Source organism: Desulfovibrio sp. (assembly GCA_016208105.1).
GTDB lineage: Bacteria > Desulfobacterota > Desulfovibrionia > Desulfovibrionales > Desulfovibrionaceae > Fundidesulfovibrio.
The window spans coordinates 115,343-173,013 of sequence record JACQYS010000013.1; the positions used below are offsets into that span (position 1 = coordinate 115,343).

Annotated in this window: 50 protein-coding genes (2 of these 50 running past the window's edge); 32 read left to right on the forward strand and 18 right to left on the reverse strand. The window is 60.8% G+C overall.

The genetic code is table 11. The annotated features are described in order from the left end of the window. The 5 genes from HY795_07740 to phoU all read left to right on the forward strand — a co-directional run. On the forward strand, positions 1-1,416 hold the end of the coding sequence (locus tag HY795_07740; GenBank protein MBI4805111.1) for an activase. 2,847 nt of this gene lie to the left of the window's left edge; the window shows 1,416 of its 4,263 coding nt (coding positions 2,848-4,263); its start codon lies beyond the left edge, outside the window; it ends in the stop codon at positions 1,414-1,416. Positions 1,417-1,605: 189 nt separating this feature from the next. After that, entirely contained in the window at positions 1,606-2,289 is a 684-nt protein-coding gene (locus HY795_07745; protein MBI4805112.1) for a response regulator, read from the forward strand. An 11-nt stretch (positions 2,290-2,300) separates the two neighbouring features. Further along, entirely contained in the window at positions 2,301-3,668 is a 1,368-nt protein-coding gene (locus HY795_07750) for a PAS domain-containing protein (protein ID MBI4805113.1), read from the forward strand. 27 nt (positions 3,669-3,695) lie between these two features. Then, complete coding sequence (locus tag HY795_07755; protein ID MBI4805114.1) at positions 3,696-4,457, forward strand: phosphate ABC transporter ATP-binding protein; 762 nt, start codon at positions 3,696-3,698, stop codon at positions 4,455-4,457. 8 nt (positions 4,458-4,465) lie between these two features. Next, on the forward strand, positions 4,466-5,134 hold the full coding sequence (phoU, locus tag HY795_07760; GenBank protein ID MBI4805115.1) for a phosphate signaling complex protein PhoU: 669 nt from the start codon (positions 4,466-4,468) through the stop codon (positions 5,132-5,134). A 95-nt stretch (positions 5,135-5,229) separates the two neighbouring features. Here phoU and fumC read toward each other — a convergent pair whose 3' ends face one another. Next, positions 5,230-6,636 carry a class II fumarate hydratase gene (gene fumC, locus HY795_07765; protein ID MBI4805116.1) on the reverse strand — a complete coding sequence of 469 codons (1,407 nt, stop codon included), beginning with the start codon at positions 6,634-6,636 and terminating at the stop codon, positions 5,230-5,232. Between the two features lie 237 nt (positions 6,637-6,873). Here fumC and cls point away from each other — a divergent pair, with 237 nt between their 5' ends. From cls to HY795_07800, 7 genes are all read left to right on the forward strand, one after another. Then, positions 6,874-8,274, forward strand: coding sequence for a cardiolipin synthase (gene cls / locus HY795_07770; protein MBI4805117.1), 1,401 nt, complete (start codon positions 6,874-6,876; stop codon positions 8,272-8,274). A gap of 85 nt (positions 8,275-8,359) precedes the next feature. Then, positions 8,360-9,583: a PLP-dependent aminotransferase family protein gene (locus HY795_07775; GenBank protein MBI4805118.1), complete on the forward strand. Its 1,224-nt coding sequence runs from the start codon at positions 8,360-8,362 to the stop codon at positions 9,581-9,583. Positions 9,584-9,858: 275 nt separating this feature from the next. After that, positions 9,859-11,061 carry an efflux RND transporter periplasmic adaptor subunit gene (locus HY795_07780; GenBank protein ID MBI4805119.1) on the forward strand — a complete coding sequence of 401 codons (1,203 nt, stop codon included), beginning with the start codon at positions 9,859-9,861 and terminating at the stop codon, positions 11,059-11,061. A gap of 92 nt (positions 11,062-11,153) precedes the next feature. Next, the gene (locus HY795_07785; GenBank protein ID MBI4805120.1) at positions 11,154-14,282 is read left to right on the forward strand and encodes an efflux RND transporter permease subunit; all 3,129 of its coding nucleotides are present in this window, start codon (positions 11,154-11,156) and stop codon (positions 14,280-14,282) included. Positions 14,283-14,354: 72 nt separating this feature from the next. Further along, entirely contained in the window at positions 14,355-14,972 is a 618-nt protein-coding gene (locus HY795_07790; GenBank protein ID MBI4805121.1) for a DUF4412 domain-containing protein, read from the forward strand. Between the two features lie 73 nt (positions 14,973-15,045). Continuing rightward, positions 15,046-15,477 carry a MarR family transcriptional regulator gene (locus tag HY795_07795; protein MBI4805122.1) on the forward strand — a complete coding sequence of 144 codons (432 nt, stop codon included), beginning with the start codon at positions 15,046-15,048 and terminating at the stop codon, positions 15,475-15,477. Between the two features lie 58 nt (positions 15,478-15,535). Next, entirely contained in the window at positions 15,536-16,111 is a 576-nt protein-coding gene (locus HY795_07800; GenBank protein ID MBI4805123.1) for a flavin reductase family protein, read from the forward strand. A 106-nt stretch (positions 16,112-16,217) separates the two neighbouring features. On the opposite strand, the gene HY795_07805 is transcribed toward HY795_07800, so the two are convergent. Next, positions 16,218-16,562, reverse strand: a complete 345-nt coding sequence (locus HY795_07805; GenBank protein ID MBI4805124.1) for a winged helix-turn-helix transcriptional regulator — start codon at positions 16,560-16,562, stop codon at positions 16,218-16,220. A gap of 200 nt (positions 16,563-16,762) precedes the next feature. On the opposite strand from HY795_07805, the gene HY795_07810 reads away from it, so the two are divergent. Both HY795_07810 and HY795_07815 read left to right on the forward strand, forming a co-directional pair. Further along, the gene (locus tag HY795_07810) at positions 16,763-17,380 is read left to right on the forward strand and encodes a flavodoxin family protein (GenBank protein ID MBI4805125.1); all 618 of its coding nucleotides are present in this window, start codon (positions 16,763-16,765) and stop codon (positions 17,378-17,380) included. Positions 17,381-17,421: 41 nt separating this feature from the next. Then, a complete protein-coding gene (locus HY795_07815) occupies positions 17,422-17,712 on the forward strand; it encodes an antibiotic biosynthesis monooxygenase (GenBank protein MBI4805126.1) in 291 nt (96 codons plus the stop codon). A 270-nt stretch (positions 17,713-17,982) separates the two neighbouring features. Here HY795_07815 and HY795_07820 read toward each other — a convergent pair whose 3' ends face one another. The 3 genes from HY795_07820 to HY795_07830 all read right to left on the reverse strand — a co-directional run bounded on the left by HY795_07820 (position 17,983) and on the right by HY795_07830 (position 20,247). Next, the gene (locus tag HY795_07820) at positions 17,983-18,579 is read right to left on the reverse strand and encodes a hypothetical protein (GenBank protein ID MBI4805127.1); all 597 of its coding nucleotides are present in this window, start codon (positions 18,577-18,579) and stop codon (positions 17,983-17,985) included. 56 nt (positions 18,580-18,635) lie between these two features. After that, complete coding sequence (locus tag HY795_07825) at positions 18,636-19,403, reverse strand: DUF4198 domain-containing protein (GenBank protein ID MBI4805128.1); 768 nt, start codon at positions 19,401-19,403, stop codon at positions 18,636-18,638. Between the two features lie 79 nt (positions 19,404-19,482). Continuing rightward, on the reverse strand, positions 19,483-20,247 hold the full coding sequence (locus HY795_07830; protein MBI4805129.1) for a hypothetical protein: 765 nt from the start codon (positions 20,245-20,247) through the stop codon (positions 19,483-19,485). Positions 20,248-20,516: 269 nt separating this feature from the next. Here HY795_07830 and HY795_07835 point away from each other — a divergent pair, with 269 nt between their 5' ends. Genes HY795_07835 through garR form a run of 3 tightly spaced genes read left to right on the forward strand, consistent with a single transcriptional unit; the run spans position 20,517 to position 22,925 of the window. Beyond that, positions 20,517-21,230, forward strand: coding sequence for a GntR family transcriptional regulator (locus tag HY795_07835; protein MBI4805130.1), 714 nt, complete (start codon positions 20,517-20,519; stop codon positions 21,228-21,230). Between the two features lie 3 nt (positions 21,231-21,233). Then, positions 21,234-22,019: a hydroxypyruvate isomerase gene (gene hyi, locus HY795_07840; protein ID MBI4805131.1), complete on the forward strand. Its 786-nt coding sequence runs from the start codon at positions 21,234-21,236 to the stop codon at positions 22,017-22,019. An 18-nt stretch (positions 22,020-22,037) separates the two neighbouring features. Beyond that, positions 22,038-22,925 carry a 2-hydroxy-3-oxopropionate reductase gene (garR, locus tag HY795_07845; GenBank protein ID MBI4805132.1) on the forward strand — a complete coding sequence of 296 codons (888 nt, stop codon included), beginning with the start codon at positions 22,038-22,040 and terminating at the stop codon, positions 22,923-22,925. A gap of 172 nt (positions 22,926-23,097) precedes the next feature. On the opposite strand, the gene HY795_07850 is transcribed toward garR, so the two are convergent. From HY795_07850 to HY795_07860, 3 genes are all read right to left on the reverse strand, one after another. After that, positions 23,098-24,183 (reverse strand): glycerol dehydrogenase, encoded by a 1,086-nt coding sequence (locus tag HY795_07850; protein MBI4805133.1) that lies wholly within the window; start codon positions 24,181-24,183, stop codon positions 23,098-23,100. 51 nt (positions 24,184-24,234) lie between these two features. Continuing rightward, positions 24,235-25,908, reverse strand: a complete 1,674-nt coding sequence (locus HY795_07855) for a putative transporter (GenBank protein MBI4805134.1) — start codon at positions 25,906-25,908, stop codon at positions 24,235-24,237. Between the two features lie 162 nt (positions 25,909-26,070). Next, the gene (locus HY795_07860) at positions 26,071-27,285 is read right to left on the reverse strand and encodes an MFS transporter (GenBank protein MBI4805135.1); all 1,215 of its coding nucleotides are present in this window, start codon (positions 27,283-27,285) and stop codon (positions 26,071-26,073) included. 284 nt (positions 27,286-27,569) lie between these two features. Between HY795_07860 and HY795_07865 the strand changes: the two genes are divergently transcribed. After that, positions 27,570-27,920: a hypothetical protein gene (locus HY795_07865; GenBank protein ID MBI4805136.1), complete on the forward strand. Its 351-nt coding sequence runs from the start codon at positions 27,570-27,572 to the stop codon at positions 27,918-27,920. 118 nt (positions 27,921-28,038) lie between these two features. Here the strand turns inward: HY795_07865 and HY795_07870 are convergent, their stop codons facing one another. The 9 genes from HY795_07870 to HY795_07910 all read right to left on the reverse strand — a co-directional run bounded on the left by HY795_07870 (position 28,039) and on the right by HY795_07910 (position 39,621). Further along, positions 28,039-28,881, reverse strand: a complete 843-nt coding sequence (locus HY795_07870) for a DMT family transporter (GenBank protein ID MBI4805137.1) — start codon at positions 28,879-28,881, stop codon at positions 28,039-28,041. Between the two features lie 208 nt (positions 28,882-29,089). Next, the gene (locus tag HY795_07875; GenBank protein MBI4805138.1) at positions 29,090-29,860 is read right to left on the reverse strand and encodes an AraC family transcriptional regulator; all 771 of its coding nucleotides are present in this window, start codon (positions 29,858-29,860) and stop codon (positions 29,090-29,092) included. 81 nt (positions 29,861-29,941) lie between these two features. Continuing rightward, a complete protein-coding gene (locus HY795_07880) occupies positions 29,942-31,675 on the reverse strand; it encodes a cache domain-containing protein (protein ID MBI4805139.1) in 1,734 nt (577 codons plus the stop codon). Between the two features lie 287 nt (positions 31,676-31,962). Then, the gene (gene acs, locus HY795_07885; GenBank protein ID MBI4805140.1) at positions 31,963-33,945 is read right to left on the reverse strand and encodes an acetate--CoA ligase; all 1,983 of its coding nucleotides are present in this window, start codon (positions 33,943-33,945) and stop codon (positions 31,963-31,965) included. Between the two features lie 103 nt (positions 33,946-34,048). Then, positions 34,049-34,735, reverse strand: a complete 687-nt coding sequence (locus HY795_07890) for a 3'-5' exonuclease (GenBank protein ID MBI4805141.1) — start codon at positions 34,733-34,735, stop codon at positions 34,049-34,051. Continuing rightward, positions 34,707-36,359 carry a CBS domain-containing protein gene (locus tag HY795_07895; protein ID MBI4805142.1) on the reverse strand — a complete coding sequence of 551 codons (1,653 nt, stop codon included), beginning with the start codon at positions 36,357-36,359 and terminating at the stop codon, positions 34,707-34,709. The genes HY795_07890 and HY795_07895 overlap by 29 nt, the downstream gene beginning before the upstream one ends. Continuing rightward, positions 36,356-37,777 carry a CBS domain-containing protein gene (locus tag HY795_07900; GenBank protein MBI4805143.1) on the reverse strand — a complete coding sequence of 474 codons (1,422 nt, stop codon included), beginning with the start codon at positions 37,775-37,777 and terminating at the stop codon, positions 36,356-36,358. Before HY795_07900 ends, HY795_07895 begins: the two co-directional genes overlap by 4 nt. Next, a complete protein-coding gene (actP, locus tag HY795_07905) occupies positions 37,774-39,321 on the reverse strand; it encodes a cation/acetate symporter ActP (protein ID MBI4805144.1) in 1,548 nt (515 codons plus the stop codon). The genes HY795_07900 and actP overlap by 4 nt, the downstream gene beginning before the upstream one ends. Before the next feature lie 3 nt (positions 39,322-39,324). Further along, positions 39,325-39,621, reverse strand: coding sequence for a DUF485 domain-containing protein (locus HY795_07910; protein MBI4805145.1), 297 nt, complete (start codon positions 39,619-39,621; stop codon positions 39,325-39,327). A gap of 379 nt (positions 39,622-40,000) precedes the next feature. Between HY795_07910 and HY795_07915 the strand changes: the two genes are divergently transcribed. The 9 genes from HY795_07915 (at position 40,001) to HY795_07955 (ending at position 50,737) form a co-directional block, all read left to right on the forward strand. Beyond that, positions 40,001-41,098: an AbrB family transcriptional regulator gene (locus HY795_07915; protein ID MBI4805146.1), complete on the forward strand. Its 1,098-nt coding sequence runs from the start codon at positions 40,001-40,003 to the stop codon at positions 41,096-41,098. A gap of 81 nt (positions 41,099-41,179) precedes the next feature. After that, complete coding sequence (locus tag HY795_07920; GenBank protein MBI4805147.1) at positions 41,180-42,052, forward strand: response regulator transcription factor; 873 nt, start codon at positions 41,180-41,182, stop codon at positions 42,050-42,052. A gap of 138 nt (positions 42,053-42,190) precedes the next feature. After that, a complete protein-coding gene (gene acs, locus HY795_07925) occupies positions 42,191-44,119 on the forward strand; it encodes an acetate--CoA ligase (GenBank protein ID MBI4805148.1) in 1,929 nt (642 codons plus the stop codon). Positions 44,120-44,321: 202 nt separating this feature from the next. Next, positions 44,322-45,272, forward strand: coding sequence for a phosphotransferase (locus tag HY795_07930; GenBank protein MBI4805149.1), 951 nt, complete (start codon positions 44,322-44,324; stop codon positions 45,270-45,272). Positions 45,273-45,463: 191 nt separating this feature from the next. Then, positions 45,464-47,020, forward strand: a complete 1,557-nt coding sequence (locus HY795_07935; GenBank protein MBI4805150.1) for a DASS family sodium-coupled anion symporter — start codon at positions 45,464-45,466, stop codon at positions 47,018-47,020. 74 nt (positions 47,021-47,094) lie between these two features. Beyond that, the gene (locus tag HY795_07940; protein ID MBI4805151.1) at positions 47,095-48,852 is read left to right on the forward strand and encodes an adenylyl-sulfate reductase subunit alpha; all 1,758 of its coding nucleotides are present in this window, start codon (positions 47,095-47,097) and stop codon (positions 48,850-48,852) included. A gap of 160 nt (positions 48,853-49,012) precedes the next feature. Next, positions 49,013-49,342: a 4Fe-4S binding protein gene (locus HY795_07945; protein ID MBI4805152.1), complete on the forward strand. Its 330-nt coding sequence runs from the start codon at positions 49,013-49,015 to the stop codon at positions 49,340-49,342. Positions 49,343-49,457: 115 nt separating this feature from the next. Next, a complete protein-coding gene (locus HY795_07950) occupies positions 49,458-50,144 on the forward strand; it encodes a Crp/Fnr family transcriptional regulator (GenBank protein ID MBI4805153.1) in 687 nt (228 codons plus the stop codon). An 83-nt stretch (positions 50,145-50,227) separates the two neighbouring features. Further along, on the forward strand, positions 50,228-50,737 hold the full coding sequence (locus HY795_07955) for a hypothetical protein (protein MBI4805154.1): 510 nt from the start codon (positions 50,228-50,230) through the stop codon (positions 50,735-50,737). Between the two features lie 96 nt (positions 50,738-50,833). On the opposite strand, the gene HY795_07960 is transcribed toward HY795_07955, so the two are convergent. After that, entirely contained in the window at positions 50,834-51,418 is a 585-nt protein-coding gene (locus HY795_07960) for a hypothetical protein (protein ID MBI4805155.1), read from the reverse strand. A 635-nt stretch (positions 51,419-52,053) separates the two neighbouring features. On the opposite strand from HY795_07960, the gene HY795_07965 reads away from it, so the two are divergent. From HY795_07965 to HY795_07985, 5 genes are all read left to right on the forward strand, one after another. After that, positions 52,054-52,758: a Bax inhibitor-1/YccA family protein gene (locus HY795_07965; protein ID MBI4805156.1), complete on the forward strand. Its 705-nt coding sequence runs from the start codon at positions 52,054-52,056 to the stop codon at positions 52,756-52,758. A 46-nt stretch (positions 52,759-52,804) separates the two neighbouring features. Next, positions 52,805-53,869 carry a tetraacyldisaccharide 4'-kinase gene (locus tag HY795_07970; protein MBI4805157.1) on the forward strand — a complete coding sequence of 355 codons (1,065 nt, stop codon included), beginning with the start codon at positions 52,805-52,807 and terminating at the stop codon, positions 53,867-53,869. A 184-nt stretch (positions 53,870-54,053) separates the two neighbouring features. After that, entirely contained in the window at positions 54,054-56,090 is a 2,037-nt protein-coding gene (locus HY795_07975) for a HAMP domain-containing protein (protein MBI4805158.1), read from the forward strand. 14 nt (positions 56,091-56,104) lie between these two features. Beyond that, on the forward strand, positions 56,105-56,584 hold the full coding sequence (locus tag HY795_07980) for a chemotaxis protein CheW (GenBank protein ID MBI4805159.1): 480 nt from the start codon (positions 56,105-56,107) through the stop codon (positions 56,582-56,584). 475 nt (positions 56,585-57,059) lie between these two features. Further along, positions 57,060-57,671, forward strand: partial view of a HAMP domain-containing protein gene (locus HY795_07985; protein MBI4805160.1) — the start only. The gene runs 1,422 nt beyond the window's last position; the window shows 612 of its 2,034 coding nt (coding positions 1-612); it begins with the start codon at positions 57,060-57,062; the stop codon falls past the right edge of the window.

Genomic DNA, 57,671 nt, shown 5'->3' on the forward strand with positions numbered 1-57,671 from the left:
GCCGACGCCGGACTGGAGACCAGGATCGAGGCGTTTTTAGACATAGCCCGCAACCACCTGCGACTGGGGGACACGGCCGTAAAGCCCGGAGAGAAAACATGCGGGCACTCCCGGATAGTGATCCGCAACGGGCAAACCGGCATAACCGCGTCCTCTGGTGAATGGCTGCCTTTTAGCCATGAACGGGTATGTTTGGCGCTGCCCAGCATGAACCCCTACGGAACGGCCCTGGCTGCCAGCGCTCTAGCGTCAAGCGGCATCCGCGCGGTGGGCCTTCCCCCAGCCGGGGAATCGGCCCTGAAACTCGGCAGGGCCAATTCCACATGCAAGGAATGCCTCCCCCTGCAGCTCACGGTGGGAACGCTGCTCGAGTATCTTGCCAAACGAGAGCCAAACGAAACCACCGCCTATTTCATGCCCGGTGCGAACGGACCCTGCCGTTTCGGCCAATACCACGAATACACCTCGCGACTTATCAGCAAGCTCAACATCCCGGACGTGGCAGTGCTTTCGGCGAGGGCTGACAACGGCTATGCCGGTCTTTCCAATGCCGTTACCCTGGGGATATGGCGGGGAACCGTGCTCGGCGACATTTTTGAGGAGATTCGGTCCACCCTGCTTGCTGCTGCCAAAGACCCCTTGGACGCGCTCGCTGAACTGGACAGGGTGTTCGACAAGGTGAATGCTGCCATGCGCCTGCCTTGGAAAAAAGCCTTGAAGGTTATCCGGGAGCAATCCGGGGTTCTTTCGAACATCCCTCTTCTGGCTGCCCTATGCGAGATCCCCCAGGTGGCCCTGCTTGGTGAAATTTATGTGCGCCACGACCCCATTTCTCGTCAAAGACTCGTGGAACGCCTCGCTGCCAAAGGCATCGCCGTTCGCACCTCCCCGGTCTCCGAATGGATTTTTTATACCGACTGGTTGCAGAATTCCGGGTTGACCCACAAGCCAGACCTCATGACCCGCATCAAGCAGTGGGTCAAACGGCGCTGCTATCATCAGGCACGCAGCGCGTTCATGCCTTCGGGACTCTTGAGCCCACATCCCGCTGAAATAAAAGACGTGGTGCAGGCCGGCTCCAGCTTCGTGTCGCCGGGGCTTACCGGTGAGGCCATACTCACTGTTGGGGCCGCCTTTCACGAGATACTTAATCCTGCCTGCGGAATAATCGCCATCGGGCCCTTCGGCTGCATGCCCACCCGCCTGGCGGAGGCGATTCTCGCTAAGGACTTCCGCACGGACACTCTGGCACGGCTGTACCCGGAGAGAGTTCGCCGCTTTATCCCCGACGCGCACGGAAAACTGCCGTTTCTGACCGTGGAAACTGACGGCAATCCCTTTCCCCAGCTCATCGAAGCCAGGATTGAGGCCTTCTGCCTGCAGGCGGTCCGGCTGCACACCGCAATGTGCGGATAAGCGCGAACACGCAGTGCTTGGCTGCGGTCATACCGCGCCATATTGTTACATCCGCCTACTCGCCACTGTAACATAAACCTCTCAGGCCGCCCTTGCCCTTTACCCCTGGAAATGTCACCAGATCGTAACATTGTCACCATGGCGCCGTCACCAAGCCGTGATCATTGGCACCCATCCGGAGGATACGCCATGACCAAGGAAAGCGTACTCATTGTCGAAGACGACGAAGACATACTCGCTCTGCTGGAATACAACTTTCAGAACGCCGGATTCGAGGTCAGTGTGGCCCGCGACGGGTTGGAAGCACTGAACAAGCTGCGCCGCCAGCAGCCGGACCTGGTACTTTTGGACATCATGCTTCCAGGGGCGGACGGTTTCGAGGTGTGCAAGGCCATCAAGCGCGACCCTAAGACCGCCCAGGTCCCGGTGATCATGCTGACCGCAAGGGGCGAGGAAGTGGATCGCATCGTCGGGTTGGAATTGGGCGCAGACGACTATGTGGTAAAGCCCTTTAGTCCCAGGGAGCTCATCTTAAGGGCCCGGGCGGTGCTCAAGCGGTTGAGCCCGGAGGCGGCGCCCAAGCAGGTGATGCGCAGGGACGGCCTGAGCGTCGACCTGGATGCCCACCGCGCCGAGGCCCAGGGCGAGGAGATCCCGCTCACCGCCACCGAGTTCAAGCTCCTCGCGGAACTCTTTAAGAGCCAGGGCCGCGTTCACACCCGCGACCAACTTCTCAATACCGTCTGGGGCTACGAGTTCGAGGGCTATGCCCGCACGGTGGACACACATGTGCGCCGGCTGCGCCAGAAGCTCGGTGACCATTCCGCCCTCATAGAGACCGTGCGCGGTGTTGGGTACCGTTTCAAAGAGTAGGAGCCGACAGCATGGTGGATTTCGGGCTGCGCATTTTTGCCTCCCATCTGCTGGCCGCGGGCCTGGGAATGCTTGTATTGTTGAGCGTTCCCTTGGACGGGGCCGGCATCACCCTGGCCGCCGGGACGGCCGTGACGTGCGCCGCGCTGTTTAGCTACCTGCTGACCAGACGTCACGCCCGTTTCATCCGTCAGTGCGCCTCGGTTATCAAGGCGGTCGGGGACGGAGACTACGGCCGCAGGATCTGGCCGGAATCCGGCCTGGCTCTTGAGGAGCTGGCACAGAGCGTCAACGCCATGGCCAGCGGCATCGAAGGACAGATCACCATTCTTGAGGCCGAGAAACAGCGTATTGAAACCGTGCTTGGCGGCATGCGCGAAGGCCTCATGGTCCTTGGCGAAGACGGCCGCATCATGCTCATCAACAAGGCCCTTGAGGATACCTTCCCACAGGCCGCCAGAACCGTGGGCAGGCTGCCCATCGAAGCCGTTCCCTGTCCGGAGCTTCAGACTGCGGCGGAAATGGTCCTCAACTGGCAGGACGCCACCCGCCCGGCTGTAGTCTCCTTGCAGATCGAGCCCGGGCAGGACCGCTATTTCGACGTGAGCCTCGTTCGGCCCAGCCAGCGCCAGGCAGGGCTAGGGGCCGTCCTCGTCTTTCACGATCTCACGGAGTTCAGGCGTTTGGACAAGGTGCGCCGGGATTTTGTGGCCAACGTTTCCCATGAACTCCGCACCCCCCTGACCTCCATCAAGGGCTATGCTGAAACCCTGCTCGGGGAAAAGAAATTCCGCGAAGGCCAAGAGCGTCGATTCCTGGACGTGATCGTAAAAAACGCCAATCACATGTCCCGGATGGTGGAAGAACTCCTGGGGCTGGCCAGGATCGAAAACGACCGGCAGCCTCCCAGTAAATCCCGCGTGAAGGCATCGGACAGTTTCAGGGCGGCCCTGCGCGAGTGCGCCACCTTGGCAAAGGAACGCGACGTGGAGGTGGTCAGCCTGCTCCCTGACGACGGCCCCGAAGTAATGGCCGACGCAGGCCAGTTGACCCAGGTGTTTCGCAACCTTCTTGAGAACGCCATCAAGTATGGTCCGGAAGGTTCAACCGTCACGATTTCTCATCAAGCCGGCAATACAGGCGTCACCTTCTGCGTGCGAGACATGGGGCCGGGAGTGCCCGAAGCGGAACGCCAGCGTGTGTTCGAGCGCTTCTACCGGCTGGACAGGCCGCGCGTGAAGGGCGAGGGCGGCACCGGGCTCGGGCTGGCCATTTCCAAACACATCGTTGAGCGCCACGGTGGCAGGATATGGGTCGAACAGGCCCGCGATCATGAAACCGGAGCGGCCTTCTGTTTCAGCCTCCCCGAGGGCTCGTAATTTCGTTTTGTCCACAAGGATTCACGCATGACACCCCAAGTTAAAATGTCCGCCAGGAACCTTGATTTCTACTATGGTGCTTTCAAGGCTCTCCATTCGGTCTCCATGGACATCATGACCAACCAGGTCACGGCTCTCATAGGTCCCTCGGGCTGCGGCAAGTCCACCTACCTGCGCTGCCTGAACCGCATGAACGATTTGATCGACATCGCCCGGGTGGAAGGCGAACTGACACTGGACGGCCAGGATATCTACGGGGAAGGCATCGACGTTGTGGAACTCCGCCGCCGCGTGGGCATGGTCTTCCAGAAACCCAACCCTTTCCCAAAAACGATCTTCGAAAATGTAGCCTACGGGCTCCGCGTGAACGGTATCTCGGACAACGCCTTCATCGCCCGCCAGGTGGAAAGAAGCCTCAAGCAGTCCGCGCTGTGGTCCGAGGTCAAAGACCGTCTTCACACCAACGCCCTGGGCCTCTCCGGCGGACAGCAGCAGCGTCTGTGCATCGCGCGCGCCCTGGCTGTTGAACCGGAAATCCTGCTCATGGACGAACCGGCTTCGGCGCTCGACCCCATCGCCACCCAGAAAATCGAGGAGCTCATCCACGAGCTCAAGCAGCACCTGACCATCATTATCGTCACCCACTCCATGCAGCAGGCGGCCCGCGTTTCGGACGTCACCGCCTTCTTCTACATGGGCTCGCTTATCGAAATGGACCAGACGGAGACCATCTTCACCCGTCCGGCCAACAAGCAAACCGAAGACTACATCACTGGCCGCTTCGGCTAGGAGGCCTCATGGACCCCCGTTTTCAGAAGGAATTGGAGCAGCTCAAGGTCAAGGTGCTCCAGATGGCGGCCTACACGGACCGGGCCCTGGACAAAGCCCTGGCCGCGATTGTCCAGCGCGATGCGGCTTTGGCCAGGCAGGTCATCGACTCCGACCAGGAAATTAACGCCATGGAGTGCGAGGTGGACAACCTCTCGCTCAGGCTTCTGGCCCTGGACCAGCCCGTGGCCATGGACCTGCGGTTCATCGTTTCCTGCATGCGCATGGTGGTGGATCTTGAGCGGATTGGCGACGAGGCCGTGAACATCGCCGAACAGGCGATGCTCCTTTCGCAAACCCTGCCTGGCCCAGCCAATGCGGACCTTACGTCTTTGGGCGAGCAGGTGGTGGCAATGTACCGCATGGCCGTACGGGCTTTCCGGGACCAGGACCCTGAATTGGCACGCCAGGTCTGCGCCGCTGATTCCGCTGCGGATGATTTGAACATGCGGGTTCTCAAGGCCTGTATGGAGCCGGAGTCTTTGGAATGCGCCACCACCAGCCTGGACCTCGCCATACGGACGGTGATGGTGGCCAGGTCCATGGAGCGGGTAGGGGATCTCTCCACCAACATCGCCGAGTCCGCCATCTTCGTGGTCAAGGGCGTCTCCATCAAGCACCACTGCCAGCCCTATTGATCGCCTCCCCGGAAGTATTGAATAAGCCAAAGACGGCTGCCTCCCAGAAAGGGCGGCAGCCGTCTTTGGCTTACAGATACGAGGACAAGATACGTTTATTTCGAATCCGCAACGTACGGTCGGACCATCTTGGCCGGAACCACCACCTTGTCGAACTCGTCAGCATCCACGAAGCCGAGTTCCAGGGCCGCCTCCCGCAGGGTAAGATCGTGCTCCATGGCGTGGTGGGCTATCTGCGATGCCTTGTCGTACCCGATGACCGGGCTTAATGCCGTGACCAGCATCAGGGAGCGCTCCACGAACGTGGCAATGCGCCTCTTGTCCGGCTCCATGCCTTCCACCAGGAATCTGCGGAAGTTGTTCATGCAGTCCGTGAGGATACGCACGGATTGCATGGTATTGTGGATCATGAGCGGTTTGTACACATTCATTTCCAGATAGCCCCCGGCCCCGCCCAGGGCCACTGCCACGTCGTTGGCCATCACCTGGGCTGCGGCCATGGCCATGGCCTCGCACTGGGTGGGATTGACCTTGCCCGGCATGATGGACGAGCCAGGCTCGTTGGCCGGAAGTATGAGCTCGGCGAACCCGGCTCTGGGGCCACAGGCCAGGAGCCGGATGTCGTTGGCGATCTTGTACAGTGCCACGGCCAGAGTTTTTATCGTTCCTGAAAGCTGCACCAGAGCGTCGTGCGCCCCCTGAACCGCGAACTTGTTGGGGGCGGTCACGAAGGGGAGGCCTGTCAGTTTGGCTATCTGTTCGGCCGCCTCGGTGTCGAATCCCGGAGGAGCGTTGATGCCTGTACCCACAGCCGTGCCGCCCAATGCCAGCCTGCACACGCCGGTAAGGGCCTCTCCAAGGCGCTGGGCGGCCTCGTCGAGCATGGTCACATAGCCGGAAAACTCCTGGCCCAGGGTGAGCGGGGTTGCGTCCTGCAGATGGGTGCGCCCGATTTTCACGATGTCCGCCCAGGCTTCGGCCTTGGCGTTCAAACCCTCACGGAGGTTCTTCACCGCGGGAATGAGGTCCCTGTCGGTACCGATGGCCGCAGCCATGTACATGGCCGCGGGGAACGTGTCGTTGGAGGACTGGGACATGTTCACGTGGTCGTTGGGATGCACCGGGACCTTGCTGCCCAAGGGCTTCCCTGCCAGCTGGGAACAGCGGTTGGCCACGACCTCGTTCACGTTCATGTTGAACTGGGTCCCACTGCCGGTCATCCAGACGTGCAGCGGGAACATCTCGTCATGGCGGTGGTCCAGTATTTCATCGCACACGGCGGTGATCATGTCCTTCTTGTCGGTAGCGAGCCTTCCCAGGGCGTGGTTGGCCAGGGCCGAGCCCTTCTTAAGAAAGGCATAGGCCTCGATCATCTCCCTGGGGATCAAATCCGTCCCTATGCTGAAATGCTCCAAGGACCGCTGGGTCTGGGCTCCCCAAAGCTTGTCGGCAGGGACTTGTACTTCGCCCAGGCTGTCCGTTTCCACGCGATACTGCTGCATGCCAGTGCCCTCCCGGAGCTTTGGCCGAAGTGGATTACTTCGGGCATATGTTCCATGTTCCTGCACAAGGCCACCCCACGTGTCAACTCCCAATGCCGGCGCCCCCAAGAACAAGCAGCTCCCTTTCACATGGCAAACCGGAGCCGGCCCTGGTATGCAGGCTTGAAAGCTGCAAGCCGGAGGCCGCACGTGGTGGAGAATGAACTGCTCGTCACCCTTGAGTACGTCTTCCTGACGATGCTCGCGCTCTTCCATACAGCCGGAGCCGTTTCCGCCGTGAACGCGCTGTTCTCCTCCCGCTCGTCCCAGGGTTCCATCGCCTGGGCCGTTTCCATGATCACCTTCCCCTACGTTGCCGTGCCTCTCTATTGGATTTTCGGCCGGGACAGATTCGTGGGTTACGTATCGGCCAGACGCGAGGGAAGTCCTGAACTGGAGGCGCTGCACAACGAACTTGAACGAAACCGAGCCCATCTTCGCGCTTACCAAGAAGGCGCGATAAGGCCGCTTTCCGTGCTGGAGCGGCTGGCGGGAATGCCCTTCGTAACCGGTAACGCGGCATCGCTCCTGGTGAACGGCCAAAACACCTTTAACGCTATTTTCGAAGAGATCGGCCGGGCCACGGACTATGTTCTGGTTCAGTTCTTCATCATCCACGACGATGCCATAGGAAACGATCTGAAGCATTCTCTTTCCGCCAAGGCCAGGCAAGGTGTCCGGGTTTTTCTTCTGTACGACGAGATCGGCTGCCATGCCCTGCCGGAGACCTATCTGCATGAGTTGCGGGAATCCGGCGTGGATGCCCGTCCCTTCAACACCACCAAGGGTTGGCGCAACCGCTTGCAGATCAATTTCCGCAACCACCGCAAGATTGTTGTGGTGGACGGACGGGTGGCTTTTGTGGGCGGGCACAACGTGGGCGACGAATACATGGGCCGCAGCCGCCGGTTCGGTCCCTGGCGCGATACGCATCTGCGCTGCGAGGGTCCTGCCGCTTCCATGGTGCAGCTGAGCTTTGCCGAAGACTGGTACTGGGCGTCGCTCATGCTTCCCCATCTGCGCTGGGAATGCGTGAAGGCATGCGATACGGGAATGAACGTGCTGGCCCTGCCCAGCAGCCCGGCCGACCATTTGGAAACGTATACTTTAGCCTTCATCCAGCTCATCGAAGCCGCGCGGGAGCGGCTCTGGATAGTAAGCCCCTATTTCGTCCCGGACCGGGAGGTCACCACCGCCCTGCAGCTTGCTGCTCTGCGCGGCGTGGACGTGCGGGTGATGCTGCCTTTAAAGCCCGACCACAAGCTGGTCTACCTGGCCTCGTTCTCCTATTTCCCGGAGTTGGAGAAACAGGGCGTCAAATTCTTCCGCTACAAACCAGGATTTCTCCACCAGAAGGTTATCCTGGTGGATTCCGGCCTGGCCTGCGTGGGGACCGCAAACTGCGACAACCGCTCCTTCAGGCTCAATTTTGAGATCACCATGGTTGTGGCCGACCAGGACTTCGCGTCGCAGGTGGAATCCATGCTGCTGGAGGATTTCGCCCGTTGCGTTCGGGCCACTGCCTGGGACTACGAGAAACGCTGGCTCGGATTCAAGGTGGCGGTCAGACTCGCCAGACTCCTCTCCCCGATACTCTAGCAAGAGATTCGCCTGTTGTGCCCAGCCACGAAGTGGCCTAAAAAAGCCCTTTGCCGTATCCACCCATCGACAGACGGAGGCTCTTGTGCGTTTCAGCGCCAGAATGGCCGGCGTTCGCCGTTCCTACATCCGGGAGATCTTGAAGGTCACCCAGAACCCCGAGATCATTTCCTTTGCCGGAGGGCTGCCCAGCCCGGACCACTTCCCGGCCGAGGCCTTCTCCAAGGCGTCCGTCGCGGTCCTGGCCGACAGCGGCCCCCAGGCCCTGCAGTACTCCATCACCGAGGGGCATCCACAGCTTCGCGAATTCATTTCCCGCAGATACAAAGAGAAATGGGGAATCGACATCCCTGTCGAGGAGATCCTCATCACCACCGGCTCCCAGCAGGGCCTGGACCTCATGGCCAAGGTCATGCTGGACGTGGGCGACGCGGTGCTCATCGAGCGCCCCGGCTATCTCGGGGCCATCCAGACCTTTTCGCTCTTCGGGGCCAGCTTTCTCACGGCCGACCTTGGCCCGCACGGGGTGGACATCACCCAGCTGGCCGAGCAGCTCAAAGCGCGCCCGAAGATATTCTACGCCGTTCCCAGCTTCCAGAACCCTTCCGGAACCACCTACGACGCCGATACCCGGCGCGAGGCCGCCCGCCTGCTCGAGCAGAGCGACACTATCCTGCTCGAGGACAACCCATACGGCGAGCTGCGCTTCAAGGGAGACGACGTCCCCCCCATCCGGACCCTTCTGGACGCAAACCGCGCGGCTCTCATGGGGTCATTCTCCAAGATAGCGAGCCCGGGCATGCGCATCGGCTGGATAGCCACCGGGCCTGAACTCATGCACAAGCTTGTCACGGCCAAGCAGGCCTCGGACCTGCACACCTCCATCTTCGCCCAGCGTGTGCTGCACCGTTTCCTGGAGGACAACGACCTGGACGCCCACATCTCCGTGATCCGCAAGGCATACGGCGAGCGCCGGGACCTCATGGTGGCTGCCATCAAGCGGGAATTCCCCGAGGAGGTGCGCTGCACCGAGCCGGAGGGAGGAATGTTCCTCTGGGGCGAGCTGCCCCGCTCCGTGAGCGCCGAGGAGGTCTTCGCCAAGGCCATCGAGCGCAAGGTGGCCTTCGTGCCCGGCCTGCCCTTCTACGTGGACGAAACGGACAACGCCTTCCGCCTGAACTTCTCCAACTCCACGCCGGAGCGCATCGAGGAAGGCATCACCCGCCTTGGCGCCTGCCTCAAGGAAGTGCTTGCCCGCTCCAGCCGCCCGGCCAACAGCCCGGCTTCGGAAGCCGATCTTGAGATATGAGGGCTTAGCCGCGTCCACGCTGCTAACTCCAAGGCCGGGCACACGCCCGGCCTTTTTGCTGATGCCCCAGCAGGGCCAAGCCGTTTCTCTCCGGGATGAGTCGAGATACCGCCGACAGCAGGCCGCAATCCAAACCCTTCTGGTAGCATTTCCGTACAGTATTGACACAGGCTGCCACCTTCAGCATGTTTTTATTGTCAGGTCAGCCATGGGCTGCGGCTAGGACACCCACAACGTGCTTTGCGTCCCGGGATTAAGACGCAGGGAGGCATACAATGTTCTTGCACCCCTTCCAGGCGCTTACGCGCCTGTTCATCTTCTTCCTGCTGTGCGCGGCCTGCGGCGGGTGCGGCCAAAACCCGCCACCCGCTCCAAAAGCACGGGCCATCGAGGCTGAAACCCGCCTGGTGCGGGTTGAAGAGGTCGTGGAATGCCGGTCGTTCCCGGCCCAGGTGGAAGCCCGCAACAGTATCATCCTGGCCAGCAAACTCTCCGGCGCTGTGGTGGAGATCTTCGCCAAGGAAGGTGCGAACCTGCGCGCGGGAGATCCCATCCTGCGCATCGACGACAAGGATCTGCAAAGCCGCGAGCAGGGCCTGACAGCATCCATGGCCCAGGCATCCTCGGAACGCCAAGCCATAGCGGCCAAGGCGTCCCACGCAAAGGCCAATCTGGACCGGCTGGAAAAACTCTTGGCCCAGAAGTTCATAAGTCAGGACGATTACGAACGCTCCAAGACAGAACATCTGGCTCTCAAGCGGGAAGAGGAGGCCATCGCGGCCCGGGAGCGAGCCGTTGCCGCGCAAAAGGAAGAGCTCAAGGCCCTTGGGGCATACACCCGGATCAACGCCCCGTTCAGCGGGGTTCTTACCAGGCGCTATGTGGATCAGGGGGCTTTCGTAAACGCCGGACAACCCCTGGCCCAGATGGACGACGTAACCAGTGGGTTCGACCTCACAGCGCAGGTGGACGAGAGTCTGTTGCCATCCCTCAAGACTGGCCTACCGGTGGTCGGGGTGGTACCCTCTCTCTCCCCGGAACCCTTTGCAGCCGCCGTGAGCGCTGTTGTGGCCCGGGTGGACCCGGCCACCCGCACCTTCCGGCTCAAGGCCGAACCGCCGTCCGGGACCCGCCTGGCGCCTAATGCCGGCATGTATGGCCGGCTGTTCATTCCGTCCCGGGTGTCCAAAAAGCTTTTGTTGCCAGTTGAATGTCTGCGCATGCGTGGCGACCTTCCCTCGGTATTCGTGGCCGACGCCCAAGGGGTGGTGAGCTTCCGGGTCATAAAGCCTGGCGGGCGATTCATAAAGGTTATGCTTGATGGCAAACCTTTCCTCACTGACTCAGAAGCCTTCGGGGATCCGGCGAAAGAGGCGTTCGTGGAAGTATTGTCCGGATTGTCTGGCGAAGAACGCGTCGTCTGCTCCAAAACGGAGACCCTACGCGAAGGCGACCGTATCGCCGGAGTCGGACAGTGAGTGCGCCCTCCCCCGAGGGGCACGACCTGCTTACGCGGATAACCGCCGCGTTCGTGGATTCCAAGCTGGTGCCTCTGGTCGTCCTGGCGGCCATGCTCCTGGGCCTTTTCGCCGTGATGGCCACCCCAAGCGAGGAAGAGCCACAGATCGTGGTTCCCATGATCGACATCCACGTGTCCATGCCCGGTGCCTCGCCCAAAGAGGTGGAAAACCGGGTGGTGGGTCCCATGGAGAAGATCCTCTGGGAGATCCCCGGAGTGGAATACATCTACTCCACGGCAATGGACGGCCGGGCCTTGACCATTGTGCGCTTTACGGTGGGCGAGGATGCCGAGAAGAGCATGGTGAAGACCTACGCCAAGCTCTACCAGCATCTGGACTGGATTCCCCCGGGCTGCTCCCAGCCCATCCTCAAACCCCGCTCCATTGACGACGTGCCAGTGGTGTCGCTCACGTTCTATGGGGGAGGCCTGGATTCGCGCGGGCTCCGTTCCGTTTCCTTGCAGGTGAACGAAGAGATACGCCAGATCCCCGGCGTGGCCGAGACCACCATAATCGGCGGGCGCAAGCGGGCTGTGATGGTGGAGCTGGACCAGGAACGGCTCCGGGTCAACGGTTTGGATGCGGTGGACGTGCTGAAGACCCTGCGCGGGCAAAACCAGGGCGAGACAGTTGGAGAAACCGTCCAGGAAGGCCACGCCATAAGCATCCGTCTGGATAACTTCTTTCGCACCCAGAAGGAGCTCTCGCGGGCCGTGCTGGCCGTCCGGGACGGCAGGCCGCTGTACCTGGGCGACGTGGCCAAAATAACTGACGGATTCGACGAACCTTCCGACTATGTGTTCTATCTTGCGGGCAAGGCCTCGGGCCGGGAGCCCGGCGTCATGGAACCAGCCGTGACCCTCGCCGTGGCCAAGCGCACCGGAGTCAACGCCACCAGGCTGGCCGATGCTGTCTTTGCCAAGGTGCAGGACCTCAAAGGCTTCGTGATCCCTTCCGGGGTCCAGGTGGACATCACCCGAAACTACGGGGCCACAGCCAAGGCCAAGGTTCACGAACTTCTGGAACACCTGGTGCTGGCCGCTCTGTCCGTGGGCATCATCGTGGCTCTGTTCCTCGGCGCCCGGGCCAGCCTGGTGGTGATGGTGGCCGTGCCGGTCACCCTGGCCATCACCCTGGCCACATACTGGCTGCTGGGATACACCTTGAACCGGGTCACCCTGTTCGCCCTCATTTTCTGCATCGGCATTCTGGTGGACGATCCCATCGTGGATGTGGAGAACATCGTACGCCATCTTGAATTGCCGGGAAGCTCAAAAAGACCGTTTTCCCAGGTTATCATCGAAGCAGTGAACGAGGTACGCGCCCCCCTGGTGCTGGCCACATTCACTGTCATCGCGGCCATCATGCCTATGGCCTTCGTTGGCGGACTCATGGGGCCCTACATGCGGCCCATGCCCATCGGGGCCTCCATGGCCATGCTTTTGTCCATGTGCGTGGCCTTCGTCATAACTCCCTGGACCGCCAAACGTGTGCTCACCACCAAGCCGTCCCACCACCAACCCGCAGACGACGCAGGCACAAAGCTCTACAAGCGCTTCATGAACGATCTTATCCGCCGTCCGACCAGACGTTCGGCTTTCCTCGGCGCGGTGGGGCTTCTGCTGGTTCTGGCCTGCTCTTTTTTCCCGTTGCGCCTGGTGCTGGTGAAGATGCTGCCCTTCGACAACAAGAGCGAATTCCAGGTGATAGTGGACATGCCTTTGGGAACCACTCTGGAACAGACCACCCGGGCCGCCAGTGAAATGGCCGCCAGGATTCTCGAGCGCCCGGACGTGACCAACGCCCAGATATACGCCGGCACGGCAGGTCCGGTTTCCTTCAGCGGTCTCATCCGCCATTACTACCTGCGCCGGGGCCAGAACACTGCCGACATCGCCGTGAACCTGGTAGCCAAGGGCGAACGTTCCCTTAAGAGCCACGACATCGCCAAGGCCGTGCGCCAGGAACTGGCCCCCATCGCCGCCAGGCACAGTGCCAGAATCAAGGTTGCCGAGGTTCCTCCTGGCCCTCCCGTGCTCCAGACCCTGGTGGCCGAGATTTACGGCCCCGACTCCGAGGGCAGGCTGCGCGTGGCAAGCCAGGTGAAGGACGTGTTTTCCCGTACCCAGGATGTGGTGGATGTGGACTGGTACGTGGACGATCCTCAGCCCGAGCGGGTCATCCGAATCGAACGCGACAAAGCCCTGGCCGCAGGGATCGACCCGCAGCGAGCCTTGGAAGCGGTCACTGCGGCCTTGCGCGGAACCACTGTCGGCCTTTTGCACGATGATTCCGCCAGGGAGGACGCCCCCATCGTGGTCCGGCTGCCTCTGCCCGCCAGGGCGCACGCCTTGGACATTCCGTCCATTCCGGTGCGGGGTGAGTCCGGGCAGATGGTGTCGCTTAGCCAAATCGCCTCCATCGAAGAGCGTACCGTTTCCCCGGCCATCTATCACAAGAACCTGCAGCCCGTGGTTTACGTCACGGGCGACATGGCCGGCCGCGAGGAGAGTCCGGTCTACGGCATGGGGCGCATCACTGATGAACTTGAAAATCTAGGCAAGGCCGGGAAGGGTGCCTGGCAGGTGCAGGGCCGGGAGCAACTGCCCATTCTGTATTCAGCCCAGCCTGGTTCGCTCAAAGAATACTCCCTGAAATGGGACGGCGAGTGGCAGATAACCTACGAAGTTTTCCGGGACATGGGATTGGCCTTCGGGGTGGTGATGATCATCATCTACATCCTGGTGGTGGGCTGGTTCCGCTCCTACACCACCCCCATCGCCATCATGTCTCCCATTCCTCTTTCGCTTATCGGCATCATCCCGGCCCATGCCCTGGCCGGAGCCTTTTTCACGGCCACTTCCATGATCGGCTTCATCGCAGGAGCGGGCATCGTGGTACGCAACTCCATCATCCTGGTGGATTTCATCGAGATGCGCCGCCGCCAGGGAGCCAGACTGGAGGACGCCGTGGTGGAGGCCGGGGCCGTGCGCTTCAGGCCCATGCTCCTTACAGCAATCGCCGTGGTAGCCGGGGCCTTCGTCATACTGTTCGACCCCATCTTCCAGGGGCTGGCCATCTCGCTCATGGCCGGAGAAGTGGCTGCAACCGTGTTTTCGCGCATGGTGGTGCCGGTCCTGTACTATCTGGACCAGAAACGCTTACTCCCAACGCGTTGACTGCCGGGCACAGCCCCTTTATTTTTGAAAGCGGTCGTGCGCACTCCGGCCAAATCACCATAAGGAGACCGCATGAAAGCTCTTGTGAGACTGTCTGTCGCTCTCGCCCTCTGCATGGGGTTGGCCCTGGCGGCCCACGCCGCCGAATTCTCGGCCGACATCGTCAGGACCGGCGCCGGTATGCCGCCTTCCACAGGGAAAGCCTACATCAAGGCCGACAAGATCCGCATGGAAACCACCATGCAGGGAAACACGCAGGTCACCATCACCGATCCGGCCGCGAAAAAGGTGTACATGATCATGCCTGACCAGAAGATGTACATGGAGATGGCGCTCGACCCCTCCCGCATGGGGCCTGAAGCCATGAAGGACGGCTCGTCCGACCTGGGGCAGTGGAAAACCCTGGGCAAGGAAACCGTGGACGGCTGGGAATGCGAGAAGCGCGTATTCGAATTCAAGGACAAATCCAAGGGCGAGATGACAGCCTGGTTTGCGGACAAACTCGGCCACCCCGTCAAGTCCGTGATCAAGGAAGGCTCCATGAACATGACCATGGAGTACAAGAACATAAAGACCGGCAACGTGGATCCTGCGCTTTTCACGGTACCAGCCGGCTACCAGAAGATGACCATGCCCAACATGGGCGGCCAGGGGATGCCCCCGGGCAAAGGCGGAAAGCCCGGCATGTAGCCGCTCCGGTTCTGAATGCTTGACTTTCTCGGGAGCCCCTTTTATTTGCATGCGCAAGCAACAAGGGGCTCCCGTGTCTGATTCAAAAACCCTGCTCGAATGCTGCCTCTACTTTACCGCCAACGCTCTGGCCCGCACGGTCACGCGCATGGCCGAGGAGTCCTTTGCGCCCACTGGGTTGTCCCCCTCCCAGGCATTCCTGCTCATGCTGGCCATGGAATCACCCGGAGTGACCCCATCCGAACTGGCCGCCCGGTTGCATCTGGCGCCCTCCACCGTGACACGCCTGGCTGACGGCCTGGAGCGCAAAGGGCTCGTGGAGCGGCGCACCAAGGGCAAAGCATCCCACATTTCCCCCACGGCCAAGGGGCGCGGCATGTCCGGGACAATCGCCGCCGCCTGGAAGGACCTTCACTGCGCGTATTCGAAGATCCTGGGCGAGCAGGCCGGGGCCGACCTCACCCTGTCTCTGCACCAGACCTGCCTGCGCCTGGACAACCCGTGAGTGTTTTTTTAACCCAGAAACTTGCATGCACAAGCAATAAAAACAGGAGAACTCCACCATGAAAAAAGACATCGGACCTGCCAACGCCCTGTATCCGTCCCTCACCACCATCGTCGGGGCTGTCGTGGATGGACGCCCCAACTTCCTGGCCGTCGCCCATGTGGGAATCATGAACCACGGACAACCCCAGTACCTGTCGTTTGGCATCAACAAGTCCCACTACTCCAACAAGGGCATTTTCGAGCACAAGGAGTTCAGCGTGAACATCCCCTCTGAAAATCTCATGGTGGAGACCGACTACGTGGGTATTGTCACGGGCAAGAACACGGACAAATCAAAGGTCTTCGAGCTGTTCACCGGCCAACTGCAACACGCGCCGCTCATCAAGGGATGCCCGGTAGCCATGGAATGCCGGCTGCATCAGGTGGTGGACTTTCCCACCCACGAGGTATTCGTGGGAGAGGTGGTGAATACCTGGGCGGACGAGGCCGTGCTCACGGATAAGGGAAAGATCGATCCTGCCAAGGTTCGTCCGCTACTCTTCGACATGGGGACCCTCTCTTACTACGGGCTGGGACCGGTGCTCGGAGGCTGCTGGAACGTGGGCAAGAAACTCAAAAAAGGTTCACAGTAACTCTTCTATTCGCGGCCAGAAACTCTGTGCACAACCATGCCGTGGTTTTGAAGCATTTTTGGAAAACCTGCAGCTTCAAAACCACGGCACCTAAAAAAAGTCTGCTTTAAGCCCCGGCAGCCTTGGCCGCTCCTGTCTCCGTTGGCTCGTAACCCTCGCCCGCGAACAGTTCCGGCCCGCCCAAGCAGCGCTCGTAGTCCACGCCCCAGTCGCGCAGTTCCTTGAGTATGGGTATCAGGCCGCTCCCCAAGTCCGTGAGCGAATACTCGACGCGCGGGGGCACCTCCCGGTACACCTCGCGGTGCACGATACGATCTGCTTCGAGTTCGCGCAGCTGCCTGGCCAGCATGCGTTCCGTGACCCCGCTGATGCTGCGCCGCAGGTCACTAAAGCGCATGACACCTTCGGTAGCCAAGTGGTAGAGAATGACCGGCTTCCACTTGCCGCCCATCACCTGCAGCGTCAGCTCGAAAAAACAGCGGTAGGTCTTGCCATTGAGTTCCTTAGTCTTGCAGGGCTGGATCACGTTTTCTCCTCACACTATACTTCTTGTAAGTATGGTACATTTTAGACAGTACTTGCGCCCATGGCTGGTGGACGCATATACGCACACAAAACGGGCCGTCAAGAGCTGCCCGCAGGAGGAACACCATGAAAGCAGTGGCCATCAATGGAAGCCCCCGCAAGGGCGGCAATACGGAAACCCTGCTGCGCGAAGTGCTCAAGCCGCTGGACGCCGCCGGGTGGAAGACGACCTTCATCCAGGTCGGCGGAGCCAAGATCAAAGGATGCATCGCCTGCTTCAAGTGCTTCGAGAACAAGGATATGCGCTGCGCCGTAAAAAACGACGTATTGAACGACTGTCTGGCCCAGATGCTGGATGCTGACGCCATCATCATGGGCTCGCCCACCTACTTCACCGACGTCACAGCGGAACTGAAGGCCCTCATCGACCGGTCCGGGCTGGTCTCCATCGCCAACGGGACGGCCTTTGCCGGAAAGATCGGAGCGGCGGTGGTAGCGGTGCGAAGGGGCGGGGGCACCCACGTGTACGACAGCATCAACCACATGTTCCTCATGTCCGGCATGATCGTTCCCGGATCATCTTATTGGAACCTGGGGTTCGGCCTTAACCCCGGCGAGGTGAACAAGGACGGCGAGGGCATGAGCAACATGCGTCACCTGGGCAAAGCCATCGACTGGCTTGGGCGGGCCATCAAGCCCCATTTGACAAATTACCCCAAACCGCCGTCCCCGGGCGAAGGATGAGCCTTGCCGGGCGGTGACAAGCATCCCAGGAGTGCATCAGCATGGCGAGTATACATGTAGTGGCCACTATCGTGGCCAAGAAAGGCAGGGAGAACGACGTTGAAAAGATCCTCACGGGCTTGATCGCCCCCTCGCGCAAGGACCCGGGCTGCATACTCTATGACCTGCACCGCAGCCTGGAAAATCCCTGCGTGTTCGTCTTCTACGAAACCTGGGAGAGTCAGGAACTGCTCGGCAAGCATCTGGAGACGCCGCATTTGCTGGCTTGGCGCGGCAAGGCCCCGGAGTTGGCCGAGTCCATGGACGTAAAGGTCCTTGAAAAGATTGGATAACGAAAAATCACCTTGCGTGAAGGCGAGACATTTGAGCAGGCCTCCCCAAATGCGGTGAGCTTTACCACCCCTCACAACGGGCTTCAAAAGCAAAGGAGCCGGAACGCATAATGAGGCGCTTCCGGCTCTTTTGATTCTGGCCCAAGGGCATTCTTGCCTGAGGACGTTCTTCACGAGGCAAAGCTGGAAAAACGGACAAGCCCGTCCTGGCTGGCAACATGTTGGCGTAGTTCCGGTGCCTCTCGGCAAACCCGGGAGTTCAGAACAACCCTACCTGGGCCGCTTGAACCAGGCGGCAATGCCCACCAGACCCACTATCCAGCCCAGTCCCCCAATGATGTCTCGGAGCCTGGACGACTGTTCCTGCTCGGCTATCCTGGCCAACTCCAGTTTGAGCGGAGTGAGCTTCTCCTCCACCGTCTTGGCCACTGCCGCTTCCATAAGCGCGGTGAACTTCGCCTCGTCCATGCCCGTGGCGGGGGCGGGACCAATTTGTCCTTGGGAAGCATTCGTCCCCGCACCGGCTTGGTGCATTCCGGGTATGGGCAAGGCTCCGGGCGATGGAGCGGGAAGTGTTTGCGTCTGGGCGAATTCTCCCAGGTCCTTGGCTGTAAGGGTGAAATCGTTCTGATGGCCGTCCCCGGCCTTGAGAACGACCCTAAGAGGAGCGGTAACACCTTGGGGCAAGGCTATCTTGAACGCTCCGTCGGGCCCGGTGATCCCCTTTGCCACCACAGTGCCGGTGGAGTCGACAACCTCTACAGGAACATCCTGAGCTTTGCCGCCGCCTGCGAAGTAGCCTTCTCCGGTGATGCTTCCCTTTTCCACCACAGCGAAAACATTCACCTTATGGGCCCAGGCAGGCATGGCCAACAAGACCAATAAGGCTAGCGCAGGCGGTATCCGAAACATCGGGAACACCTCTACTTGCCGGGCACGGGATGAAAATACACCCAGATGACGCCACCCAATTCCACGGGCATATCCTTGCCGTCTTTCTTCATCTTGGCGTCGTCGTCGGTCAGAGCGGCGAATCCCCACCAGCCGGCCCACGGAGCTGCGTAGGTGAACACGCCATTGGCATCTGTTTTCACAACCTGGGCCACGTAGGCCTCGTCCGGGGCTTTGACCGCCCCGTCCTTGTTGAAGAATTCCACCTCCACCTCAGCGTTGCCCAGCGCCTTGCCCTTGTAGAGAACCTTTCCGGTGAACACGTTGCCGGCATACAGGGCGAAGGGCTTGACCATGGGCACGATCTCCAGCTTCATCCCCACAGGTTTGTCCCAGCCTTCATCGCCGCCCAGAGCGCTTATGATCGTCTTGGTCAGATGGACAATGTATTTTTTCTCGGCAGGTTCCCAATACGCCTGAGGCGTCATGGCGAATACGCTCACTCCAGGCGCCTTGACCTGGTATTCGGCTTTCCAGGCCTGCTTGCCGTCTATGACGTTTGGAGAAAGAGACGAGGAGATATCCTGCTTCTGCCCCTTGACCAGAACCTCAAGCTTGGGCTTCTCCTGGTTCATTCCCTGGTTTTCCATGGGATGCCAAAACCGGATGTCCAGGTTCACGGCCTTGGGCCCGTCCTTGACCACAAGGTTTTTGTCCGGAACCACCATCCCGAAATGGGCATGAGCCGGAAAGGCACTGGCACACACGAAAAGCAGGGCGATCAGAACGACTGGGCGCATGGGACTCCTCCGAGTGTCATCATTTTCTTGTTCGTGTAATTTAAGTAGCACGAAACATCAAGCTGTGGCACTGGAAGGCTTATTTCTCGGCGAGGATTTTCTCCCAGTCGTCCCCCACCATCTTGGCCAGAGCCGCCCGGATGACCAGATCGAAACCCGAGTTGGCGTAACGCTTGTCCCTATAGATAGTGTCCATTGCGGCAATCACGGCGTTCATGGGCAAAGGCAGCAGGGGCTTGAGACACTTGGAACCGGCAGGAGTGTCGCCGAAGCGCTCGAGGCATTGAGCTGCGGCCATGTCCCCGAATCCTTCGGCGAAAAGCTGTTTCTGGGCTTCAATCGTAGCCAACCAGGCGTGGGCGTAGGTGGGCTTCGCTCCAGGGATGGGGGTGGGTACGAAGCCTTCCAAATTTATTGGCCAGAATTCGGGATCGTCAAAGAGGAGCATGGCGTCGAATTGGGGATCGCGCACTTGCTTGCCGGACTCGACAAAGGGAATGCCGGTATCCTGGGCGGACATGATCGCCTTGAGGGCCACAGCCATCATTGGCAGGCGGCTGTACCTGGGGTCTGCGGAGAGGTGATCCATGTTGGTGACTGCCTGGGGTACGTCGATGCGTGCTGGCATTGGCGTGCCCGGCTGGGTTGCGGCAAAGGCGCGGGCCCCGGCAGCGGCCCCGGTCATGTAGCAGGTGCGGGCATCTCGGGGCATGCGGGACCATTGCCCGGCCAGAGGAGGGCCCTGGGATTGGGCTTGAGCTTGGTTCTGGGTCTGAGGTCTGGGCTGGCCCAGGGCTGGCAAGGCGAAAAGAAGGATCAGGAACAGGGCTGTCAGCGCGCGCATGGAGGTATCCTTTTTGGTTTCGTTCGGATCGGCGCGAGCAGCGGTTGCCGCCCGGACCTGCTTCTAAAATAGTAGCGTATTGGTTCCCTGCATGTCGAGGATGGACACTCAACTCATTTCCCTCGCAGGGCTCCGCCCTGCACCCGTCAGGGGGATACCCCCTGGACACTCAATGATACTCCTTGACACTACCCACTTGAATTTTGCATGCAAAATTTTAAATACAGACATTGGAATATCCCGCGAGGAGAAAACTTGGACGTGCCCACATGAAGAACGCTTCTTCCAATCTCTCGCCGGCCAGGATGGCCATCCTCCCACGCCCCATCAGGCACCAGAACCTGGACGAGATGGTCTACGCCAGAGTCAAAGACATGCTCGCCTCGGGAGAACTGGAACCAGGCCAGCGAATCGTGCAGGAGGACATGGCCGCCGGTCTTGAAGTCAGCAGGACGCCCCTGGTCAACGCGCTCAAACGCTTAGCCCAGGAGGGCCTGCTCGAATGGGTTCCCAGGCGCGGAATATACGTCAGGGTCCTTGGGCTTGCCGAACTGGTGCACCTTTTCGAGGTGCGCGAGCGCCTGGAACCCCTGGCCGCGGAGCTTGCCGCCGCCCAGATCAGCGCTAAGGAAGCCGACGAGATGTACGAGCTGTGGCAAGGCATGCAGGGGCTGCCGGACACCCAAGAGTCTCACAAGCTCTTCATCGAGAGGGACAGGAGCTTCCACTGGCGCCTGGCGGAACTCTCCGCCAACCCTTACCTGATGACCGCCATGGCCCCGGTGAACATGCTGGCCGCGGCATACCTGCATGGCACGCCTCGCCCCTGGGAGGACACCGTCCCGGACCATATGGCGGTGATCGAAGGCCTTCGCCGGAAAGACTCCGAGGCAACCGGCCAGGCCATGCGCCGTCACATCGCCCAATCCCTTGAAGCCCTTCGCCGCGAGGCCGCAGCCCAACCGGAAACCGCAAGGAGTTGAACCGTGCCGAAATTCTCAGCAAACCTGTCCATGCTCTTTACGGAACATCCCTTCCCCGAACGTTTCGCTGCCGCTGCCGCTGCCGGCTTCACCGCAGTGGAATACCTCTTCCCCTACGACTATGCCCCGGCCAAACTGGCCGGGCTTCTCAAGCAGCACGGGCTTTCCCAGGTGCTGTTCAACCTGCCTGCCGGGGACTGGGCCGCCGGGGACAGGGGCATAGCCGCGGACCCGTCCTGGACCGAGGAGTTCCGCGCTGGCGTTGCCAAGGCCGTAACCTACGCCAAAGTGCTTGAGACCCCCCGGTTGAACTGTCTGGCCGGGAAAGCCCCCAAGGGAGTGGCGCACGAGGACATGTGGCGCACCCTGGTGGAGAATCTTCGCTTCGCCGCCGATGCTCTGGCCAAGGAGAACCTGACCCTCCTGGTTGAATTCATCAACCGCAAGGATATTCCCGGGTTCTTCCTCCACTCCTCAGCCCAGACCCTGTACCTGATCGAAGAGGTCGGCAGGCCGAACGTCTTCATGCAGTACGACGTCTACCACGCCCAGCGCGAGGAGGGAGAGCTGGCCGCCACTCTCCGGGCGCACATGGACAAGATCGGCCACATCCAGATCGCGGACAACCCAGGCCGCCACCAGCCCGGAACCGGCGAGATCAACTTCCCCTACGTGTTCAAGGAGATCGACCGTCTGGGTTATGCGGGCCACATCGGCCTCGAATACGTTCCGGAACCCGACACCCTGGCCTCCCTGGCCTGGATGAAAAAAATGGGCATCACCCACTAGCGCCTGCAAGGAGTTTCCATGAAACGCATAGGATTCATCGGACTTGGAATCATGGGCAAGCCCATGTGCCGCAACCTGCTCAAGGCGGGATACGAACTCACCGTTTTCAGCCGCACCCAAAAGGACGTCGACCTTATTGTCTCCGCCGGAGCCAAGGCCGGTGCTTCCGCCAAAGACGTGGCTTCCCGCTCGGACATCATAATCACCATGCTGCCCAATTCGCCCCAGGTGAAGGAGGTGGTCCTCGGGCCCGGCGGTGTTCTCGAAGGAGCGGCAGCGGGCTCCATCGTGGTGGACATGAGCTCCATCGCCCCCCTGGCCAGCCAGGAAATCGCCGCAGAGTTGGCAAAGAAAGGCGTTCGCATGCTGGACGCCCCGGTGAGCGGCGGCGAGCCCAAGGCCATAGAGGGCACCCTGTCCGTGATGGTCGGGGGGTCGCAGGCCGATTTCGACGAATGCCTGCCCGTGCTCAAGTCCATGGCCGCCTCGGTGGTTCTGGTGGGAGCAATCGGCGCGGGCAACGTGACCAAGCTTGCCAACCAGATCGTGGTGGCCTTAAACATCGCGGCCATGTCCGAGGCCCTGGTCCTGGCCACCAAGGCCGGGGTGAGTCCGGACCTGGTTTATCAAGCCATTCGGGGCGGGCTGGCCGGGAGCACTGTGCTGGACGCCAAGGCTCCTCTGGTGATGGACGGCAAGTTCACGCCCGGCTTCAAGATTAACCTCCACGCCAAGGACCTCTACAACGTCCTGGAGACCTCGCATGAATTAAACGTGAGCCTGCCCCTCACGGCCCAGGTGATGGAAGTGATGCAAGCCCTCAAGGCCGACGGCCTTGGAGATTCTGACCACGGTGCATTGATCCGCTACTGGGAGAAACTGGCCAAGGTGGAGGCCAGGCGTTAGGCGCTTTTTTGGGGTGGAGTTGAAGGCATCCGGCGGCCAAAGGGCTCTGCCCTTTGGAATCCCGAATTTATGCCGCACTTCTACGGGCCTTCTCGAGCTTACAATTCAACCTATGGAAAAAGGGCCGGGATAATTCCCGGCCCTTTTTGTTTTATCCTAGCAAATCACATTGTCAGCCCTTACGGCGGCGGCCTTCGGTGTCCGCAGCCTTGATGGCCGCCAGCACAGCTTCGGGCGTCACCCCGCCCTTGATGTTGTGGATGGTTTCGCCTTGGGCACAGGCCTTCTGGGACACCGCCATCAGCTGTTCATCCGTCGGGTTTTCAAGGCCTATATCGGCGAGGCAAACAGGCAGGCCCACCGCCTGGCAGAAGTCATAGACCTTGGAAACCACGTCCGCTGGGCGCCCGGTCAGCTTAAGAAGCGACAAAGTGCCGATAGCCACTTTCTCGCCATGCCAGCAGTTGTGGGTTTCGGGCAACACGGTAAGGCCGTTGTGGATGGCGTGAGCGCCGGACAGTCCGCCGCTTTCAAAGCCAAGGCCGGAGAGAAGCGTGTTGGCTTCAATGATGCGCTCAAGCTCAGGCGTCACCGCCCTGTTCTCGCAAGCTTTCACAGCGGCGACCCCGTCAGCCATGAGCGTGTCGAAGCACATGCGCGCCAGGCCGTACGCCGTCATGGTGCCGGGACGCCCCGTCATGTTCGCGGCTTGGCTTAACCGGCAATCCTCGGCCTCGAACCATGTGGACAACGCATCGCCCATGCCCGAGACCAGAAAGCGGGCAGGGGCGTTGGCGACCACCGTGCTGTCCACCAGCACCACGTCCGGATTTCGCGGCAGAAGCAGATAGCGTTTGAAGGCCCCCTCGGGGGTGTAGATAACGGACAAGGCGCTGCAGGGCGCATCGGTCGAGGCCAGGGTCGGCACGACCACCACCGGAAGCGACAAGGCATGCCCGACAGCTTTGGCCGTATCCAGGGGTTTCCCGCCGCCAACGCCAATGATGACGTCCACCTTGCCCTTCTTGCCCACGTCCACCAGGCGGTCGATTTCTTCGTCACTGCATTCGCCGGTGAAGGTCTCATGCACCAACGCGAGCTGCGACTGCCCGGCCACGGCCTGCTCCGCGATAGGGCGGGCCGTCCTGCTGACAATCATCAACCCCTTTTTCCCCAACCGGGCGGCCTCTTCAGGCAGAGCGCCGAGCGCTCCGGCCCCCTGGACATACCGGGCGGGGAATATCGAAGCACAAACCATACGTGATCCCTCCTCAGTTCAAACGACCCCACTCGGGGGAGAAACTGACGTTTACGGCGAATAGAGCATAAGAACCATGAGCTGGCCCGCCAGAATGCGCAGGATCATCACCAGGGGATAGACCGTGGCGTACACCGAAGCCGGAGCGTCACTGCCGAGCATCTGCCCGGCAAAAGCCAGGGCCGGAGGGTCGGTCATGCTGCCGGCCAGGAGACCGCACATGGATGCGTAGTTGCATTTGAGAAAAATCCGCCCGACGAGGCCGGCCACCAGAAGCGGGAAAAAGGTGATGCAGGCCCCGGCCAGCAGCCAGTAGAGCCCTGCCCCGCTTGTGACCGCGTCCAGAAAGTGCCCCCCGGCCTTGATCCCCACGCAGGCCAGGAACAGGCTGATGCCCACCTCGCGCAGAATAAGGTTGGCCCCAGGATGCATGTACCACACCATGCCCCCGAAATGGTGCAGGCGCGACAGGAGGATGGACACCAGAAGCGGCCCCCCGGCAACGCCGAGCTTGATGCCCGAGGGCAGTCCGGGCAAGGCCACCGGCAGGCTGCCCACCACTGTTCCCAGAAGGATGCCCACGAAGATGGGAAGCACATGGGGATGGTCCAGGTCCTTGACGTTGCCGAGCAGACGTTCCACCTCGGCCAACTGAGCCGGGTCGCCCACGCATTGCACCAGGTCGCCGAAATGCAGGTGGATGTCCGGGCCTGGCGCGAACTCCGTGCCGGACCGGGTGATCCGGGTCACGGTCACCTCGTATTTCTGGGCCAGGTTCAGCTCCGGAACGCTCTTGCCCACCACCGAGCGTTTGGTGATTACGAAGCGGCGCATCTGGAGTGGCCCGGCCACGCGCGGCAGGTTGGTTTCGCTTCGCACCCCGGCCAGAACGCGCAGCTTCTCCAGGTCTCCGGGCATCCCCACGGCGTGCAGGAGCATACCAGCTCTCAACACCGTATCCGGGGTGGCAGCGCTCACCACTCCCTCGCTCATGACCCGGGACACGGCCACGTTCAGGTCCGCGAGCCCCGGGACTCCTCCCAGGCGCAAACCGTTCAGGTTGGGATTGGTCAGCTCCAGGGTCATGGTTTCCAGCGGAGGATGGAACGTCTTGGCCTGCTCCTCCATCTGCTTCAGTTCCTGGGCAGGGTTTATGCGGAACACGGCCCGGATGAGAAGCATAACCAGGATGATGCCGAAGATGCCGAAGGGATAGGCCACCGCATAGCCGAGTCCGGCTTCGCCAATGGCCTTGTCCGCCAAGGCCGGGGCGAGTTCCTGGAAGGCCTGGGACGCCGAGGCAAGGGACGGGGTGTTGGTGGTGGCTCCGCTGAAAAGGCCGACCGCCGTGGACAATGGCATGTGGCCCCAGAAATGAAAACACACGGTGATAAGTACGCTCAAGGCCACAATAAGGGTGGCCATGGCGTTCAAGCGAAAGCCCCGGCGGCGAAGCGAATCCGCGAAGCTCGGCCCCACCTGCATGCCGATGGTGTAGACGAAAAGAATGAGCCCGAATTCTCGGGCGAAATCCATAACCCCATGGTCCAAGGAAAAGCCGTAATGCCCAAGGGCCAAGCCGCTGAACAGCACCCCACCCACTCCCAGGCGGATACCGAAGAAGCGTATGTGTCCGAAGGCAAGGCCCAGAACCACGGCCAAGCCCAGGACCACCACTGCCTGCGCGGCTGAATGGCTGAGAAACAGCTGGGAAAACCAGTTCATGAAAGGCGCCTTTTGATCCGCCTCCGGGCAGGAGACCTCCACCCGGTTCCGTGTTTGATACAAAGCAAAGCCCGGCGAATACTGCGGTGCGGATGTAAGATACGCACTCCATGCGCCAACCGCTTGGCTCCTGCTTTCTGTGCGCCCTTGGCAGCTGCCCCGTCAACTCTCCCCTGCGCCCAGCCGGTCGCGATTCTTAAGCGCGGGGAACAGCCTCATCCACACCGCCACGACCAGAAGGGTGGCCATCCCTCCGATAACCACCGAGGGCGACGTGCCGAACCAGGCCGCCGTAACCCCGGACTCGAACTCCCCAAGCTGATTGGAGGTCCCGATGAACACCGCGTTCACAGCGCTCACCCGTCCTCGCATCTCGTCCGGGGTTTCGAGCTGCACCAGTGAAGACCGGATGACCACGCTCACCATGTCGCTGGCTCCAAGGACAATAAGAGCAAGAAGCGAGAGTGGAAAACTCCGGGACAAACCGAAGACGATGGTGGCCACCCCGAATACGGCAACCGCGGCGAACATTTTACGCCCCACCTTCCCACCCAGCGGAGAGTGGGCCAGACAGACGGACATGGCCAAGGCCCCTATGCCCGGCGCGCCGCGCAGAAGCCCCAATCCCCAAGGGCCGGTGCCGAGAATGTCCCTGGCGAAAATGGGCAAAAGGGCCGTTGCACCGCCAAGAAGCACCGAAAAAAGATCGAGTGATATGGCCCCCAGCAGTTCGGGCTTGTTGCGCACGTAGCGGATCCCCCCCAGCACGGAATCGATGCTCACCGGCTCCCGTCGCTGCGGAGTCTTGGGCTTGGGGATGCCCCCCACAGTGTGTGCGGCCAGGGCGAAGAGTGTGGCGCAGAGCGTGTAGACCGTGCCCGCCCCGGCAAGATAGAGAATGCCCCCAAGGGCCGGCCCCAGGATGAAGGCGGTCTGCCTGGCCGATGCCGTCAGGGCGAGCATGCTGGGCAATTTGGCCGGATCAACCAGGCCAGGCAGCAATGCCTGCATGGTGGGCATTTCGAATGCCCTGGCTGCTCCAAGCACAAAAGCGCCGATGTAGAGCATCCGTTCATCAATGAAGTGAAGGAGGCTGCCGGCGGCCAGGCTAGCGGTCATGAGGCATTCAAGAATCTGGCACGCCTGGGTGATGCGCCTGCGGTCGAACCTGTCGGCCACCTGCCCCACCACCAGGGTCAGGGCCAACTGAGGTATGAACTGGGCCAGCCCGACAAACCCCAGGCTCAGCGCACTGCCGGTGATGTCGTACATCTGCCAGCCAATGGCCACGGTGAGCATCTGATAGGCGGACATGGTCTGGAGCTGGCAGAACCAGAATTTCCGGAAGGGCTTTTCCGAGAGGGCATCCTTGAGCATGTATCACTTCCATCCGGCTTCTTAACAGGTGCGCCCATACGGTTTTTCCTCCGCATGGGCTTTCACGAACAGGTCTCTACAAGAGCTCGCCCGAGCGCTCAAGCCTCATCACTGCAAGGATGCTGAGGCCTCCCGCCAGAAATATGCCAGAGGCCCGCAGTTCACTTTTCGGGTTGTGTGACAGCCGCTATTTGGGCATCAGGGAGATGCGGATACCGACGCCGCGACGCTTAAACCCCAACCCGTGTAGTCCGTTTCGATACACCGGCTTCCGGAGGTTCGAAATGTGGATTTTTACACGTGATGGCTTCTTCTCTGTCGCGGCCACCAAGTTTTGCCAGCCCGGCGAGGTCGCGGTCCGGGCCAGAAAAAAAGAACACCTGGAAAACCTCATCGCCAGGCATAAGCTCAAGGCAGATATCCTTACATTCCCGGAAGCGGACTACCGTTACCGGATTCAGATTCCCAGAGAGGAATGGGGCAAAGCCTTGCAGAACGAGGCCGTGGATTTGGACTACCACTCCTTCAAGGACGCCATGGCGGAGGCGGGCGCCTCCGCGGACTACCTGAGGGCAATGTTCAGCACCTGGGCCATAATAAATAAAATTCAAACCCAGGAGCTGCCAAAAGACTAGTTATTTTCTGTTGCAGCTCGCCTGACAATACCTGGCAGAGCGTCACGCCGAGCGCCCTGAAAGCTCCAGGGCGTGCGCTCGCCCTGCTCACACCAATCCTTACTGCTCCACCGGTTCCTTACGCTTTACGAGCCGACAGCCAAATACCCACTCCCACGGCCAGGCATCCTAGGGACTGGCTATACGAGGGAGCAAGCCCCAAGAGCAGCCAGCTCGATAGCACAGCGCTCACAGGCATGAGTCCTGTCACCACGGCCGCCTGGCTCGGCCGTGCCCGAACCACCCCCTTGAACCACAGCACGTAGCCACCGGCTGTCACCAGCACGCCGAGCGCCCCCACGGCCAGCCAGGGTCCCGCTTCTGCCCTAGGCACCCCCTCATGCAGGATCTGCACGACTGCCAGGGGCAAAACCATTAAAAAACCTATCCATGTGATGCGCTTTGCCGCCGCCAAGGAGGAAAGCCCTCGCGGCTGCCATTTAAGAGCCAGGAGAAAGACCGCTTCCCCTGTCACAGCGGCCAAGAGCAGCGCATCACCATAATTCGGCCGCCAGGGAGTATTCGCAACGTCGCGGGAGAACAACACCCCGGCCACTGTCAGGCCAATGCCCGCAAGCATTCTCACCGTCACCTTCTCGCCTAATCCAAGTACACCGATGAGCGCCATGAGCACTGGGGTGGCACTGGTGAACACTCCAGCCGCAGCCGGCCCACTCTCGGCCATGCCGAGCCAGAGCCCGACGTTGAACACCACCACGCCGCACAATGCCTGCACGGCTAGCAACATCCACTGCCGAAGTGCCAGCCTCGGACAATCGCTGTGTCTACGTTCGGCCACAGCGGAGAGCGTCACCGCTGCCAACGCCAGCCGGATCGCCAAGGCTGGAAAGAGCGGGAAACCAGCCAAAGCAACTTCCCCCAGAGGGGCTGTGGCCCCCACCAAGAGCATGGCCAGCGACATGTAGGCAACGGGGACCAGCGTACCCGGATTGACAACTGGCTGAGAGCGAGGCTCTTTTTGCGAAAGAGGCGGGATCTTGGACAGCTCCGTGGTTGGAAGCTGATTGTGATCAGGAGGTGAGGGGAATTCTCTTCGGATAATCGAGGGTTGAATCTTCACGACAACATGCCTCCAGTGTGAAACTGGACGGCACATGCCAAATAAAGACTCAGCGGTCTTGAACGATCTTGCCGTATACCCCGGGGGTTACCCCGGTAATACGCCGGAAATGTCGGTTCAGATGGCTTTGGTCAGCGAACCCTGTTTGGACCGCGACATCAACGGGGCGTATCCCGGCAGCGAGAAGCGTGCGGGCCTTTTCCACGCGCAGGAGCACCTGGTAGGCATGGGGAGCCAGCCCCACGGCACGGCTGAACACCCGGTTCAAGCGAAAGGCAGAGAGCTTGGCTGCCTGCGACAATTCCACCAGGGTAACAGGTTCCAACACTTTCTCCCGCAGATACTCCTTAGCCCTTTTGACCCCTGCGTGCTCACGCCCTGCCCGCACCGAACGGGTCTTGCCAGAATGCCTTACAATCCAACGTGAGAGAAGCTGGGACAAGCGGTTCTGGCGCTCGAGCAACGTGGTGCACCCGTTTTCCAGATCCTGGTGCAGAGAAGAGAGTGATCGGGCCAAAATCGGATCGTGGATTACACCAGCGGGAAATCCTGGGGGCACGGCATCGCGCTCCCCAAGCTCCCCAGCAGTGCGCTCAACCACATTGGCGTCCAGGTAGAACATCCGATAACGCCAGCCCTGGGGGGACGCCCCATGCCCGTCATGGACCTCGCCTGGGACAACCATATTCACGGCCCCGGCAGGGGCCACGCAGTCTCGGCCGAGGTATTTAAATTCCAGCGCTCCGGATTCCACCACACCCAGGGCGTAGCCTTCGTGAAAGTGGCGGGAGAAATGTTCGCCTCGAAGACTGGCGTGCAAGCATTCCACACCTTCCAAACCTTTTGGTCTCCAGACTTTCGCGTTCCGCGCCATATATACCCCATGCTCCCCAGCGCCCGGCTAACCCTTGCCAGCCTGGGGCAACGCCTCAACCCCCGCGTCGAACTTACGGATCACATCGCCTAGCTGAGCCTGTTCCCCCTCCAGCCTACGCAACGCATCCAGGGACTCCGAGGCGTTCCTAGCCACCTCTCCAGCGACCTGGGCAATGGCCTCAACCGCACCGGAAACCTGGTGCATGGCCTTGGATTGAGCTTGCGCATCAGCGGCTATGCTGGAGGTCTGAGCGGCCGAGCGGCCGACAATGTCCACAATGTCCACGAACACCTCGCCGGACTGGCGGGACAGATTCGTGGCCTGGGCGATGGCCTTGGCCGCCTGATCCATACGTTCCACGTTGCGGCGTGCCCCGTCCTGGATGGCGCCCACGGACCTGGTTACTTCCTGGGTGGCGGTCATGGTTTTTTCAGCGAGTTTGCGCACCTCGTCGGCCACAACAGCGAAGCCTCGTCCGGCCTCCCCTGCCCTGGCCGCCTCGATGGCCGCGTTCAGGGCGAGCAGGTTTGTCTGGTCCGCTATGTCCGCTATGGTGGTGAGGATAGCGCCGATGGCCTGGCTCTGCTTGCCGAGCTCGTGCATGGATTCGGAAAGAGCCTGGGCCTGGGTGTTGACCTCTTCAATGGCTTTGGCCGAGCCTTCCACAACCCCCGCCCCTGCTTTGGCCTTTTCGCTTGCCTCTCCGGCCAGCCCGGCCACATCAGACGCCAATTGCGACACATGTGCCAGGGTGCGAGTGGCTTCCTCCACCTCGCTGGCTGTTTCTTCGGCCTGCCTGCGTTGCCTGCCGGTTCCCTCGGCTGCGTCGGAAAGTAGCCCGGCAAGTTCGCCTGCCACCTGCCCGATTCCATCGGCAGCCACGCTCATGGCGTCCACGGCCGTGAGTTCACCTTGACGTTTGGCGTCTTCAGCCATGCGGCAAGCCTGCTCGGCCAGCCTGGACTGATCCTTGGCCTGTTCGGCCTGCACGCTCGCTTCACGCGTTTTCTCCTCGGCCAGGGCGATTGATTCCCGCAGGCGCTCCACCATGGACACCAATGCGTTCTTGAGCACACCGAGCTCGGCCTTGAACGAGACTGCTGGCACCTGAGCGGACAGATCTCCCCCGGCCACCTTGCCGGAGAAATCAACCAGCGCGTCCACTTGGCGGCCCACGAAGGCTCTGGTCAGCCAAATGGTCACGCCGAGGCCCGTAGCAAACACCGCCGCCAACACTCCCGCGCCCCACCAACGCATTGTCGCGACCTTGGCGGCAATGTTGTCGATGTACACTCCGCTGCCGATAACCCATCCCCAGGGTTTGAACACCTTGCCATAGGACAGTTTCGGGAAGAGTTCTTTGGTCACCCCTTCCCGCGTAGGCTTGGGCCATTCATAGATGATGAACCCGTCGCCACTCTCCTGACTGGCCTTTACAAGAGTGGAGAAAAGATTGGCCTTGCCGTCTTGAAGACGTTCGAGAGTCGATTTCATTCCCTTCTGGGAGTGCGTGGCGCAGACGAATTTGGGGTCATCCAATACCTTGCCATCCAACGCTGGCACGGTGGGATGCAATATCATCTTCGGGTAGGGGAGAGTGAGGTCGTTTATCCAAAAATAATCGTTGTTCCCATAGCGCAGCATTTTAATACGATGGATTGCTCTCTTTTGCGCTTCTTCAAGCGTCAGATCACCACGCTTTACCTGGTTGTCATATTCAATAAGTAAGGAATGGATTGTCCCTACAACAGCATTCAATGAATCCTTGTGTACATCCATCATCTCGCTTTCAAACTTTGGAAGAATTACTATAAAGAGGGATGCGCCAAATATTACGAGCGAGAAAATAGAAATAACAAGAAATTTGATAGTCAGGCGCGTATTGCCGAGCCTTTCCAAAATGCCAGAGGCCATGGATACCTCCTTCCCCTAAGAACATAGCTGAAGACTCTTTGGATTTTTATTTTATGCATTGAATAAGCGAGAATGTAAAGGCGGCCTCTCCCATCGGAGAAGCCGCCCCATGGATTGCAAATGGATTATTGTTAGCCGAACAGCTTGTCCTTTCCTTCGATGAGGTCCGTCACCACACTCGGATCGGCCAAGGTGGAGGTGTCGCCAAGCTGGCTCACCTCACCTTCGGCGATCTTGCGCAGGATGCGCCGCATGATCTTGCCGGAGCGAGTCTTGGGCAATCCCTGGGTGAACTGGATGACGTCAGGGGTGGCGATAGGCCCGATCTCGGTGCGCACATGTTTTTTGAGCGCCGCCAAGAGCTCGTCCGTGGCCTCTATGCCCTCCTTCAGGGTGACGTATGCGTAGATGGCTTGGCCCTTGATGTCGTGGGGCATGCCCACCACCGCCGCCTCAGCCACATCCGTGTGCGCCACCAGGGCGGACTCGATCTCGGCCGTGCCCATGCGATGGCCGGAAACGTTCACCACGTCGTCAACACGGCCCATGATCCAGACATAGCCGTCGGAGTCTATACGAGCCCCGTCGCCGGTCTCATAGGTGCCGGGGAACGCATCGAAGTACTGCTTCTTGAAGCGATCAGGGTCTCCCCAGATACCGCGCAGCATGCCGGGCCAGGCTTGGGTCTGTACCAGGAAACCTCCCTGCCCGGCCGGAACGCCCTTGCCGTCCTTGTCCACGATCTTGGGAACTATACCTGGCAGGGGCAGGGTGGCCGAGCCCGGCTTCTGGGGCGTGGCATAGGGCAGGGGCGAGATCATGAGCCCCCCGGTTTCGGTCTGCCACCAGGTGTCCACGATGGGCAGTTTCCCCTTTCCGATGTTGTCGTGGTACCATATCCAGGCTTCCGGGTTGATGGGCTCGCCAACCGACCCAAGGATGCGCAGCGAGGACAGGTCGTGGTTCTGGGTCCATTTCACTCCCTCGCGCATAAGGGCCCGGACGGCAGTGGGAGCGGTGTAGAAAATGTTCACCTTGAACTTCTCCACAGTGGCCCAGAAGCGGTCAGGGGAAGGCCAGGTGGGCACTCCTTCGAACATGACAGACGTGGCTCCCAGGGCCAGGGGGCCGTAGACGATGTAGCTGTGCCCGGTGACCCAGCCGATGTCTGCGGTGCACCAGTGGACGTCCTCGTCGTGGATATCGAACACCAATTGGGTTGTGTGGGCCACATAGGTCAGGTAGCCGCCCGTGGTGTGAAACACTCCCTTGGGCTTGCCGGTGGAGCCGGATGTGTACAGGATGAAAAGCACGTCCTCGGCGTCCATGGGTTCGGCCGGGCATGGCGCCTTCATCTCCGGCTTGGCCATGCACTCGTGCCACCAGAGATCGCGGCCCTCCACGAAATCCACCTGGGTTCCAGCGCTGTTGTGCACCACCACCTTCTCCACGCAGGGGCATTCCTTGAGGGCCGCGTCCACGTTCACCTTGAGGGGAATGGCCTTGCCCGCGCGGCGCACGGCGTCGCCGCAGATGACCACCTTGGCCTGGCAGTCGTTGATGCGGTCTCTGAGCGAGTGAGCCGAGAACCCGGCGAACACGATGGAATGGGGCGCTCCTATGCGGGCGCAAGCGAGCATGGCCACGGCCAACTCCGGGACCATACCCAGGTAGATGGCCACCCGGTCGCCCTTTTTCACTCCAAGACTCTTCAGCACGTTGGCGAATTTATTCACCTGATCGTGAAGCATCTGGTAGGTGAGGACCTGTACGTCGCCCTCTTTGTCTCCCTGCCAGACAATGGCCGCCTTGTTGCGCCGGGGACCATCCAGATGGCGGTCCAGGCAGTTGTAGGCCACGTTTAACGTGCCCCCGGAAAACCATTTGAAGGAGGCCTTGTCGAAATCACAGTCCATAACCTTGCCAAAGGGGGAAAACCACGTGAGCAGCTCTTTGGAGCGGTCTCCCCAATAGCCTTCAGGATCTTCCACCGATCTCTTGTATACGGCACGGTATTCGTCGAGGCTTTTGATATGGGCCCTGGCCTGGTGAGGACCGGTGGGCGGTTCGAAGATGCGATTTTCGTGTTGCATGGATTCAATGTTCTCAGTCATGCACGGCTCCTTAAGGAGTTGGATATTTGATGCTTCCATATCATGCACCTGCCAAATTTCTAGGTTTATTTGGCAAGCGGTCAGCCTTTGACGGTGAGCGGTTTCAGAATGCTGGCTGCGGAGCTGCCCTGGGATTCGCCGACGGTGACGCCAGCCTGAGAACAGTCTCCAGCGTGGGATCCTCCCCCTGGCGGGACACCCTCAGAATTGAGAGAAACCGCTGCAGCACCTGGGCCGTTAGGAAAGCGTCCCCCAGAGCGTCGTGAGCCCCTTTTGGAGAGACGCCCAAAGCCCTGGCCACACTGTAGAGAGTGGCGTCTTTTAAGGGAAGCTCCTCCAGGAGTTGAGACCCCCTGCCCCCCCTGATGGCCATGTACAGCCCCAAAACATCCAGGCTGCGGTTCTTGGGTGCGGGCAATCCCAAACGTTTGGTCCACGAGCGCAGAAATGCCATATCCAGCTCCACGTGCCAGCCTGTGAGCACGGCCTCACCGCAGTATTCCAAAAATGCCGGGAGCGCTTCCTCGATGGGAGGCTTATCCTCAAGCTCCGCAGGGGTGAGTTGGTGGATTCGCACGCTTTCCCCGGATGGCCGGTTTCCCGTTGGCCTGACCAGGGCTTTGTAGGTGTCGCCCAGGTCGATGCGCCCGCCATGCATGCGCAGAGCCCCGAAAGACAATATGTCGTCCCGCGAGGGGTCAAGCCCGCCCATCTCCAGATCGAAGACAACGAATTCAGCCCGCCCCACTGGCGAGTCGCCGTTACGGCTGGACCATGGCCACCATTTCATCGTGCGCCCTCCCCGCCGCTTTTCTACACATGCGTTCCATCCCCCGCGCCAGGGGGCCCCGTCTCAGGGGCTCGCCCACCCACTGCCACGCCGTGAGGTATTCCAGAGCGAAGGCAAGCTCCGGTCCTGTCGGCCTCAACCGTTCAAGGGCCTGGGCACGCTCCACGCTCGAAATGCGGGTGATTCTGCTGCTCAGCGCCCAGCGACGGGCCGTGTCCACCAGGCATTCGGTCAGGCCCTTCCCGCACTCATCCGGCTTTTCCCGATTCACCAAACCAACCATGGTCCCCATATGGGCCCGGAGCGCCTCCCCCAGCCAGAGCTGGCCGTGTACCGGACGGAAGTCGAGATACGACGGGTCCTCAGGAGCATGTTGCAGCCAACCGTCCATACGCTCGCGCCACTGTGGCAAGGTACCCCTCCATTGGCGGCTTTCGGCCGAAGGCGATTGCGGTGCACCGGCCAGATTCATGATCTCGAAAGCTTCGGACAAAAACGCTCCGAGACGCTCAAACCACTGGTCCCCATCCGATGTTTCCTCGTGAACCACCGCGTTCCACAGGGGGCACAGGGCCGGGCCTTCCCGTCTGGCCGCCCTGCCCAAGAGTATCAGAGCGTATCCGGCCGGAGGCGGACCCAGTATCTCCTCGGCCAGTTGGCAGGCCCTAGCGGCCAGGGATTCGCGCAGGCCTCCGACAATACGCCCCAAACTGGACGCTCGCGCCCCCTCCCGTAGGAGCCCCAGCGCGAGCGGATCCAGCAGGGCGGCCACACCGGCCAGTTCCTCCACCGTCAGCGCCCCGGCGACCTTTGCGGCAAGAGCGGGTGGGGAACCAACTTGTTTCAGCAGCAGTTCCTGGGCCGAGAGAACCCCGGCCGGCATTCTGCCGGCCATAACCACCACGTGACGCAGATGGTGGCGGGTCATGGCCATGAGGGCGTCGAAGCAGGACGAAGCGGCATCCACGGACACCACCGGCGAAGTCATCACCTGCTCCACAGGCGTGTCCGGGGCCAGACCCTGCTCCACCGCCTTGGACCGGAAGTCCCGGTCCGTTATGACGCCGGAGGGACGCCCCTCGCGGCCGAGCACCACCACCGCGTCGCGGTTCGTGGCGCTCATGATCCGGGCTGCCTGCTGGATGGTGGTGCCGCATGACACAGGCTCGCCCACCCGCAGGGCCTCGCCCGCAGTGACCATGGCCAGGGGACGCCTGGCCAGCCAGGCCGGAATTTCCCGGACCAGGCCGGCCAATCCCAGTTCCAGCACCTTGTCCGTGAACCGTTCATCGAGAAAATCGAAGAGCTCCGGTCTCTCTTCCAGGGCTTGAGACACTCCCTGGGGAGGCAGCAGGTAGCAGACGCTGTCCTCCTCGGCATGGGCTTCCACGGCGGTCCAACCAAGTACAGCGCCCTCCCCGTATTCTTCGTCTCCAGCCTTCAAGAGCCCCTTTTTGACCACCAGCACGAACCCTTCGCCAGCTCCCCCAGGGCCCAGAACCTTGGTACCGCAAGGGAAGAACTCCAACCCCGCCTTCCTGGCCAGGGCCAAGAGCCTGGGCGGTTCCAGAAAGGACAACGGCGGCGACTCCCGCAGAAATTCGACAACGTCTTCGAGGATCATGTGAGCAGCCGCAGCGCGTATTTGTTGGATAAAATCGCCTGGAAACCGGCCACTGCCTTGAAACACTCCTTGAGCCGCGACCGTTCCATGCGCGACATCCGGTCCAGATACACCATACTGTCCGGCTCGCGGCCCTCGGCCAAAGCCTCGGCCTGGAAGCGCAGCCTGAGTTCCTGCATGAACTCCATGGACTGGGTGAGATCTCCTGCCGTTTCCCCTGAGAGAACCCCCGCCGCTGCCGCACCCAAGAGCCGGGAAGCCGTATCCGTGCGCTCCATGCCGAACTCCAGGGCCAGCACCCGCGCTCCCTGGGTCAGGGGGAAAATACCGCCCCGTTTTATGTCCAGTCCCTCGCGGCCCAGATCGGTTTTCTCAGTGGACAAGGTACCGAAAATCGAAATCGGCGGTTCGAACCGCACAGCTTCTCGCGCCATGTAGCGAAGCGAGCGGGGATTTTCCCGCACAGCGTGGATAACTGCTTGGCGCAATCCATCAGAGAGACTTTTTTCCCCGAACACATGGCGCAGGTCGGCAAGGAGTGACAAGGCCAGAACAGCATCCGGGCCGATATCCCTGCCCAGGGTGGCCAGACGGTTTTCCCACCCGGCCAGGGTCATGCGCCACGATGCATGGTCGGCAGTGACTCCGTGCGGACAAGGCGGCAACCCGGCCTGGTTCAGGATGGCCATCAGGCGCAATGCGAAAGACTCGGCCAGATGGATGTCGGCATTTTCCCCCAGTACCAGGGCGTTGTCCTGGTCCGTGGCCAAAAACTGCTCGCGGCGGCCTTCGCTGCCGAGAACCAACAAGGCCATCATCCCGGGATCCGGCCCGCCCAAAAGGGCCAGCTCCGCAGCGCGCACGAAGAGTTGGTCGCGTACCGCGGCAGCCAGGGCTCCGGCGCGGGACACGTCTGCTCCCTGTTTGAGCCACAGGGGAAGCAAATCGCCAAGGCCGGCATAGGCCCTGGCCAGAGACTCGCCGTCCGAGGCGTTGGAAATGGCCACGGAAAGGGCCACCGGGCTTTCGAGCCTGGCGGCCATGAGGTCCCGCTCCGTGAGCATGGCCTTGGTCCGCCCCTCCCGATCCGTCACCGCGAGGCGGCGGATGGAGTGGCGGATCATGGCCAGAAACGCCTCCGAGACCAGCTCCTCCTCGGACACGCTCACCACCCCCCGGCTCATCAGTTCCGAAGCCGGGCAATAGAGGGCTCGCCCATCGGCCACAGCTCCGACGATGTCCCGTTCCGTAAGGATTCCGGCCACGCTCTCAGGCGAACCAACAAGGCAGGCCGTGGCGCTGGCGGCGCGCATGGCGCGCGCCGCCTCCACCACAGTGGTCAGTTCATCCACGAAGACGGGCTTCTTCAGGGTGAGGCTACCCACCCTGAGGCCCAAAAAACCATCTTCGCTTGTCATTCCACGCCCACCCCCAGGTAGTTGCGGATTTTCTGATCCTCATAGCGCTCGCTGGCATCGGCCTCAGGCGCGAGGAGCGAACCCAGCCAACCGGCAATGAAAGCCGCGGGCATGGAGATGAGGGCCGGGTTCTTCCAGGGGAAGATGGCCTGCTTGAAGCCCAACACGTCCACCCACACAGTGGGGGAGATGACGATGAGCCCCACGGCCAGCACGGAACCGGTCACGATTGCGGCGGTAGCGCCGGTTGTGGACATGCCGCGCCACAGAATGGACATGAGAAGAGCCGGAAAGTTGCCGCTGGCCGCGATGGCAAAGGCCAGGCCCACCATGAAGGCCACGTTCTGGCCCTTGAAAGCGATGCCCAATCCCATTGCCACCAGACCCAGCACCAGGGTGGCGCGCTTGGCCATCTTCACTTCCTCTTCCTCGGTGGTCTTACCCGACCTGAACACGTTCACGTACAGGTCATGCGAGAAGGTGGCCGCCCCGGCCAGAGTAAGCCCGGCCACCACGGCCAGGATGGTGGCGAAGGCCACGGCCGCGATGAAGCCAAGGAACATGGTGCCACCGGTCACTTCGGCCAGAAGCAGGGCCGACATGTTGCCACCCTTGTCGAACTTGGTGATCACGTCCTGACCCACCAACACCATGGCCCCAAAGCCGATGATGAAGGTCAGGATGTAGAAGTAGGAGATGAAGCCCGTAGCGTAGAGCACGCTTTTTCTGGCCTGCTCGGCGTCGGGCACGGTGTAGAAACGCATGAGGATGTGGGGCAGCCCGGCTGTGCCGAACATCAAGGCGATGCCAAGGCTCAGGGCGTCCCAGGGGTTGGAGACCAGCCCGCCGGGTTCAAGAACCTTCTGGCCGTATTTGGCGGCCGCAGCGGAGAAAAGTTCAGCGGGGTTGAAGCCAAACTTGGCCAACACCAAACCCACCATAACTGAAGCCCCGCCCAAGAGCAGAACGGCCTTTATTATTTGCACCCAGGTGGTGGCCAGCATGCCACCAAAGAGCACATACAGGATCATCACCGCGCCCACGATTCCCACCGCCAGCTCGTAAGGCAGGCCGAACATCAGGTTTACCAGGGAGCCCGATCCCACCATCTGCGCAATCAGGTAGAAGCACACCGTCATGAGCGAACCGCAGGAGGCCGCGATGCGGATGGGCTTCTGCTTGAGGCGGTAGGCCACCACGTCCGCAAAGGTGTACTTGCCAAGGTTGCGGAGGGGCTCTGCGATGAGAAACATGATGAGCGGCCAACCCACCAGAAAGCCGATGGAGTAGATGAGCCCGTCGTAGCCCTTGAGGGCCACCAGTCCGGCAATTCCCAGGAACGACGCCGCGGACATGTAGTCCCCGGCCAGGGCCAGGCCGTTCTGGAAACCAGTGACCGAGCGGCCGGCGGCATAGAAGTCCGAAGCGGTCTTGGACTTTTTGGCCGCAAAATAGGTGATTACCAAGGTGGCGGCCACGAACACGAAGAAAAAGATTATGGAAAGGGCGTTTGGCTGCCCGATGGTGGAAGTAAATGTATTCATTGCCTACCTCTTCATGTGGTCGATGATGTCTTTCACGGTTTTGTCGTAGGTGGTGTTGGCCCAGCGCACGTAAATCCCTGTGAGCACGCAGGCCGAGAGAATGACTCCCAGGCCGATGGGGATGCCTAACGTCATGTGCTCGCCGATTTTTTGGGACAGGATATTCTTGTTGAATGCCAGTACCAAAATGAATCCGTAGTAAATGACCAGCATGAGCGCTGAAAGGGAAAGGGAAACAGACCACTTACTGCGCACGAGGCCTTGGAATTTCTCGTTGTCGATCTTGTGATGGTTACTCATGGGGATTCTCCTTATTCACGTTTCGCGGTCAGACCCGGCATGCTTTCGGGCCGTCCGCGATTTCTATGTAAAGCAGGAGAAAATAAAAAAAAGGTGTGTTTCGGTTAGTGGTTGGGATCAAATGTGTGGACGGTGAACGGTTCGAGGAAGCGCTGGTGAACGGCGGGAAAAGGAGCCGTTCACCGGGAAAGAAACGCCGTTTATCGGCTAAGCGCATGAATCCTGGCTACTTGGTTCTTTCCACCCGCGTATCGAACTCGCCGGATGGGCCCTTGCCATCCCCGGCTTGCGCCCGGTATGTTTGAGTCCAGCTCAACTTCAACTCCGCTCGCCCATCCCACGCGGCGGCCGGCCCGCAGGTCCCCCTGGAACAACGGCAATGTCCTTTTCGAAACTCGCCCTGCAATGGGCGGCGCTCATTTTCTTCTCTTTATCCCTGTCCTGGGTCCTGACCTGGGCTGAATTCCCCGCCGCGCTGCTGCTTGGCCCCATGCTCTGCGGCGTTGCCGTCGGGCTTCGCGGGGCCTCCATACGTCTCCCGCGCTGGGCCTTCACCGGCGCCCAGGCGGTCATCGGCTGCCAGGTTGCCCAGGCCATCACTGTCTCCATCCTCCTGTCCATCGCCCACGGCTGGCTGGTGATGCTCGCGGTGGTGGGCACCACCATCGCTGCCGGAGGCGTGGTCGGCTGGGTGTTGACTCGATACGGCGCCCTGCCGGGCAACACTGCCGCCTGGGGCTCCTCGCCCGGAGGAGCAGCCGCCATGACGGCCATGTCCGAGGAATACGGGGCGGACGCCCGGCTCGTGGCCTTCATGCAGTATCTGCGGGTGTTCATCGTGGTTCTGACCGCCTCGGCCGTCTCCCGGGTTTTGATCGGTTCCCAGCCCACGGCCGCAGGATCGCCCGCTCCCTTGATCGATCTGGGCTTGAACGCCCCGCTCCTTCCCGTGCTCGAAACTCTGGCCGTCATACTTGCCGGGCCCCTGATCGGTCTCAAGTTGCGGATTCCTGCAGGGGCCATGCTTGTCCCTCTGGTGATGGGCAGCATCCTCAACAGTTCCGGCACTGTTTCCATCAACGTGCCGCACTGGCTGTCCGGATCGGCTTACGCTTGCCTGGGCTGGTACATTGGCCTGCGTTTCACCAGAGGCGTGGTCCTGCATGTGTACCGGGCCATCCCCCAGCTTCTGCTCTCGACGTTTTTGCTCATCGGCCTTTGCTGTATTTCCGCCCTGGCTCTCAACCATCTTCTTGGCATAAGCGGACTTACCGCCTACTTGGCCACCAGCCCAGGCGGCCTGGATTCCATCGCCATCATCGCCATGGGCAGCGACTCGGACGCGGCTTTCGTGCTGTCCATGCAGACTCTCAGGCTTTTCGCGGTCATCCTCACCGGACCTTACATCGCCAGGCTGGTCTGCCGTTTCGCCGCGCCCTGCGAAAAACCAGGCCCTGCTGACGGCAAAAAAATCTGATCTCAGCTCCTTTCCTGCCGCTCCGCCCTTGCCCGCCCCCTGGTTTCCCGCTAACTAGGGCGAAATCTTGGAGCCTTGTCCATGTCGCAGGTAAAAACCCTCATCGTCCATGCCGACCCCGCCGTGCGCGCCGGACTGCGCCAGCTTTTGTCCGGCATGGATTCCCTGCGCGTATTGGGAGCGGCGGCCACCGCTTTCGAAGCCCTTGAGATGCTCGAGGCCATCCCCTACGGTGTTTTCTTCCTGAGTCCGGACCTGCCAGGCCCCACGTCCGGCATGGAGCTTGCCCAGATTCTCTCCGGACGCCGCCAGCGCCCGGCCCTGGTCTTCGTGGCCCCGGACGAATCCCAGGCCTACAAGGCCTTCGAGCTGGGGGCTATCGACTATCTCATTTGGCCAGTGTCCTCCCAGCGATTGGACACCACCCTCTCCAGGCTCAAAGGGCTCTCTTCCGGTTTCAAGCAGGCCCAGCCAGCCGGCGCCTGGGTGGAGGAACGTTCAGCCGCGGCCGAGGACGAGCAGCAGACCCTCTCGCTGCCCATCGAGGACGAGGAGGAGGGCCCCTTCTTCTCGGCTCTGAAGCAGGCCTGGGACTTGAACCAGAAGAAAAAGCCCCTGGACATCGAAAAGCTGCCCATCACCCTGGACGGGCGCACCCTGCTTCTGCCCTACCCGCAGATTCTCTTCGTGGAAGCCTACGAGGACTATTCCTTCGTGCACACGGCCCAGCAAAAATACCTCACTTCCTATCGCCTGAAGAACCTGGAGGAGCGTCTTGGACCGCATGGTTTCTTCCGGGTCCACCGCAAGTTCCTGGTGAACCTGGAGGCCGTGACCGAGATCGCCAGCCTGCCCGGGGGCCAGTTCATGCTGCGCACCCAGGGCAAGACCAGGATCGAGCTGCCAATCAGCAGAAGAAGGATCGGCGAGTTAAAACAGGTGCTGGGTTTATGAGAAGAGTGAACACTGAGGGGCTCCGCCCCCCATCCCAGCCAGGGCTCCGCCCTGGATCCGCCGGGGGAAATGATTTCCCCCGGACCCCCTCGATAGCGCTCAAGATGATGCTGTCAGGAGAACGCGCAGGAGTGATTCATGGAAACCGGCCTCGTCGATAGCCTTCTGCGGGAAGAACGGGTCTTCCGCCCCCTGCCCCAGGTGGTGCGCGAGGCCAACATGGGCCAGCCCGAACTCAAGGCGGCCCAGAAGCTCGCGGACGCGGACTATCGTCTTTTCTGGGAAGAACAGGCTGCGGACCTCGACTGGTTCGAAAAATGGGACCAGGTTCTGGATGATTCCACTCCCCCCTTCTACAAGTGGTTTCTGGGCGGCAAGTGCAACCTGGTCCACAACGCCCTGGACCGCCACATCTTAACAGCCAACAAGAACAAGCTGGCCATCATCTGGGAAGGCGAATCCGGCGAGTGCCGCAAATACACCTATTACGAACTGTACCGGGAGGTATGCCGTTTCGCCAACGCGCTCAGGGCCATGGGCGTGGGCAAGGGCGACCGAATCCTCATTTACCTGCCCCCGCTGCCGGAAACCATCATCTCCATGCTGGCCGCGGCCAAAATAGGCGCGATACAAACCCTGGTCTTCGCCGGGCACTCGGCCAGGTCGCTTCGCGAGCGGGTGGAAGGCTGCCTCCCCAAAATCATCGTCACGGCAGACGGATTCTACCGCAACGGACGGGTGATCAACTTAAAATCCGTGGTGGACGAAGCCCTGTTCGGCCAGGGCTGCGACTGCGTGCAGAGCGTCATCGTGGTGCACCGGGCCGGCGTGGAACTGGACATGGTGGAGCCGCGCGACCTGCGCTACGAAGACCTGCTCCGCCAGGAGCGTCCCCAGTCACCCACCGAGGTCATGGACGCCGAGGATCCGCTGTTTCTTCTCTATACGTCCGGAGCCACGGGCAAGCCCAAGGGGCTTTTGCACACCCACGGCGGCTACATGGTGGGCGTGCACTCCACTTACCGCTGGGTCATGGACGTCAAACCCACCGATCTTTACCTGTGCACTGCCGACCCTGGCTGGATCACTGGCCACAGTTATGTGGTTTTCGGCCCGCTCATGGCCGGAACAACCGTGGTGCTCTACGAGGGCCATCCGCTTTACCCTCAGGCCGACCGGCTCTGGGCTATCGTTGCCCGCTACGGCGTGACCATCCTCTACACCACGCCCACGCTCATACGCATGCTCATGCGCTACGGCGGCCAGTATCCCAAGAAACACGACCTCTCCTCCCTGCGCCTTCTGGGCAGCGTGGGCGAGCCCATCGGGCCCGAACCCTGGGTGTGGTTCCACAAATACATCGGGCGTAGCGAATGCCCGCTGTTGGACACCTGGTGGCAGACCGAGACCGGCATGTTCATGGTGTCGCCGCTGCCCATATCCCTCTTGAAGCCCGGTTCGGCCGGTCGGCCGCTGCCCGGCGTGGACGTGGACGTGGTGGACCGCAACGGCAACCAGGCCGGACCCGACAAGGGCGGCTTCGTGGTGGTGCGCAAACCCTGGCCCGCCATGGCCCGCACCTTGTGGAACGACGACGAGGGATACAAGAAAGCCTACTGGGAAAAGATACCTGGCTTTTATTTCGCGGGAGACGTGGCCCGCAAGGACGAGGACGGCTACTTCTGGTTCCAGGGCCGGGCCGACGACGTGTTGAACATCGGCGGGCACCGCATCGGTCCGGCCGAAGTGGAGGCGGCGCTCGTGGCCCACAAGGCCGTGGCCGAGGCAGCGGTGATCGGCGTGCCAGACCCCATAAAGGGCGAGGCCGCCAAGTGCTTCGTGGTGCGCCGGGAAGGATGGGAGAAGGATTTCGACAGCGAGGACGAACTCATCAAGGCCCTCACCAGCCACGTGAAGCGTGAACTCGGTCCCTTCGTGTCCATCAAGGCCATCGCCTTCCGCGACAACCTGCCCCACACCAAGAGCGGCAAGATTCTGCGCAGGCTCCTGAAAGCCGAAGAAACCGGGGCCGCCCCTGGCGACTTGTCCACGCTGGAAGAGGAATAATCCCCTTCTTGCCCGGCACTGTTCCCAATACTGCTCGCCCGCGCCTTTTGGCTGCACGCGGCTACCCTCCCAAAGCGTGCTCCTTCGACTTACCGGGTTCCTCCTCAACGCAAGGGATTCCAAAGGGGCTTGCCCCTTTGGCCGCCGGAGGCCTTCTCCACCCAGCCCTGCCATCACCGGCAACCATGGTTCGTCCCCGTCCATGACGCCCCTTGCTGACCTCCTCTCCAACTGGGGAGTTCTGTTCGCCCGCCTTCGGCCTGATCTTGCCATTCCGGGCAGCCCGGAGCGGTGCCTCGTGCGCCACGTGGTCGAGGATGTGAGCGGCACTCTCTGGCTGTTGGAGCAGCTCGGGCCGGGGCAGGCCATACGGCGAGAGGCACTCGGGAAGCTTCTCGACGAACTGGCCGGGCTCGGCCTGCACGGTCTGGCGCCCTACCGACGCGTCGACGCCAGCTCTGGGACCGGGGCCAACAGAGACGCCGGTGGTGGCCCCTTCGTCTTGAGAGATTGGGGGGGCTGCTGGCAGCTTTCCCCGTTCATACTGTGCGAGCCTTTGATCCAGCCGGACTATTTGGATGACAGCGCCAAAGGTGAATCGCTGGGCGCGTGGATGTCGGACCTCCGGAATTCGTCCACCAGCCTGCCTGTGCCTGACAACCTCTTCCCTCTTGATCTTCCAAGCTTCGTGACTGACCTTTTGACCCGCATGGCCCGCGCCCGTCCGGATGTCCACGCACGAGTGTCCCGGATGGTGTCCACGCTAACGGGATTCTTCGAGGCGTATGCGGAATTGCCCCGCGCCCTGTGCCACGGCGACGTGCACCCCCTGAATGTGATCTGGAAAGAGTCCGGCATCTTGGCCGTGATCGACTGGGAGTTCGCGGGGATGCGCCCGGAGATCTACGATCTGGCCAACTGCCTGGGTTGCCTGGGCATCGAGGGTGATGGCGGTTTCGACTCGCCTTTTGCCCAGAGCCTGCTCGGCCGTACTCTCCATGCAGGGCTCTATACTCCCGAATCCGCCAGCATGCTGATCCCGGCCATTCTGGCCACGCGATTTGGCTGGCTCTCGGAATGGCTGCGCCGAAAAGATGAAGAGATGATCGAACTGGAGCTTACGTTTATGGAGCATCTGGCGGATCACCCCTGAAAACACGGCCGTAAGATACAAATGGGATTCCAAAGGGACTTATCCCTTTGGCCGCCGGAGGCTTCTCTCAACAAAAACATAAAGCCCAAAAGTTTTCTCTCTTTATCGCCCCCACGATAGTCCCCTTTTCCTCCCCGGGCTAAAGCGCCACCATCCACGCCGCCGCAAGGCGGCCATCCAGGAGGTAGCGTATGGCCAACAGGTCGGACGATTCCGTCATCGAATGCAGGGGAGGCTTCGGGACCTACATCTCCGAAAACCTCACCCTGTGCGGGCAGAGCCCGCGCGTGACCTGGGCGGGCTATGCGGCAGCCTGGGGACTGTTCTTTCTCATCAACAACGTTCTCCCCCTTCCGGAAGGTCTCAAGCCCGAAGGCATGTCCGTGCTGGCCATCCTGGTCTGGGCCTGCGTCATGTGGGTCACGGAGGCCATGCCGGTTGGCATCGCGGGAATCTCCATTCCCACCCTCATCATCCTCACCCGCGCCATCCCCTGGAACGGCGACCGTCCCCCCATGGGACAAGCCTTCTCGGGATTCACCACCCATGAGGTCTGGCTGTGCCTGTTCGCCTTTTTCGCCGGGGCCATCATCCAGCTTTTGAAGATGGACAAACGCATCGCCCTGGCCATCCTGGACAAGATCAAGGCCTCCAACGTGGGTCGCATCATCTGGGGGATGTTCTGGGTGAACATCGTGCTGGCCTTCCTCATACCCGCGGCCAACGCCCGCGCCGCCACTGTGATGCCCGTGGTGCAGGGCATCACCAATCTCTTGGGTGATACACCACGCGAGCGCGAGGCCAAGAAAGCCATCGTCATCTCGTCCATGGTCTACGCCAGCATGATCTCGGGCCTGTTCATCCTCACCGGCCACATGCCCAACCTCATCATGACCGGCCTTTTCGAGAAGAGCGGGTTCAAGAATCTGGGATATTTCAATTGGATGCTGCTGCACGCACCGTATCTGGTCATGTTCGCCCTCACCCAGTGGTGGATGAGCTTCCACTTCAAGACCCGGGGAGTGGACATCGCCGGAGGCCACGAGCAGATCCACAGGCAGCACAAGGACCTGGGCCCCATGACCGGCCCCGAGTGGGCCATGCTGGCCGCTTTCTGCCTGGTGGGCGTGCTGTTCATGACAGGCAAGGGAAGCCCCCTCGTGCTGCACAACTACCAGCTTGGCATCGTGGGCCTCATCGGCATCATGATCCTCTTCATCCCCGGGCTCTTCCCCTTCAAATGGAAGGCTGTGCAGGACCGCACCATATGGGGCACCTTCCTGCTCCTGGGCGGAGCCATCTCCATGACTGACGCCATGAGCAAATCCGGCCTGGCCGGGTGGATGGCCGACCACATACACACCATGGTGACGGGAATGAACTGGTGGCAGACGCTTCTGGTGATGATGCTCGGCACCCAGGTGCTGCGCTTGGGAATGCTCTCCAACGTCGCGGCCGTGGCCATGCTAGCCCCAATCATGTTCGCCATGGCCCCAAAGGTGGGCCTGCACCCGGTGGCCTTCACCCTGCTCATCTGCAACGTGGATACCTTCGCGTACTTGTTGCCCACGCAGATAACCGCCGCTGTCATCGCCTACGGCACAGGCACCTTTACCACCGCTGACTATGCCCGGGTGGGATGGGTCTGCACGCTCCTGGCCATCGCTTTCGGAATATTGGTCATGGCCCCATGGTACGCCCTGTTCGGCCTGCCTGTCTGGAACCCGGGCGTTCCCTGGCCCTACTAGCCCAGATTATTTCCATGAAAGCGGCAATCGCCTGAAACAATAAGACTCCCCGATACGATACAGGAGGACACCCCATGCCCCGCATGACCCACAACCCCCAATCCCTGGACGCTATTGAAACCGTCCGGGTGGACTGCGACATCCTGATCATCGGCGGCGGCAACGCCGGCTGCTTCTCGGCCGTGGAGGCCGCCAAAGTGGACCCCAGCCTCAAAGTGGTGATCATGGAAAAGGCCCAGATCATGCGGTCCGGCGCATGCTCGGCCGGCATGGATGCGATAAACACCTACATTCCCGAGGGCAAAACCCCCGAAGACCTCGTCCGCTGGTGCCGCTCCCAGGTGGGCGGCGGCCCCATTCGCGAAGATCTGGCCCTGTCCAACGCCCAGGAGTTGAACGAATCCGTGGACGACCTGGAGCGCTGGGGCCTGCCCATCCTGCGCGATGAGAACGGCAAGATCCGCTACCGGGGCGCCTGGGACATCTCCATCCACGGCGAACAACTCAAGCCCATCATGGCCGAAAAGGCTCTGGAATCCGGGGCGGAAGTCTACAACCGGGTGGCCTGCACCCAGCTGCTCATGGACAAGGGCCGTTGCGTTGGCGCCCTGGGTTTCGGGGTGCGAGACGGCAAGTTTTACGTCTTCAATGCCAAAGCGACCATCAACGCCACGGGCGGCGCGGCCGGTCTCTACAAGAGCTACACCGCGGACGCCACGGACTGTCACCATCAGATTTGGATGTGCCCCTACTGCGTTGGAACCGGATACGCGGTGGGCATCCGCCAGGGCGCGGAGATGACCTCCATGGAGCAGCGCTGGGTGGCCACACGCACCAAGGATTTCTGCGGCCCGGTGGACACCATTTCTGTGGGCTACAAGGCACCCATCATAAATGCCAAGGGCGAGCGCATCATGCAGAGCCGCTATGCTCATTTGGGCGCGGACAAGGCCCCTCGCTACATCAGGGCCAACGCCCCCATGGAGGAGTGGCTGGCCGGGCGCGGGCCCACCTACTGCGACACCCGGGGCATGGACCCCAAGCTGGCCGAGCAGATGATGACCGACTATCTGAACGAGCGGCCGAGTTTCGTGCTGTTTTTGGCAAGCCGGGGCCAGGATCCCACCAAGGAACCCATCGAGATCTACGGTTCCGATCCCTACATCGTGGGCGGGCACACCCAGTCCGGCTTCTGGGTTGACCTGTGCCGCATGACCACAGTTCCGGGCCTGTTCGCCGCGGGTGAAACCGCCGGGGGAAATCCCAACAAGTTCGTGGGCGGATGCGCCGCCGAGGGCAAGCTCGCGCTTCGGGGCGCGGCTTCCTACATCATGGACCTCGTTCTTCCCGAACCGGACCCGGCCCAGGTAGCGGCTGAAAAAGCCCGCGTGTTCGAACCGCTACTGCGCGGTGCAGATTTCGACGGTCTACTCGCCCTGGAGATGGAAGAGCGCCTGCAGCGCCTCATGGACGAATACGCGGGCGGCACGAGCCAGTTCTACCGCACCAACGAGGAGCGCCTGGACTATGCTCTGAAGCACATCGCCATGCTGAAAGACCAGGCGAAATACCTGAAGGCCTCGGACCTGCATGATCTCATGAGCGTGCATGAGGTCATCGACCGTCTGGACGTGGCCGAGGTGCTCTGCCACCATCTGAAGTTCCGCAAGGAAACACGCTGGCAGGGCTGGCAGACCCGCTCGGACTACCCTGAAGTCGATCCAACCTACGACTGCCATGTCGAGAGCAGAAAGAACCTGGCCACCGGAGAAATCGAGACCTTCACCCGCCCCTACGAACAGTTGGTTCCGGGCGACAGGTATAAGCCGTAGAGGCGGGGGCCAGCCCCCGCACACCCGCCAGGGGGATGATCCCCTTGGACCCTCAATATGCCGGGGTCCGGGGGAGGCATCTCCCCTCGGCTGGTGCAGGGCGGAGCCCTGCCGGGGGTTAGGGGCAGCGCCCCAACGAAAAAATATCAAGGAGGACACCATGCCACCTATCGTCGATCCCAAGAAATGCAACGGCTGCGAAGGCCGCGAGGAATCTTTCTGCGAGGAGGCCTGCCCGGGCGATCTCATGTATGTGGGCGCGGACGGCAAGTCCCACTGCCACGCCACCCGTGACTGCTGGGACTGCATGTCCTGCGTGAAGATGTGCCCGCGGAACGCCATAGAAACCCGCATTCCTTACCAACTGGGCTACCACAAGGCGCGGCTCACGCCCATCATGGGAAAAAACAGCATCACCTGGAAGTGCACGGACATAAAAGGCCAGACAGTGACCTACAAGTATCGTAACCGTTTGGACATCAAGGACTGAGCGGACATCCCTCGGCCGGGCGGGGAATTCCCCGCCTCGTTGCCTGGGCTGGAAACAGGCTTGACCTTGCCAGCTCCGGAACTATGTTGCGGGCATGGTTTCACATGGGAATCACATGGACTGGCACCTGATCAAGGGGGGCTTCTTTGACGGACTGGACCGCGAGTTCACCGCGTTTCGTGAACTCGCCGGGCGCAGGCGCTTGAAGAAAAACGAAATCATTTTCTTCGAAAACGACCTGTGTACGCGTTCATTCTATCTAGACGACGGCTCTGTGAAGATTTTCAGGGTTTCCCTTCACGGCAAGGAACCAACGTTCTTCATCCGCTCTCCGGGAGAAATGTTCGGCTTGGCCGAGGTGGTGGGTGGGGAGCGCCGTAAATGCTCCGCCCAGGCCATGTCCGACGGTGTTCTTCTGGAAATCGACCGGGACGACTTTTTGAAGCTCATGCTGCACCACCCCATGCTGGCCCGCCGGGTTATCGAAGTCCTGGGCAAACGCATCCGCTACTTAAGCGGCCAGCTTGAAAACCTCATGACGTGCGGTGTTTCTTCCAGGCTGTTGAGGCTCTTCCTCTGTCTCTCTCACGACGAGATCTCCCGGGCAAAGGGAGGCGCCGTGGATGTTCCGGTACGGCTCACCCAGGGCCAGTTAGCCTCCATGACCGGGTCCTGCCAACAAACTATCAGCGAAACGTTGACCGCCTTCGAGCAGAGAGGCCTCATTGCTGTGTCGCGCCAGCGCATACGGCTGCTCGACCCGAACGCTATCATGGCGGCCCTGGTGGAAACACAATCCTGACTCAAATGGTGGGGGTTTCCCCATGGTTTCGCTTCCCCGGTTCTGCTAAAATTATCGACATCGATGAACTCATGGACCGGGCAATGCACGATTATGCTCATAAATCGAGGGAAGAACTCCTGCGTGAAGTGGAACGACTGAAAAGGGCGGTCTGCCATCTGGAAGCGGCCGAACTTGCCCGCCGCAGATTGCATGACAAGCTTTTTGTGGAATGCAACGCCTTCCGGGCCGCCTTCGACCTCTCCCCGGTGCCTCAGTTTTGGCACGACCGGGAGGGCCGGACCCTTCGTCTCAACAAAGCTGCCCAGAACCTGCTTGGAATGGAAACGCCTCCGCCCGAATTTACCGTGTTCAACGACCCACAACTCGTCTTGATAGGCGTGCCCGAGTACTTCAAACGGGTCCTAGCCGGAGAAACCGTACGGGTGCCAAAGCACGCTTTCACTCCTTCCCAAACCCACACCGGAGCCCTCGAAAAAAAGCTCATGGTGGCTTCCGTCATGTATCCGGTTTTCAGCCCTGAAGGCGGGGTGACCTCCGTGGTGACCCAGCTTTTCGATCTCAAGGCCCTGGCAGGGGAAGACGAAGACTAAGCTGCCAGCCTTTACACACGGGCTCACAATTCGTATCCGCCCCGCTTCCCGCCCGGCAACTCCCCGCTTTAAACGCGGCTTCGCCGATCACTGACGCTATTTGGCGTCGTCGAAACGTCTGCGCACCTCTTCAAGCCGCTCCCGGTATCCCTTTGCGTCGCCATATTCAAAAAAATGCCGGTACCTGCTGTGCACCGATTTCAAAGGCCGGGCGTGCCGCACCGGACACCAGTATTGCTCGGTCCTGGCGGCCACCTCGGTGACGTATGCGATCAGCCCGTTGAAGTAGCTGCAGTATGCGCAGTTCAGCTTCTCGATCCAGTTCAGATAGCTCAGCACATGGCGATCCATGATGACATACTCGCCGCGTTTCACTCGAGGGATGCCGTATATGGGAAAGCACGCGAGCTGGTAGACATTGACCACCAAATCCATGAACGCCGCCGGAATGAGCGCCGACCAGATGATCGGGATGGTCAGTATCTTCATGGCCCCGGACTCGTAGACGTAATCCAGCCATTTGAGCGTCATCTTCCTGTGGTACTGTTTGACCTCTTCGCTGAAGCGGACCTTCTTGTCGCGGATGGTGTAGAGGAGCTCGTCTTCCGTCTTGCGCAGCTCTTCCAGAAGCTCCTTCTCCAACAATTCGATCCGATCCAGAATGTCATCGACTTTACTCATGAATGCTCCTTGCCCGGGCTGTGTTCACCCAAGGTATTGCATGAAGAAACTAGCACGGTTGCCGAGCATTCCCATCCTTTTATTCCCTGAGAACCCCGGAGGTATGCTGGCCTCGGCACATTGTTCCGTGGCATGCTTCCTGCTTATTTCCATTCAAGCTGGACGGCATGTGAGACGGTGCGGTGATGAACCAACAGCTACATAAAAAACGTAGACATACAGGTTCTATCCCAACAACCCGCGCCACGGCCGGATCGGCAAAAGCCCGACACTTGCGCCCGGGCGGACCAACACCCTCAGAATACACCTATACACGAGGGTCCGCCGGAACCACCTGAAGGGCTTTTTTCTTGGTCTTTCCTTAAATCCACTTGCGAATCCGTTCTGCCTGGCTCCACGGACCCCGTAAAACGACAGCGTATTCTGCTTCGGTCAAATTCCTGACGGAACATATCCTTTCACAAAGCACCCTCATACCGAACCAGCCCAGACTACGTAGACTGCCGTCTCCGTGCCCTCTAGCGAAACATGCGTATTTCTGGCAAAATTTAACAGTTTGCGAGGCGCTCTTGCCAGAGCCGCCTCCAGAGGCTATCTACTCGTTAGTTTGTGGAATCATCAGAAGGAGATTCGACATGTACAACGCCTACAACGCACAGCAGACCATCCCCCGCGCAGAGGCGCTCAATGCCTTCATGCGCGGCGTATACGGCTGGATGGGGGCGGGCCTTGGCCTTACCGCCCTGGTGGCCGTGAGCGTGGCTTCCAGCCCCGCTCTTTTGAAAATCGTCTTCAACCCGGTAGTGCTCATTGCCCTGGTGATCGCCGAGTTCGCCCTGGTGATGATCCTTTCCGCCCGCATCAACCGCATGGCAGCGGGCACCGCCACCGGCATGTTCCTGGCCTACAGCGCTCTGAACGGTATGACTCTCTCGAGCATCTTCATCGTCTACACGGCCACCTCCATCGCCTCCGCCTTCGCCGTGACAGCCGGTATGTTCATAGCCATGAGCGTCTACGGCATGGTCACCAAGCGCGACCTCACCTCCCTGGGAAGCTTCCTCTTCATGGGGCTCATCGGCATGGTGATCGCCATGGTGGTGAACATATTCCTTAAGAGCTCGATGATGAGCTTCATCATCGACTGCGTGGGCGTGCTGGTCTTCACCGGCCTTACCGCCTACGACACCCAGCGCCTGAAGGACATGGGCGAAACCGCCCCCATGAACGACTCCACCGCCATCCGCCGTGGTTCCATCCTGGGCGCGCTCACTCTTTACCTGGACTTCATAAACCTCTTCTTGATCATGCTCCGCCTTTTCGGCGGCAACCGCGACTAGCCTCCCATACGCCGGGGAGCCGAAAGGCTCCCCGGTTTTCATACCCATGCAGGACATCTTCGTCTGGCAACACCGTTTCCGCCATCTGCTCGCCCCTCCGGCCGCGCTGACCTCTCTTGCCATGCGCCTGCGCGCGGCCCTTTACGCGCGCCACGTCCTCCCTTCCTGGACCCCGCCTGTTCCTGCGGTCTGCGTGGGGGGAGTTAATTCCCTGGCCCGGGGAAAGGTTCTGGTGACAGCCTGGCTTATGGGCTGGGCCGAGGCACGGGGGCTTCATCCCGCACTCCTGGCCGGGCCGCGCGACGCCTCACCAAGCGACATGCCCTTTTTGGTAACAGCCGATACCCCGGCTGCGCAGTGCGGTACTGACGCGGCCCTTCTGGCGCGCTACCGGCCAGGAGCGACAATAATGGCCGACGACAAGCCCGGGCGGGCGGGGAAATCGGTCTCCAAGGCGCACCAACCAGGGATATTCATTCTCCACGACTTTTCCTCAGCGCTTTCCATTGGCCGGAACGCGGAAATCCAACTGCTGAACGCACACGACCTGGACAAAGGCTGGAACCGGCCGTTCCCGGCGGGTTCCTGGCGGGAGGGCAAGCACGCCCTGAAAAGGGCCAACGCCTTCATACTGCACATCTGGCCGGACGAACTTCCGCTGCGCAAAACCCTGGCCGAACGCCGGCTGGCGCATCTGGGCAAGCCGATCTTCACCGTGCATCCTCGCATATGGCGCTTGCGCCAAGCCACTGGCGAGACAGCCACCGACCTGGGAGGGGAGCCGTACCTGCTCGTTACTGCCGAATCCAACCAGGACGTGGCTGCCAAGGCCGCACAGGCATTCATCGGCCTGCCCCCCAGATTGCGCATCGTCTTCCCGGACTCGCATCGCTTCACCAACCAGGACCAGGACCAGATCGCCGCGGATGCCGCACGCATACGCGCCCCCCACGTGCTGGCAACGCCCGAGGCCGCCCTTCGCCTGGCCTCGGTGCCCGGCAGGACCCTCTGGACCTACGACCCCGATGTGGTGCTGGGCGCCTGCCTCGTAACCGGGCAGAATTTCTTGCCCTGGTGGGAAACATGCTGGACTGAACTGTCCGTCCGTTAACCGCCCTCTCTTCTGGTCCACTGCGGATTTCTCCTCCATCTTCCTGGACCAACTAGCCGACTTTCTGTACTTTTCCCCCGGCGTCTTCTCTTCGTAACCATGAAGAATGTATGCTCACCCACCCAAAGTTGTTCCTGTTGTAACGCTCAATTCCAAACCCTCTGCTTGCATCAAGGATGTATTCATGCGCAATTTAAAGCTCGGTATGAAGATTGGCCTGGGGTTCGGCATTCTCATTCTTATTGCCGCCCTGCTCGGCGGCATGGCCATGCTCAATATGGGAACAGTGGGCAGACAGGCTGACCGCCTGTCCCAGGAAGTCGCACCTGCCGTGGCCGTAGCCAACCTGCTGGAGCGCCACGCCCAGACCGCCATGCTCAACACCCGCTCCTTCAACCTGACCAGCGACGACAAATACTGGGACCTGGCAGTGAAGTCCTTCGCTGACATGGAAAAAGATCTAAAGGAAGCCAAGGACCTGGCCCAAAAGTATCCCACCCTGGTGGCCCTGAATCAGAACACGGACAGGGCCGCAGCAGCGGTGGCCGAATACGTAAGACTTGCCACCCAGACCCACGATCTGGACAAGGCCATCATCGCCAACCGCAACGTAATGGCTGAGACTGCCAACGCCTTTGGCAAGACAACCACGGCGTTCCTTGAATACCACCAGGCCACATTGGCCAAGGAAATGGATTCCAAACTCGAACCGGCCAAACTCAAGGAACGCCTGGATAAGATAGGCTGGCTAGCGGAAGTGACCCAGATCACCGGCGGCATCCGCATGGCCTATTGGCGAGCAACCGCCACACGCGACCCCAAAGTCTTGCAAAGCATCCTGAAAGACTTCGATACGATCGGCGTGCTCTTTGACAAGGTACGAGCCTCGACCCACCAGGAAACCAACCTCCGCCAAGTCGCGGACATCAAGAAGGGACTGGACACTTACAGAGACGGCGTGAACACCGTTCTCAAAAACTGGCAGACCCTGGACGAACTCGGCCAGAAACGCGCCCAGGCCAGCGCGGCTATGGTTGAGGCGGCAACGGCCGTGGCCGTGGCCGGTGTTAAGGAAACCCAGGAGCTCACCACCGCCGCCTCCCACAGTCTTTCCTCCGCCTCTTCCATCATGGCTGTGGGCCTTCTCGTGGCCCTTATGCTGGGTGCCGTGGTGGCCTACGTGATCACCAAAGGCATCACCGGACCGGTGATCCAGGGAGTGGCCTTTGCCCAGAAAATGGCTGAAGGCGACATGACCCAGAGCCTTAATGTGAACCAGAAAGACGAAATCGGCATCCTGGCCGACGCCCTGCGGGAGATGACCAGGCGCTTAAACGAGGTGATGAGCGAGGTGATGGAGGGTGCCAACAACGTGGCCGCCGGATCCCAGCAACTCTCTGCCACTTCCGAGACCCTCTCCCAAGGGGCTGCCGAGCAGGCAGCCAGTGTGGAGGAAGTTTCCTCCTCCATGGAAGAGATGGCCTCCAACATCCAGCAGAACGCGGACAACTCGGTGCAGACCGAATCCATGGCATTAAAGGCCGCCAAGGACGCCGAGGAAGGCGGCCGGGCCGTGGCACAGACCGTGGGGGCCATGAAGCAGATCGCCGAGAAGATTTCCATCATCGAGGAGATAGCCCGCCAGACCAACCTTTTGGCCTTGAACGCCGCCATCGAGGCAGCCAGGGCCGGGGAACACGGCAAGGGCTTCGCGGTTGTCGCCGCCGAGGTGCGCAAGCTGGCTGAACGCTCCGGCCACGCCGCGGCGGAAATCTCCTCCCTGTCCACAGACTCAGTGGCCGTGGCTGAAAAAGCGGGCACCATGCTCACGGCCATTGTGCCGGACATTAAGAAGACAGCCGAGCTGGTCCAGGAGATCGCGGCCGCTTCACGCGAGCAGAACACCGGAGCCGACCAGATCAACAAGGCCATCCAGCAGCTCGACCAGGTCATCCAGCAGAATGCCTCGGCATCGGAAGAGATGGCCTCCACCTCGGAAGAACTCTCCAGCCAGGCCGAACAACTGCTCTCCACCGTGAGCTTTTTCAAGCTTACCGGAGGACACGGCACGCGCAGAGAAACCCCCAAGGCCCTGGCAAGTGCGTCCGGGCCCGCTCCGTCCAAGCCCACGCTTGCGCCCAAAAAGAAGTCAGGCCCGAAAAAGGGCGTGGTGCTGGACCTTGGCAGCGACGTGACGGACGCGGATTTCGAAAAATTCTAGCCAGGGGGAGAGTCGTGAGTGGCACAACGAATCAGTTCCTGACCTTCACCTTGGGGGAGGAGATTTTCGCCCTGGACATCTCGTCAGTGCGCGAAGTTCTGGAATACACCACCATCACCAAGGTCCCCCGCACTCCGGAATACATCCGGGGAGTCATCAACCTCAGGGGGCGGGCGGTGCCCGTGGTGGACCTGCGGCTCAAGTTCGGCATGCCCGGAACAGAGCGCACCGTGGACACATGCATCATCATCGTGGAAGTTCTCCTCGGCGGTGAGCAGACCGTTCTCGGTGCCCTGGCCGACTCGGTGCAGGAAGTCATGGATATCGAACCCAAGGACATTGAACCCGCCCCGAAGATGGGCACGACCATCAAGGCGGATTTCATCCTGGGAATCGGCAAGCACGAGGATGGCTTCATCCTGCTTTTGGACATCAACAAGGTCTTTACCGAGGATGAACTCATCCAAGTGGCGCAAACCGGGGACCGCGCCTAATACAGCTTCATAGCCTTACACGCATCCGGCCGGGTGGACGCACCCCTCGGCCGGATTTCGTTTCCCGCAGGAGGAAGTAGCGTTTTTCAGCCATGCATGTGGTGCGATCTCCTGTTCATGATCCAGTCCGCGTCTTGGCTTCACTCTCCTTCAGTCCCCCAAACATTACGGCCGGGCATTCCCTCTACAATTTTCTCCCACCGGCCGAACTTCATAGCCGCGCCCTGATTTTTCCTGAGCGGCTGCTGTCTGTATCCGTTCTTGCTTCTCAGATCCCCCATCCCCCTTTTCTTCATCCGGGCGACGGGTTCAGTCACAGCCCCATCTCGAACGCTCCAGGCCTTTCTTCATTTTTTCTCGCTTTTTTTTCCACAAAACTAGACCACGGCCATCCGCTTGTGATAGCTTTAACAATAGCCGTGGACTCCTGCCGCTGTACGAAGGGCGCAACATATTGACACGAAAGGACTCTCTTATGCGCAACTTGAAGCTCGGAGTGAAGATCGGACTGGGATTCGGAATTCTTATCCTTATTGCGGCCCTGCTGGGCGGCATGGCCATGCTGAACATGCTCACCGTGGGCAAACAGGCGGACCGCCTGGCCCAGGAGGTCGCTCCGGAAGTGGCCATAGCCAACGCCGTTGAACGCGATTCCCTGAAAACCATGTTCGAAATGCGCGGCTACGGCCTAACCGGCGAGCATAAGTACTGGGACGCTGCCTCAAAACATTTGGCTGACGTGGAAAAAGACTTGAAAGACGCCAGGGACCTCGCCCAGAAATACCCCCGCCTGACAAAGCTCAAGGAGAACGCCGATAAGGCCACTGCGGCTGCGGCCGAATACAAAAGATTCGCCAACCAGACTCGAGAGTTCGAAACGGCACTGGAAGCCAACAGACACACCATGGACCAGGCCGCCCAGACCTTCATAAAAAACGCCTACGACTACCTGGAAAGCCAGAACAAGGCCCTGAAGGACGTTCTCGCCCAGCCTTCGGCGGAATCCTCCAAGGTCAAGGACCGCACGGACAAGATCGAATGGATGAACGACATAATAGACGCTGGCAACGCCATCCGTCTGGCCAAC

Excerpts from the sequence above, each read along its gene's own strand:
- HY795_07945 (MBI4805152.1), top strand. The coding sequence starts at position 49,013 with ATGCCACCTATCGTCGATCCCAAGAAATGCAACGGCTGCGAAGGCCGC.
- HY795_07890 (MBI4805141.1), bottom strand. The coding sequence starts at position 34,735 with ATGAAATGGTGGCCATGGTCCAGCCGTAACGGCGACTCGCCAGTGGGG.
- HY795_07850 (MBI4805133.1), bottom strand. The coding sequence starts at position 24,183 with ATGGTTTGTGCTTCGATATTCCCCGCCCGGTATGTCCAGGGGGCCGGA.
- HY795_07800 (MBI4805123.1), top strand. The coding sequence starts at position 15,536 with ATGAAAAAAGACATCGGACCTGCCAACGCCCTGTATCCGTCCCTCACC.
- fumC (MBI4805116.1), bottom strand. The coding sequence starts at position 6,636 with ATGCAGCAGTATCGCGTGGAAACGGACAGCCTGGGCGAAGTACAAGTC.
- phoU (MBI4805115.1), top strand. The coding sequence starts at position 4,466 with ATGGACCCCCGTTTTCAGAAGGAATTGGAGCAGCTCAAGGTCAAGGTG.
- HY795_07895 (MBI4805142.1), bottom strand. The coding sequence starts at position 36,359 with ATGATCCTCGAAGACGTTGTCGAATTTCTGCGGGAGTCGCCGCCGTTG.
- HY795_07810 (MBI4805125.1), top strand. The coding sequence starts at position 16,763 with ATGAAAGCAGTGGCCATCAATGGAAGCCCCCGCAAGGGCGGCAATACG.
- HY795_07860 (MBI4805135.1), bottom strand. The coding sequence starts at position 27,285 with ATGCTCAAGGATGCCCTCTCGGAAAAGCCCTTCCGGAAATTCTGGTTC.
- HY795_07930 (MBI4805149.1), top strand. The coding sequence starts at position 44,322 with ATGACGCCCCTTGCTGACCTCCTCTCCAACTGGGGAGTTCTGTTCGCC.
- HY795_07935 (MBI4805150.1), top strand. The coding sequence starts at position 45,464 with ATGGCCAACAGGTCGGACGATTCCGTCATCGAATGCAGGGGAGGCTTC.
- HY795_07870 (MBI4805137.1), bottom strand. The coding sequence starts at position 28,881 with ATGTCGCTGGCCATGCTCTTGGTGGGGGCCACAGCCCCTCTGGGGGAA.
- HY795_07805 (MBI4805124.1), bottom strand. The coding sequence starts at position 16,562 with ATGGGCGGCAAGTGGAAGCCGGTCATTCTCTACCACTTGGCTACCGAA.
- acs (MBI4805148.1), top strand. The coding sequence starts at position 42,191 with ATGGAAACCGGCCTCGTCGATAGCCTTCTGCGGGAAGAACGGGTCTTC.
- HY795_07915 (MBI4805146.1), top strand. The coding sequence starts at position 40,001 with ATGTCCTTTTCGAAACTCGCCCTGCAATGGGCGGCGCTCATTTTCTTC.
- HY795_07910 (MBI4805145.1), bottom strand. The coding sequence starts at position 39,621 with ATGAGTAACCATCACAAGATCGACAACGAGAAATTCCAAGGCCTCGTG.
- HY795_07830 (MBI4805129.1), bottom strand. The coding sequence starts at position 20,247 with ATGCGCGCGCTGACAGCCCTGTTCCTGATCCTTCTTTTCGCCTTGCCA.
- HY795_07745 (MBI4805112.1), top strand. The coding sequence starts at position 1,606 with ATGACCAAGGAAAGCGTACTCATTGTCGAAGACGACGAAGACATACTC.
- HY795_07970 (MBI4805157.1), top strand. The coding sequence starts at position 52,805 with ATGCAGGACATCTTCGTCTGGCAACACCGTTTCCGCCATCTGCTCGCC.
- HY795_07965 (MBI4805156.1), top strand. The coding sequence starts at position 52,054 with ATGTACAACGCCTACAACGCACAGCAGACCATCCCCCGCGCAGAGGCG.
- HY795_07940 (MBI4805151.1), top strand. The coding sequence starts at position 47,095 with ATGCCCCGCATGACCCACAACCCCCAATCCCTGGACGCTATTGAAACC.
- HY795_07920 (MBI4805147.1), top strand. The coding sequence starts at position 41,180 with ATGTCGCAGGTAAAAACCCTCATCGTCCATGCCGACCCCGCCGTGCGC.
- HY795_07815 (MBI4805126.1), top strand. The coding sequence starts at position 17,422 with ATGGCGAGTATACATGTAGTGGCCACTATCGTGGCCAAGAAAGGCAGG.
- garR (MBI4805132.1), top strand. The coding sequence starts at position 22,038 with ATGAAACGCATAGGATTCATCGGACTTGGAATCATGGGCAAGCCCATG.
- HY795_07820 (MBI4805127.1), bottom strand. The coding sequence starts at position 18,579 with ATGCCTGCCTGGGCCCATAAGGTGAATGTTTTCGCTGTGGTGGAAAAG.
- HY795_07785 (MBI4805120.1), top strand. The coding sequence starts at position 11,154 with ATGCTCCTGGGCCTTTTCGCCGTGATGGCCACCCCAAGCGAGGAAGAG.
- HY795_07900 (MBI4805143.1), bottom strand. The coding sequence starts at position 37,777 with ATGACAAGCGAAGATGGTTTTTTGGGCCTCAGGGTGGGTAGCCTCACC.
- HY795_07960 (MBI4805155.1), bottom strand. The coding sequence starts at position 51,418 with ATGAGTAAAGTCGATGACATTCTGGATCGGATCGAATTGTTGGAGAAG.
- HY795_07825 (MBI4805128.1), bottom strand. The coding sequence starts at position 19,403 with ATGCGCCCAGTCGTTCTGATCGCCCTGCTTTTCGTGTGTGCCAGTGCC.
- HY795_07955 (MBI4805154.1), top strand. The coding sequence starts at position 50,228 with ATGCACGATTATGCTCATAAATCGAGGGAAGAACTCCTGCGTGAAGTG.
- HY795_07835 (MBI4805130.1), top strand. The coding sequence starts at position 20,517 with ATGAAGAACGCTTCTTCCAATCTCTCGCCGGCCAGGATGGCCATCCTC.
- HY795_07855 (MBI4805134.1), bottom strand. The coding sequence starts at position 25,908 with ATGAACTGGTTTTCCCAGCTGTTTCTCAGCCATTCAGCCGCGCAGGCA.
- HY795_07865 (MBI4805136.1), top strand. The coding sequence starts at position 27,570 with ATGTGGATTTTTACACGTGATGGCTTCTTCTCTGTCGCGGCCACCAAG.
- acs (MBI4805140.1), bottom strand. The coding sequence starts at position 33,945 with ATGACTGAGAACATTGAATCCATGCAACACGAAAATCGCATCTTCGAA.
- HY795_07950 (MBI4805153.1), top strand. The coding sequence starts at position 49,458 with ATGGACTGGCACCTGATCAAGGGGGGCTTCTTTGACGGACTGGACCGC.
- actP (MBI4805144.1), bottom strand. The coding sequence starts at position 39,321 with ATGAATACATTTACTTCCACCATCGGGCAGCCAAACGCCCTTTCCATA.
- HY795_07750 (MBI4805113.1), top strand. The coding sequence starts at position 2,301 with ATGGTGGATTTCGGGCTGCGCATTTTTGCCTCCCATCTGCTGGCCGCG.
- HY795_07755 (MBI4805114.1), top strand. The coding sequence starts at position 3,696 with ATGACACCCCAAGTTAAAATGTCCGCCAGGAACCTTGATTTCTACTAT.
- HY795_07780 (MBI4805119.1), top strand. The coding sequence starts at position 9,859 with ATGTTCTTGCACCCCTTCCAGGCGCTTACGCGCCTGTTCATCTTCTTC.
- HY795_07975 (MBI4805158.1), top strand. The coding sequence starts at position 54,054 with ATGCGCAATTTAAAGCTCGGTATGAAGATTGGCCTGGGGTTCGGCATT.
- cls (MBI4805117.1), top strand. The coding sequence starts at position 6,874 with ATGCTCGCGCTCTTCCATACAGCCGGAGCCGTTTCCGCCGTGAACGCG.
- HY795_07790 (MBI4805121.1), top strand. The coding sequence starts at position 14,355 with ATGAAAGCTCTTGTGAGACTGTCTGTCGCTCTCGCCCTCTGCATGGGG.